General features: G+C 64.4%; 53 protein-coding genes (1 of these 53 running past the window's edge). 29 read left to right on the forward strand and 24 right to left on the reverse strand.

The window, feature by feature from the left end; all coding sequences use genetic code 11:
- The 4 genes from AB4Y42_RS07455 to AB4Y42_RS07470 form a co-directional block, all read left to right on the forward strand.
- Positions 1-686: the 3' end of an MFS transporter gene (locus AB4Y42_RS07455; RefSeq protein ID WP_368693791.1), read on the forward strand. The gene continues 940 nt to the left of window position 1, outside the view; the window shows 686 of its 1,626 coding nt (coding positions 941-1,626); the start codon falls outside the window, past its left edge; its stop codon occupies positions 684-686.
- Positions 687-698: 12 nt separating this feature from the next.
- Positions 699-1,787, forward strand: coding sequence for an HlyD family secretion protein (locus tag AB4Y42_RS07460; RefSeq protein ID WP_368691052.1), 1,089 nt, complete (start codon positions 699-701; stop codon positions 1,785-1,787).
- Positions 1,784-3,307: an efflux transporter outer membrane subunit gene (locus AB4Y42_RS07465; protein WP_368693792.1), complete on the forward strand. Its 1,524-nt coding sequence runs from the start codon at positions 1,784-1,786 to the stop codon at positions 3,305-3,307. Before AB4Y42_RS07460 ends, AB4Y42_RS07465 begins: the two co-directional genes overlap by 4 nt.
- A 286-nt stretch (positions 3,308-3,593) precedes the next feature.
- A complete protein-coding gene (locus AB4Y42_RS07470) occupies positions 3,594-5,111 on the forward strand; it encodes a CoA-acylating methylmalonate-semialdehyde dehydrogenase (RefSeq protein ID WP_368691050.1) in 1,518 nt (505 codons plus the stop codon).
- 103 nt (positions 5,112-5,214) lie between these two features.
- Here AB4Y42_RS07470 and AB4Y42_RS07475 read toward each other — a convergent pair whose 3' ends face one another.
- From AB4Y42_RS07475 to AB4Y42_RS07490, 4 genes are all read right to left on the reverse strand, one after another.
- Positions 5,215-5,604 (reverse strand): nuclear transport factor 2 family protein, encoded by a 390-nt coding sequence (locus AB4Y42_RS07475; protein ID WP_368693793.1) that lies wholly within the window; start codon positions 5,602-5,604, stop codon positions 5,215-5,217.
- Positions 5,582-6,592, reverse strand: coding sequence for an LLM class oxidoreductase (locus AB4Y42_RS07480; protein ID WP_368691169.1), 1,011 nt, complete (start codon positions 6,590-6,592; stop codon positions 5,582-5,584). Before AB4Y42_RS07480 ends, AB4Y42_RS07475 begins: the two co-directional genes overlap by 23 nt.
- Positions 6,593-6,730: 138 nt before the next feature.
- Positions 6,731-7,630 (reverse strand): LysR family transcriptional regulator, encoded by a 900-nt coding sequence (locus AB4Y42_RS07485; RefSeq protein ID WP_368691048.1) that lies wholly within the window; start codon positions 7,628-7,630, stop codon positions 6,731-6,733.
- 94 nt (positions 7,631-7,724) lie between these two features.
- Positions 7,725-8,645 (reverse strand): LysR family transcriptional regulator, encoded by a 921-nt coding sequence (locus AB4Y42_RS07490; protein WP_368691047.1) that lies wholly within the window; start codon positions 8,643-8,645, stop codon positions 7,725-7,727.
- 142 nt (positions 8,646-8,787) lie between these two features.
- On the opposite strand from AB4Y42_RS07490, the gene AB4Y42_RS07495 reads away from it, so the two are divergent.
- From AB4Y42_RS07495 to AB4Y42_RS07530, 8 genes are all read left to right on the forward strand, one after another.
- A complete protein-coding gene (locus AB4Y42_RS07495) occupies positions 8,788-10,017 on the forward strand; it encodes an MFS transporter (RefSeq protein WP_368693794.1) in 1,230 nt (409 codons plus the stop codon).
- 75 nt (positions 10,018-10,092) lie between these two features.
- On the forward strand, positions 10,093-13,281 hold the full coding sequence (locus AB4Y42_RS07500) for an efflux RND transporter permease subunit (RefSeq protein ID WP_368693795.1): 3,189 nt from the start codon (positions 10,093-10,095) through the stop codon (positions 13,279-13,281).
- Positions 13,271-14,449 carry an efflux RND transporter periplasmic adaptor subunit gene (locus tag AB4Y42_RS07505; RefSeq protein ID WP_368693796.1) on the forward strand — a complete coding sequence of 393 codons (1,179 nt, stop codon included), beginning with the start codon at positions 13,271-13,273 and terminating at the stop codon, positions 14,447-14,449. The genes AB4Y42_RS07500 and AB4Y42_RS07505 overlap by 11 nt, the downstream gene beginning before the upstream one ends.
- Entirely contained in the window at positions 14,442-15,866 is a 1,425-nt protein-coding gene (locus AB4Y42_RS07510; RefSeq protein WP_368693797.1) for an efflux transporter outer membrane subunit, read from the forward strand. Before AB4Y42_RS07505 ends, AB4Y42_RS07510 begins: the two co-directional genes overlap by 8 nt.
- Before the next feature lie 136 nt (positions 15,867-16,002).
- Positions 16,003-16,203, forward strand: a complete 201-nt coding sequence (locus AB4Y42_RS07515) for a copper chaperone (protein WP_324150412.1) — start codon at positions 16,003-16,005, stop codon at positions 16,201-16,203.
- A 295-nt stretch (positions 16,204-16,498) separates the two neighbouring features.
- Positions 16,499-18,364, forward strand: a complete 1,866-nt coding sequence (gene ilvB / locus AB4Y42_RS07520; protein WP_368693798.1) for a biosynthetic-type acetolactate synthase large subunit — start codon at positions 16,499-16,501, stop codon at positions 18,362-18,364.
- A gap of 186 nt (positions 18,365-18,550) precedes the next feature.
- On the forward strand, positions 18,551-19,192 hold the full coding sequence (locus AB4Y42_RS07525; protein ID WP_368693799.1) for a DsbA family protein: 642 nt from the start codon (positions 18,551-18,553) through the stop codon (positions 19,190-19,192).
- A gap of 101 nt (positions 19,193-19,293) precedes the next feature.
- The gene (locus tag AB4Y42_RS07530; RefSeq protein WP_368693800.1) at positions 19,294-19,608 is read left to right on the forward strand and encodes a nuclear transport factor 2 family protein; all 315 of its coding nucleotides are present in this window, start codon (positions 19,294-19,296) and stop codon (positions 19,606-19,608) included.
- 115 nt (positions 19,609-19,723) lie between these two features.
- On the opposite strand, the gene AB4Y42_RS07535 is transcribed toward AB4Y42_RS07530, so the two are convergent.
- Both AB4Y42_RS07535 and AB4Y42_RS07540 read right to left on the reverse strand, forming a co-directional pair.
- Positions 19,724-20,431: an SDR family NAD(P)-dependent oxidoreductase gene (locus AB4Y42_RS07535; protein ID WP_368691039.1), complete on the reverse strand. Its 708-nt coding sequence runs from the start codon at positions 20,429-20,431 to the stop codon at positions 19,724-19,726.
- Positions 20,432-21,058: 627 nt separating this feature from the next.
- Positions 21,059-22,474 carry a PLP-dependent aminotransferase family protein gene (locus AB4Y42_RS07540; protein WP_368693987.1) on the reverse strand — a complete coding sequence of 472 codons (1,416 nt, stop codon included), beginning with the start codon at positions 22,472-22,474 and terminating at the stop codon, positions 21,059-21,061.
- A gap of 433 nt (positions 22,475-22,907) precedes the next feature.
- Between AB4Y42_RS07540 and AB4Y42_RS07545 the strand changes: the two genes are divergently transcribed.
- The 6 genes from AB4Y42_RS07545 (at position 22,908) to AB4Y42_RS07570 (ending at position 27,248) form a co-directional block, all read left to right on the forward strand.
- Positions 22,908-23,111 carry a DUF2970 domain-containing protein gene (locus AB4Y42_RS07545; protein WP_368691167.1) on the forward strand — a complete coding sequence of 68 codons (204 nt, stop codon included), beginning with the start codon at positions 22,908-22,910 and terminating at the stop codon, positions 23,109-23,111.
- 187 nt (positions 23,112-23,298) lie between these two features.
- A complete protein-coding gene (locus AB4Y42_RS07550; protein WP_368691038.1) occupies positions 23,299-23,463 on the forward strand; it encodes a hypothetical protein in 165 nt (54 codons plus the stop codon).
- 184 nt (positions 23,464-23,647) lie between these two features.
- On the forward strand, positions 23,648-23,959 hold the full coding sequence (locus AB4Y42_RS07555) for a DUF485 domain-containing protein (RefSeq protein ID WP_368691037.1): 312 nt from the start codon (positions 23,648-23,650) through the stop codon (positions 23,957-23,959).
- Positions 23,956-25,629 (forward strand): cation/acetate symporter ActP, encoded by a 1,674-nt coding sequence (gene actP / locus AB4Y42_RS07560; RefSeq protein WP_368691036.1) that lies wholly within the window; start codon positions 23,956-23,958, stop codon positions 25,627-25,629. Before AB4Y42_RS07555 ends, actP begins: the two co-directional genes overlap by 4 nt.
- Positions 25,630-25,652: 23 nt before the next feature.
- Entirely contained in the window at positions 25,653-26,207 is a 555-nt protein-coding gene (locus AB4Y42_RS07565) for a cytochrome b (RefSeq protein ID WP_368691035.1), read from the forward strand.
- Between the two features lie 3 nt (positions 26,208-26,210).
- Entirely contained in the window at positions 26,211-27,248 is a 1,038-nt protein-coding gene (locus AB4Y42_RS07570) for an NAD(P)H-dependent flavin oxidoreductase (RefSeq protein WP_368693801.1), read from the forward strand.
- A 24-nt stretch (positions 27,249-27,272) separates the two neighbouring features.
- On the opposite strand, the gene AB4Y42_RS07575 is transcribed toward AB4Y42_RS07570, so the two are convergent.
- The gene (locus AB4Y42_RS07575) at positions 27,273-28,223 is read right to left on the reverse strand and encodes a LysR family transcriptional regulator (RefSeq protein WP_368691033.1); all 951 of its coding nucleotides are present in this window, start codon (positions 28,221-28,223) and stop codon (positions 27,273-27,275) included.
- 101 nt (positions 28,224-28,324) lie between these two features.
- On the opposite strand from AB4Y42_RS07575, the gene AB4Y42_RS07580 reads away from it, so the two are divergent.
- The 3 genes from AB4Y42_RS07580 (at position 28,325) to AB4Y42_RS07590 (ending at position 30,775) form a co-directional block, all read left to right on the forward strand.
- Complete coding sequence (locus AB4Y42_RS07580; protein ID WP_368693802.1) at positions 28,325-29,002, forward strand: MOSC domain-containing protein; 678 nt, start codon at positions 28,325-28,327, stop codon at positions 29,000-29,002.
- An 82-nt stretch (positions 29,003-29,084) separates the two neighbouring features.
- On the forward strand, positions 29,085-29,537 hold the full coding sequence (locus AB4Y42_RS07585) for a MarR family transcriptional regulator (RefSeq protein WP_324156262.1): 453 nt from the start codon (positions 29,085-29,087) through the stop codon (positions 29,535-29,537).
- Between the two features lie 14 nt (positions 29,538-29,551).
- Positions 29,552-30,775, forward strand: coding sequence for an MFS transporter (locus AB4Y42_RS07590; RefSeq protein WP_368691030.1), 1,224 nt, complete (start codon positions 29,552-29,554; stop codon positions 30,773-30,775).
- Positions 30,776-30,797: 22 nt separating this feature from the next.
- Here AB4Y42_RS07590 and AB4Y42_RS07595 read toward each other — a convergent pair whose 3' ends face one another.
- Positions 30,798-32,138: an MFS transporter gene (locus AB4Y42_RS07595; protein WP_368693803.1), complete on the reverse strand. Its 1,341-nt coding sequence runs from the start codon at positions 32,136-32,138 to the stop codon at positions 30,798-30,800.
- A 418-nt stretch (positions 32,139-32,556) separates the two neighbouring features.
- Between AB4Y42_RS07595 and AB4Y42_RS07600 the strand changes: the two genes are divergently transcribed.
- Positions 32,557-34,116, forward strand: a complete 1,560-nt coding sequence (locus AB4Y42_RS07600) for a methyl-accepting chemotaxis protein (protein WP_368693804.1) — start codon at positions 32,557-32,559, stop codon at positions 34,114-34,116.
- Between the two features lie 53 nt (positions 34,117-34,169).
- Positions 34,170-35,267 carry a lactonase family protein gene (locus AB4Y42_RS07605; protein WP_368693805.1) on the forward strand — a complete coding sequence of 366 codons (1,098 nt, stop codon included), beginning with the start codon at positions 34,170-34,172 and terminating at the stop codon, positions 35,265-35,267.
- A gap of 25 nt (positions 35,268-35,292) precedes the next feature.
- On the opposite strand, the gene AB4Y42_RS07610 is transcribed toward AB4Y42_RS07605, so the two are convergent.
- From AB4Y42_RS07610 to AB4Y42_RS07625, 4 genes are all read right to left on the reverse strand, one after another.
- The gene (locus AB4Y42_RS07610) at positions 35,293-36,585 is read right to left on the reverse strand and encodes an MFS transporter (RefSeq protein WP_368693806.1); all 1,293 of its coding nucleotides are present in this window, start codon (positions 36,583-36,585) and stop codon (positions 35,293-35,295) included.
- 134 nt (positions 36,586-36,719) lie between these two features.
- Positions 36,720-37,934 (reverse strand): MFS transporter, encoded by a 1,215-nt coding sequence (locus AB4Y42_RS07615; protein WP_368693807.1) that lies wholly within the window; start codon positions 37,932-37,934, stop codon positions 36,720-36,722.
- Positions 37,931-38,722 carry a DeoR/GlpR family DNA-binding transcription regulator gene (locus tag AB4Y42_RS07620; RefSeq protein ID WP_368693808.1) on the reverse strand — a complete coding sequence of 264 codons (792 nt, stop codon included), beginning with the start codon at positions 38,720-38,722 and terminating at the stop codon, positions 37,931-37,933. The genes AB4Y42_RS07615 and AB4Y42_RS07620 overlap by 4 nt, the downstream gene beginning before the upstream one ends.
- Positions 38,723-38,849: 127 nt before the next feature.
- Complete coding sequence (locus AB4Y42_RS07625) at positions 38,850-39,884, reverse strand: LacI family DNA-binding transcriptional regulator (protein ID WP_368693809.1); 1,035 nt, start codon at positions 39,882-39,884, stop codon at positions 38,850-38,852.
- Between the two features lie 251 nt (positions 39,885-40,135).
- On the opposite strand from AB4Y42_RS07625, the gene AB4Y42_RS07630 reads away from it, so the two are divergent.
- The 4 genes from AB4Y42_RS07630 (at position 40,136) to AB4Y42_RS07645 (ending at position 43,928) form a co-directional block, all read left to right on the forward strand.
- The gene (locus AB4Y42_RS07630) at positions 40,136-41,194 is read left to right on the forward strand and encodes a fatty acid desaturase (protein ID WP_368693810.1); all 1,059 of its coding nucleotides are present in this window, start codon (positions 40,136-40,138) and stop codon (positions 41,192-41,194) included.
- A gap of 55 nt (positions 41,195-41,249) precedes the next feature.
- Entirely contained in the window at positions 41,250-41,573 is a 324-nt protein-coding gene (locus AB4Y42_RS07635) for a non-heme iron oxygenase ferredoxin subunit (RefSeq protein WP_368693811.1), read from the forward strand.
- Between the two features lie 112 nt (positions 41,574-41,685).
- Complete coding sequence (locus tag AB4Y42_RS07640; protein ID WP_368693988.1) at positions 41,686-42,663, forward strand: sugar ABC transporter substrate-binding protein; 978 nt, start codon at positions 41,686-41,688, stop codon at positions 42,661-42,663.
- Between the two features lie 17 nt (positions 42,664-42,680).
- A complete protein-coding gene (locus tag AB4Y42_RS07645; protein ID WP_368693812.1) occupies positions 42,681-43,928 on the forward strand; it encodes an NAD(P)/FAD-dependent oxidoreductase in 1,248 nt (415 codons plus the stop codon).
- Between the two features lie 100 nt (positions 43,929-44,028).
- On the opposite strand, the gene AB4Y42_RS07650 is transcribed toward AB4Y42_RS07645, so the two are convergent.
- From AB4Y42_RS07650 to AB4Y42_RS07695, 10 genes are all read right to left on the reverse strand, one after another.
- On the reverse strand, positions 44,029-45,159 hold the full coding sequence (locus tag AB4Y42_RS07650) for a patatin-like phospholipase family protein (protein WP_368693813.1): 1,131 nt from the start codon (positions 45,157-45,159) through the stop codon (positions 44,029-44,031).
- Positions 45,160-45,302: 143 nt separating this feature from the next.
- On the reverse strand, positions 45,303-46,016 hold the full coding sequence (locus tag AB4Y42_RS07655) for a GGDEF domain-containing protein (protein WP_368691018.1): 714 nt from the start codon (positions 46,014-46,016) through the stop codon (positions 45,303-45,305).
- 49 nt (positions 46,017-46,065) lie between these two features.
- Positions 46,066-46,452, reverse strand: coding sequence for a DUF1987 domain-containing protein (locus AB4Y42_RS07660; RefSeq protein ID WP_342921995.1), 387 nt, complete (start codon positions 46,450-46,452; stop codon positions 46,066-46,068).
- A gap of 18 nt (positions 46,453-46,470) precedes the next feature.
- The gene (locus AB4Y42_RS07665; RefSeq protein WP_368693814.1) at positions 46,471-47,034 is read right to left on the reverse strand and encodes a SiaB family protein kinase; all 564 of its coding nucleotides are present in this window, start codon (positions 47,032-47,034) and stop codon (positions 46,471-46,473) included.
- Between the two features lie 14 nt (positions 47,035-47,048).
- The gene (locus AB4Y42_RS07670) at positions 47,049-48,281 is read right to left on the reverse strand and encodes a SpoIIE family protein phosphatase (RefSeq protein ID WP_368693815.1); all 1,233 of its coding nucleotides are present in this window, start codon (positions 48,279-48,281) and stop codon (positions 47,049-47,051) included.
- A 177-nt stretch (positions 48,282-48,458) separates the two neighbouring features.
- Complete coding sequence (locus tag AB4Y42_RS07675; protein ID WP_368693816.1) at positions 48,459-48,767, reverse strand: non-heme iron oxygenase ferredoxin subunit; 309 nt, start codon at positions 48,765-48,767, stop codon at positions 48,459-48,461.
- A gap of 43 nt (positions 48,768-48,810) precedes the next feature.
- On the reverse strand, positions 48,811-49,881 hold the full coding sequence (locus tag AB4Y42_RS07680; protein ID WP_368693817.1) for a fatty acid desaturase family protein: 1,071 nt from the start codon (positions 49,879-49,881) through the stop codon (positions 48,811-48,813).
- Between the two features lie 130 nt (positions 49,882-50,011).
- A complete protein-coding gene (gene alr, locus AB4Y42_RS07685) occupies positions 50,012-51,133 on the reverse strand; it encodes an alanine racemase (protein WP_368693818.1) in 1,122 nt (373 codons plus the stop codon).
- Positions 51,134-51,267: 134 nt separating this feature from the next.
- On the reverse strand, positions 51,268-51,870 hold the full coding sequence (locus AB4Y42_RS07690; protein WP_368691013.1) for an alpha/beta fold hydrolase: 603 nt from the start codon (positions 51,868-51,870) through the stop codon (positions 51,268-51,270).
- Positions 51,871-51,908: 38 nt separating this feature from the next.
- Positions 51,909-52,802, reverse strand: coding sequence for a LysR family transcriptional regulator (locus tag AB4Y42_RS07695; protein WP_368691012.1), 894 nt, complete (start codon positions 52,800-52,802; stop codon positions 51,909-51,911).
- 102 nt (positions 52,803-52,904) lie between these two features.
- Between AB4Y42_RS07695 and AB4Y42_RS07700 the strand changes: the two genes are divergently transcribed.
- On the forward strand, positions 52,905-53,330 hold the full coding sequence (locus AB4Y42_RS07700) for a VOC family protein (RefSeq protein ID WP_342921987.1): 426 nt from the start codon (positions 52,905-52,907) through the stop codon (positions 53,328-53,330).
- Between the two features lie 21 nt (positions 53,331-53,351).
- Here AB4Y42_RS07700 and AB4Y42_RS07705 read toward each other — a convergent pair whose 3' ends face one another.
- Together AB4Y42_RS07705 and AB4Y42_RS07710 are read right to left on the reverse strand one after the other, a co-directional pair.
- Positions 53,352-54,467 (reverse strand): linear amide C-N hydrolase, encoded by a 1,116-nt coding sequence (locus tag AB4Y42_RS07705; RefSeq protein WP_368693819.1) that lies wholly within the window; start codon positions 54,465-54,467, stop codon positions 53,352-53,354.
- A 155-nt stretch (positions 54,468-54,622) separates the two neighbouring features.
- Positions 54,623-54,907 carry a hypothetical protein gene (locus AB4Y42_RS07710; protein ID WP_368691010.1) on the reverse strand — a complete coding sequence of 95 codons (285 nt, stop codon included), beginning with the start codon at positions 54,905-54,907 and terminating at the stop codon, positions 54,623-54,625.
- Between the two features lie 202 nt (positions 54,908-55,109).
- On the opposite strand from AB4Y42_RS07710, the gene AB4Y42_RS07715 reads away from it, so the two are divergent.
- A complete protein-coding gene (locus AB4Y42_RS07715) occupies positions 55,110-55,592 on the forward strand; it encodes a hypothetical protein (RefSeq protein ID WP_368693820.1) in 483 nt (160 codons plus the stop codon).
- The last annotated feature ends 531 nt before the right edge of the window (positions 55,593-56,123 follow it).

The following is a 56,123-nucleotide window of genomic DNA, read 5'->3' on the forward strand; positions in this document are numbered from 1 at the left end:
CCGTGATCCTGCTGGTGGGCGTCGCCGCTATACCCGGGCAGTTTCTCGCCAAAGTTCATGCGTACCGGCCGCTGCAGACGGCGCCGCTCTCGCTGTTGCTCGCCATTCCGCTGCTGATTACGCTCCCCTTGACGGCGGCTCTGTTGAATACGCGGCGCGCCGATCACCGCTGGGTGATCGCAATCGGTCTGTCGCTGATGTTCACGACCTGCGCACTCGGCAGCTTCATGACGTCCGAGTGGATTCGCGACAACTTCTACGTGCTGCAGGCGCTGCAGATCATCGCGCAGCCCATGGTGATCATGTCGATCCTCATGGGCGTCACGACGGGGTTGCCGCCAACGGAGGGCCCGTTCGCTTCGGCCATGTTCAATACGGTCAAGACGTTCGCCGCCGCCATCGCGACGGGGCTGATCGAGGGCGTAGGCACCGCGCGCGAACATTTCCATTCGAGCATGCTCGTCGACCAGCTGGGCAACCGCGCGCTGGTGACGGGCCCCGGCCTCGACACGTCTTACGCGCTGGGGCAACTCGCGCACCGTATTCACGAGCAGGCCGTCGTGCTGACGTCCGCCGATCTCTACCGGGTGATGGCGTGCGTTGCGCTCGTTCTGCTTCTTCTTGTTCCGGTGCTGCCGGTGCGGATCTATCCGCCGTGGAGCACTACGCCGCCCGCTTCGAAATGAGGTACGTTTTCCATGTCATCGACCAAACCCAACTCTACGCCGTCCAGACTGAAATGGCTTCGTATTGCAGCAGTCGTCGCCGTTGTCGGCGTCGCTGCCTGGGCAGGCACGAAGCTCCTGTCTCACTCCAGTTCGGAATCCACGAACGACGCCTACGTCACCGCGGATTTCACGCTGGTCGCGCCGCGCGTCGCGGGGCAGATCACGGACGTACTGGTGAACGATAATGAGGACGTGAAGGCGGGCCAGTTGCTGGTGCGCATCGACGACCGCGACTATCACGCCGCGTTGATGAGCGCCGAGGCGGAGGTGGTCGGCGCGAAGGCGTCGGTGGCGAACTTCGAAGCGGAGATCGCGCGTCAGCCCTCGCTCGTCGATCAGGCGCGCGCCACGTTGCGCTCCGACGACGCGGCGATCGGCTTCGCGCGGGCCAACGCGGCGCGCTACCAGAATCTTTCCACGGCGGGGGCGGGGACCGCGCAGGAGCAGCAACAGGCTTCGAGCACGCTCGCCGAGCAGCTTGCGCAGCAGTCGCACGATCAGGCGGTGCTGTCGGCCACCCAGCAGAATCTGGACGTCCTGCGCACGGAGCGCGACAAGGCCGCTGGCGCGCTTCAACACGCCGAAGCGGTGCTCGCACAGGCGAAGCTCAACCTCTCCTATACGGAAATTCGCGCCCCCGTCGACGGCAAGGTGGGGCGCCGCTCGGCGCGGGTCGGCGCCTTCGTGACGCCCGGCGCCCCCGTGCTCGCAATCGTGCCGCTTTCGGATGCGTATGTCGTCGCCAACTTTCAGGAGAGCCAGATCACCAACATGCGGCCCGGCGAAAGCGTTCGCGTGACGGTCGACAGCCTGCCCGGCGTCGTGATTCATGGCCGCATCGACAGCCTGGCACCGGCGACTGGCGTGAGCTTCGCGCCGATCGCACCCGACAACGCCACGGGCAACTTTACGAAGGTGGTGCAGCGCGTGCCCGTCAAGATCACGATCGATCGCGGGCAGCCTGCTGCAGCGGCATTGAGCGTCGGGCTCTCGGTGGAAGCCGAAGTGGCCGTTGGCCGGGGCGCAGAAGCGACGGCTGAGGGAGCGGAAAGAAAATGAATACGAGCAAATTCTCTATCCGCGCGATCCCGCTCACGGTTCTCGCATGTCTCGCTATGGCGGCTTGCACGGTGGGTCCCAATTTCGAACCGCCGAAGTCGCCCACGCCGGAGGTCTTCAACCGCACGCAGACGGCTCAGGCGCCGAGCAAAGCCGTGGAAGGCCAGTTCGGACCGGAATGGTGGACGCTGTTCAACGATCCCGTATTGAACGGCCTCGAAAAGCAGCTCGCCGACGCAAACCTGGACGTGGCAGCCGCCTCCGCGCGCCTGCTGCAAAGCCGGGCCGAGCGCCGCGTAGCGGGCGCAGCCGAATATCCGACGCTCGACGGCGCCGCATCGTACAACCGCGAACGCGGCAGTGAAAACGGCATTCTCTCGCTGCTCGGCGTGACGCCCACGCAGAGTCAGCCGCAGTCGGCCTCCGGCAGCGCGCCGCTCGGCGTGGCGGCGATGCCGGGCTCCAAGGGCTCGCCGGCCTATAACCTGTACCAGGTCGGCTTCGACGCGTCATGGGAGGTCGATATCTGGGGCCGCGTGCGACGCAGCGTGGAAGCGGCGACAGCGCTTTCGGCCGCCTCGTATGAGGACCGGAACGCGGTCTTGCTGAGCGCGCGCGCGGAGCTTGCGCGAGACTATATCGAGCTGCGCGACACGCAGGAACTCCTGCAGATCGCGCATCAAAACCTGGACATCGCCAACGACGCGCTGAAGCTCACGCAGGTCCGTGCACATGAAGGCGTGACCACGGATCTCGATGTTTCGAACGCTTCGGCGCAGGTGGAAAATATCGAAAGCCTGATTCCCACGCTCGAATCGCACTCCGAAACGACCATCAATGCCATCGGCCTGCTGCTCGGCGAGGAACCGGGCGCGCTGCGTCAGACGCTTGCTGCAACGCAGGAGGTGCCGGTACTGCCGGCGCAGGTGCCGATCGGCTTTCCTTCCGAACTCGTGCAGCGCCGGCCCGATATCCGCAAGGCGGAAGCCGAACTGCACGCGGCGACGGCGTCGATCGGCGTGGCGAAGGCCGATTTTTATCCGCGCATCATGCTCAATGGCAGCGCGGGCTTTCAGAGTCTTCAGCTTTCGAGTCTGGCCAGTTGGGCGTCCGGGCAGTTCGTCGTCGGCCCTTCCATTACGTTTCCCATCTTCGAAGGCGGTCGCCTGAAAGGCACGCTCCAGCTGCGCGAGGCGCAACAGCAGGAAGCCGCGATTGCCTACAAGGAGACGGTGCTGCGCGCGTGGCAGGAGGTGGACGACGCGCTCGTCACCTACGACGCCGAACAGCGCCGGCGCGACCGGCTGGCCCAGGCCGTGACCATGAACCAGCGCGCGCTTTCGGTCGCGCGGGAGCGGTACAAGGCCGGGGCGCTCGATTATCTCGACGTATTGAACGTGCAGAAGCAGTTGCTCGAAGCGCAGAGCAATCTCGAGCAAAGCCGGGCCACGGCGGCCACGAATCTCATTACGCTTTGTAAAGCGCTGGGAGGGGGGTGGGAGTCGACCTATGGCGGGTAATCGATAGCCCGAATGCGCGCCGCGCCGCAAAGCCATTCGACCCTTCGGGGAGCCACGATTTGCGCTTTGTCGCGATGGCCGGATACGCGCCGGGAATGTCCCCAAACCGTCGCAGCTAGCCCATCGGCTGGGAGCCGTAAAACATAGACTGTTCTCGTCGGCGGTCGATGACTGCCGATCCTGGCGGGGAGTCATGGTGATGCCCGGCCACTTGACTTGATGTGCGCTGTGATGCGGATTTTCTTCGATCCGCGCGCCGCGCCCAAACCCACGAAAGGAAGGACGTATGAGCGAAGCAAACCAGGGCGCGGTGCGCCAACTGAAACATTTCATCGACGGTCAATACACCGCTGGCGTGAGCGGGCGATTCAACGACGTCTACGATCCCGCGCAGGGCCGCATTACCGCGCGCGTGCCGGTTGCGAATACCAATGAGGTTGCCGCCGCCGTCGCGGCCGCCAAAAGCGCGTTTGCGGCCTGGAGCGAAACCCCGCCGCTCAAGCGTGCGCGCCTGATGTTCAAGTTCAAGGAATTGCTCGAGGCGCATCTCGACGAAATCGCCGAACTCATTACGCGCGACCACGGCAAGCTGTTCTCGGACGCCAGGGGCGAAGTGATGCGCGGCATCGAAATCGTCGAATTCGCGTGCGGTATTCCGAACCTGCTCAAGACCGGTTTCACCGATCAAAGCAGCAGCGGCGTCGACAGCTGGAATTTGCGCCAGCCCGTGGGCGTGATTGCTGGCGTCACCCCGTTCAATTTCCCGGTGGTGGTGCCGTGCTGGATGTTCGTCATGGCCGCCGCGACCGGCAACACGTTCATCCTCAAGCCCTCGGAGCGCACGCCGTCGTCGTCGATCCGGCTGGCGGAACTGTTCATCGAGGCGGGCTTCCCCAAAGGCGTGTTCAACGTGGTGAACGGCGACAAGGGCACCGTCGATGCGCTGATTCAGCATCCCGACGTGGCCGCGATGTCCGTCGTCGCCTCCACGCCGGTGGCCGAATATATCTACGCAGAGGGCGCCAAACGCGGCAAGCGCGTGCAGGCGCTCGGCAGTGCGAAGAATCATCTCGTCGTCATGCCCGACGCGAATCTCGATCAGGCCGTCGATGCGCTGATCAATTCGGCGTATGGCTCGGCGGGCGAGCGCTGCATGGCGACCTCAGTCGCGGTGGCGGTCGGCAGCATTGGCGACGAACTGATCGAGCGCCTCGCGCCGCGCGTGCGCGCGCTGCGCATCGGGGCGGGCATGGAGCCCGATCTGGACATGGGGCCGCTGATCAGCGCTGCGCATCGCACCAAGGTGCTGGGTTATATCGATGCGGGCGTCGCCGCCGGCGCGAAGCTCGTGGTGGACGGGCGCGGCCATACCGTGCCGGGGCACGAAGAGGGCTTCTTCCTCGGCGGCTCGCTCTTCGACGACGTGCAGCCGGATATGAAGATCTATCGCGAAGAGATTTTCGGGCCGGTGCTTTCGGTGGTGCGCGTGCCGGATCTCGCCAGTGCCATCGAACTCGTCAATGCGCACGAACTGGGCAATTGCGTCACCCTATTCACGGCTGATGGCGCCGCAGCGCGCACGTTTACCCGGCAAATTCAGATCGGCATGGTGGGCATCAACGTACCGAGTCCGGTGCCGTCGGCGTGGCATTCGTTCGGGGGCTGGAAGCGCTCGCTGTTCGGCGATCACCACGCCTACGGCGAGGAGGCCGTGCGCTTCTATACGCGCTACAAGAGCGTGACGCAGCGTTGGCCCGACAGCATCGACAAGGGCGCGGAGTTCGCCATGCCCGCTTCGAAATAAGGTAAGCGCGGCGTGAAAACGCCGCGCGCTTGAAGATGGCCGGCGCGGTCATGGCCGGCTGTCTCGCTTTGCAATTTGCGTAATCGATCTTTCGAAGCGAACGTTAGCTGGCCGTCATCGTCTGAACCCATTGACTGCGCCAGGCGGGCGCTTCAAAGGATTCCGAAAAATATTGGGTCTCGTGAACGACCTTGCCTTCATGGAATTCCATGATGCTCACGGTGAAAGCGCTTCGCCCCTGATAGGCGATGGTGTATTCGGTCACCCACAGATCGCCTTCGCCCTGCATGCGTCTGACTTCGAAACCGGACGGCTTGCCGGGATGATGTCCGCGCAGCGCCTGCAGGTTCCTGCGCCCGAGTATGCGTTCGCCCGATTGGGGATAGTCGCAGATGGCGTCGTCGGCGTAGATGTCGTGTTCGGCTTCGAGATCGCCGGCCGCCGACGCCTGCCAGTGCGCATTGAGCGCTTCACGTAGATTCGCGTGTTGCATGAAACACCTCCGGGATAAAGTACGGCAGCACTTCGCTGTGCAACTCGTCGAGTACGTCGGCATACGGGCGCGGCGTGACTTTCGGATTCAGCGCGACGTGGCTCACGCCCGCTTCGTGCGCCTGCTCCAGAAAATGCCTGAGCGAACGGCTGCCGATGGCGAAGCCGCCCTTGATGGCGCGGAACGGGTAATCGGGCCGCGGATGCAGGTAGAGGTAGCCGCCAAAGGCAACCGGCTTGAAGGCTTCGCGGCCCATCGACCGGGCGACCTGGTCTTTCCAGTTGCGCACGAATGCGTCGAGCGCGGCGGGGCCGGGCACGAAGCCGAGGTAGCCGTCCATATGTGCCGCGATCCATTCGAGACTTTGCTGTGCCCGGCCGACGGCAATGGCGGGAGTGCGCCCATAAGGCGGCTTCGGCAGCATGTCGAGCGTGCCGCCCGATTTGCCGAAACGGGGCGAGGAAAACACCGGAAAGGGCTGCTCACTCACTGTCCGATAGGTCTCGAACGCGTCGCGAAACCGCTCGCCACGCGTATCGAAGTCGATGCCGAAGACGGGATACTCGGAAGGTCTGTCTCCCGAGGACATCCCTAACAGAAGCCTTCCATTCGTCAGCTGGTCGAGCGAATTCACCTGCTTGGCCAGCAACAGCGGTTCGCGCATCGGCAGGACGATGCCGGTCGTGCCGAGCGCGATTTCGCTCGTCACGGCCGCGAGGCTGGCGATATACACCAGCGGTTCGAAGATCTGGCCCGCATCGCCATACGCAGGATCGTAGAACGGGATGTCGCGCATCCACAGCGCGGCCACGCCCATCGACTCGGCGCGTTGCGCCATGGCGACGTGATCGCGCATGGTCGGGACGGGCGAGTCCGGATGCGTTTCGAGCGGCAGGATCAGTCCGACCGTGAGCGCGTCCTCGCGAAATACGCGGCGCCACGCGGGCTGCTGCGAAAGCGCAGGTTCGACGGGCGCGGAAGCCTTCATTGCGGTGATTGCTGACATATCCATTGCGTTTCGCCTTGCGTTTTCCCATTTGCGAGCCAAGGTTACGCACGAACGACGCTGACAAAAACCACCTGCGATGAACAACAGTTGATACTCGCGCTCAATAACGCGGGAAATTCAGACGGCAGACAGGCGCGCCTTGAGGCGCGGCGACATGAAGTCGAGGAACGCGCGCAGCTTGAGCGGCAGCGGCGTCTGGCCGGCGTGGACGAGATGGATCGGCATGGGCGCCAGCCCGAAGGTTTCCAGCACCAGCTGCAAGCGGCCATCCTGCACGGCGTTCGCGACCTGATAAGACAAAACCCGCGTCAAACCGGTCCCGAGCGTCGCGGCGTCGATGGCCGATTCCGCCGTGTTTGTCACGAGCCGCGCGTGGATCGGCACGTTCTGTTCCGACTTTTCGCCGGCAAACGTCCACGTGCGCGACGAATTGATTCCCTCGAAACCGATGCACGCATGATCGGCGAGATCATCCGGGTTTTGCGGCGTGCCTCGCTCAGCGAGATACGCGGGGCTCGCGCACACCACGGGGCGCGTCTCGCCAAGGCGTATCGCCACGAGGCTGCTGTCCGGCAACTGGCCGATGCGCACCGCAACGTCCACGTGGTCTTCGAGAAAATTGACGTTGCGATCGGTCAGCACGAGGCGGGCGTCGATCTCCGGATAGTGCGCGAGAAATGCCGACATCACGGGGACCACATGCAGCCGGCCGAAGACGACGGGCGCCGTGGCCACCAACGAGCCTTTCGGCGCCGCGTATTCGCCCGTCACGGCGCGTTCGATTTCGCCGATGTCCTCGAGAATGCGCCGGCACGACGCGACATAGGCCTCGCCGGCCTCGGTGAGCGAGAGGTGCCGGGTGGTGCGATGAAGCAAACGGGTTTTCAGGTGCGCTTCGAGATCGCCGACCTTGCGGCTGACTGTCGCCAGCGGCTGGCCGAGCCGCCGGGCTGCAGCTGACAAGCTGCCTGCATCGACGACTGCGACCAGGATGGACATCCCTTCGAGACGGTCCATGGTCTTCTCGAGAACGGGAAGGGAGAATCCCCGATGTTAGCGGATTCTCTTCCGGCGCGAGCGCGCAGCGCCTTTGCGTGGGCGGCTCAGGCCTTCACGCGGTGACGGCGTTGACCAGTTCGCCCGCGGTGCGCTCGCGCAGGCGCGGCGACGCGAAGTCGAGGAACGCGCGCAGCTTCAGCGGCAGGGGCGCTTGCCCCGCGTGCACGAGATTGACGGGCAGCGGCGCCGCTTCAAACGCGTCGAGCACGACGCGCAGCTCGTTGGCGCGAACGGCGCGTGCAACCTGGTAGGACAGCACGCGTATCAGCCCCACACCGAGGATCGCGGCTTCGATAGCGGCGTCCGCCGTATTCACGGCAAGCCGCGAATGAACCGGCACGGACTGCTCCGACTTGCCGGAGCCGAAAGACCACGCGCGCAGCGACGCGAGCGCCTCGAAGGTAATGCATTGATGGCCGGCCAGGTCCGCGGGTTCGGCGGGCACGCCATGCTTCGCGAGATAGGCGGGGCTGGCGCAGATGACCCGGCGCACCGTGCCCACGCGCGTCGCGATCAACGTGCTGTCGGGCAGCGCGCCGATGCGGACCGCGACGTCCGCATGTTCATCCATCAGATGAACGACGCGATCGGTCAGCAGGAGATTGATGTCGATCTCCGGGTACTGCGCGAGAAATTCCGCCACCACCGGCACCACGTGCAAGCGGCCGAACGCAACGGGCGCGGTGACCACGAGTTCGCCTTTGGGCGCGGCGTATTCGCCCGTTGCGGCGCGCTCGGCTTCGCCGATGTCTTCGAGAATGCGCCGGCACGCGGCCACGTATGCGGCGCCGGCTTCCGTCAATGAAAGCTTGCGCGTCGTGCGGTGAAAGAGGCGCGTCTTCAGGTGCGCTTCCAGTTCCCCAACCTTGCGGCTGACCGTGGCGAGCGGCATGTCGAGACGCCGCGCAGCTGCCGAGAGACTGCCCGCGTCGGCGACCGAAACGAGGATGGCCATGGCTTCGAGGCGATTCATGGACCCTATCAAATAGTGGAAGGATGAATCTTGATCGTGAGGGATTCTCTTCGTAAATGCAAGCGCGTAACGTTCGACCTCAATCTGGATCGCGGCAATTCGCTGCAACGACCGGAGAAATTCAACGAACAAGGAGGTTGTCGTGAGCGGCTTACCCAGCACCCGAGAAAGTGCAGCTACGCCCGCCGTCGCATCGCGCGGCAAGATCGTCATGATGGCGATCATCGCAGGAGCAGTGATCACAAACATCTATTGCACGCAGCCGATTCTGCCGCTGATCGCAGCGGGCCTGCGGGTCAATATCACGGCGGTCGATTTCGTCGCCGGTGCCGCGTTGCTCGGCTTCTCGACCGGCCTCGCGCTGCTGCTGCCGCTTGGCGACCGCTTCGACCGGCGCAAGCTCGTGCTCACGCAAATCGCGCTTGCGCTCGTGTTTGCGGCAACGGCGGCGGTTGCCCCCGGCATCGGGTCGCTGATCGCGGCTTCGTTTGCGGTCGGCATCGTGAGTTGCGTGCCCCAGCAGCTCGTGCCGTTCGCCGCCGTCATGTCGCTGCCGAGCGAGCGCGGGCGTAACGTCGGCACCGTCGTGAGCGGCATCATGGTCGGCATCCTGGTCGGCCGCACGATCGCGGGTGTGATCGGCGCGGCGTGGGGTTGGCGTGCGGTGTACGGCGCGGAAGCCGCGTTCATGGTGCCGGTTTTCATCGCCGCCGCTGCGCTGCTGCCCAAGGGCGTGCCGTCGACGAATCTTTCGTATGGGCGTCTGCTCGCTTCGCTGTGGCCGCTCGTTCGCGACAATCGTCCGATTCGCGAATCGATGATCATCCAGGCGTTGCTGTGGGCCTGTTTCAACGCCTTCTGGGTCAATCTCGCCGCGCTGCTCAAGAGCGGGCCGTGGCACCTCGGCAGCGCGTGGGCGGGCGGCTTCGGCATCATCGGCGCGGCCGGCGCGTTCGCCGCCTCGCTGGGCGGCAATGCCACCGACCGCGTGGGTTTCCGCAAGGTCATCGGCGCCAGTATCGGCATCGCGACGCTTGCCTACGTGCTTCTCTCCGGCGCGGCCACGTCGCTCACGCTGCTGATCGTGGGCGTGATCGTGCTCGATATCGGCGTGCAGTCCGGTCTCGTTTCCAACCAGACGCGGGCCTTCTCGGTCGATCCGAAAGCGCAAGGCCGCATCAACAGCCTCTATATGACGGCCACCTTCTTCGGCGGCGCGGTCGGCGCGACGGTCAGCGGCTGGCTCATGAGCCGCTTTGGCTGGTCGGGCATCGTCGCCTTCGGTGTCGCACTCGGCATCGTGGCTGCCGCTATCCACTGGATCGGAGCGCCTCGCGAGTCCGCGGGCCGGGTCCCATCAAACGCAGATTGATTCAAGGCATCGAGCATCTGCTTGCTGGAATCCGCCGCGGTTAGGGGCGATGCCAGCTTCAATACTGGAATTATCATGATTGGCATCGTGCGCATTGCGCTGAAACGGCCTTATACCTTCGTTGTGCTGGCCGTGTTCATCCTGATCGTCGGCGTTCTGTCGGCGTTTCGTACCCCTACGGATATTTTCCCTTCGATCAATATCCCGGTGATTAGTGTGGTATGGCAGTACACGGGGCTTTCGCCCGACCAGATGGAAGGTCGCGTGATGGCCCCGTACGAGCGGGTGTTGACGACCACCGTGAACGGCGTTCAGCACATCGAAGGCACGTCGCTCACGGGCTACGGCATCGTCAAGATCTTCTTTCAGCCGGGCACCAACATTGGTACCGCGAATGCGCAGGTGACCGCGATTTCGCAGGAGATTCTGAAGCAGTTGCCGCCCTCGGCGACGCCGCCGTTCATCATCAACTACAACGCTTCGACCGTTCCGATCATCCAGCTCGCGCTTTCGGGCAAGGGCCTCTCGGAACAGAATCTGGCGGACCTCGGCAAGAACCAGTTGCGGCCGATCCTCGCGACGGTGAATGGCGCTGCGATCCCGTTTCCGTTCGGCGGCAAGGACCGGCAGGTTCAGATCAACATCAAGCCGTCCGAACTCGAGGCGCGCTCCTTGTCGGCTGAAGATGTGCTCAACGCACTCACGGCGCAGAACCTCGTGACGCCGGTCGGCACCGAAAAGATCGGCAACTACGAGTACACGCTGCAGCTCAACGACGCGCCGGAGACGATCGCGGCCATTGCGAACCTGCCGATCAAGTCGGCCAACGGCACCGTAGTGCATATGCATGATGTCGCCGACGTGACCGACGGCAGCCCGCCGCAGCCCAATATCGTTCACGTGGAAGGCAAGCGTTCGGTGCTGCTCACCGTGTTCAAGAACGGTTCGGCATCGACCTTGTCGATTATCGGCGGCATTCGTCAGAAGGTTGCCGATGCGAAGGCCTCCTTGCCCGACGCGCTGCAGATCGACGCGATCGGCGACCAGTCGATCTTCGTGCGGTCCGCGATCAAGGGCGTGGCGCGCGAGGGCCTGATTGCCGCCTTGCTCACGAGCGTGATGATCCTGCTGTTTCTGGGCAGCTGGCGCTCGACGGTCATCATTGCGACTTCCATTCCGCTTGCGATTCTCGGCTCGATCTCCGTGCTCTCCGTGCTCGGCGAGACGCTCAATATCATGACGCTGGGCGGGCTCGCGTTGGCGGTGGGCATTCTCGTGGACGACGCCACCGTGACCATCGAGAACATCAACTGGCACCTGGAGCAAGGAAAGGACGTCGAAAGCGCGATTCTCGATGGCGCGGCACAAATCGTGACGCCCGCGTTCGTCTCGCTGCTGTGCATCTGTATCGTGTTCGTGCCTATGTTCTTCCTGAACGGCGTGGCGAGGTTCCTGTTCGTGCCGATGGCCGAGTCGGTGATCTTCGCGATGATTTCCTCGTTCATTCTGTCGCGCACCCTGGTGCCGACGATGGCGAAGTCCCTGCTGAAGTCCCACGCGCATGAGCAGGGACATCACGAGTCTGCCAGCGTGTGGGCGCGCTTTCACCATGGATTCGAGCAGCGCTTCGAACGCGTGCGTGCGAACTATGCCGCGATGCTCGAATGGGTGCTGGAACGTCGCCGCGCGTTCGTGATCGGCTTCTTTGCATTCGTCGTGGTGTCGTTCGCGTTGATGCCGCTGCTCGGGCGCAACTTCTTCCCGGACGTCGACGCGGGCCAGATTCTGCTGCACGTGCGTGCGCCCGTGGGGACGCGTGTGGAGCGAACTGCCGAGATCTTCGCCGAGGTGCAAGCGCAGGTGCGCGCGACGATTCCGCCGTCCGAACTGGGCACCGTGGTGGACAACATTGGTCTTTCCACCAGCTCCATCAATACGGCCTACAACAACACGGGCACGATCGGCCCGCAGGACGGCGACATTCAGATCTCGCTGAAGGAGGGCCATGGGCCCACGGCCGCCTACGTGCGCAAGCTGCGCGAATCGCTGCCGCGCGCGTTTCCCGGCGTGACGTTCTCGTTCCCGCCTGCGGACATCGTGAGCCAGATCCTGAACTTCGGCTCGCCCGCACCGATCGACCTGCAGATTCGCGGCAACAATCTGCCGGCCGATTTCGCCTACGCGAACGCGCTGCTGCGTCAGATCCGTCACGTGCCCGGTGTCGTCGATGCGCGCATCGAGCAGTCGCAGGCCAATCCGCAATTCAATATCGACGTCGATCGCGACCGCGCTTCGCTTCAAGGCCTGACCGAACGCGACGTGACCAATAGCCTCGTGGTGCACATGGCGGGGTCGAGCCAGATCGACCCGACCTACTGGCTCAATGCGGCCAATGGTGTGGAGTATTCGATCGTGCTCCAGACGCCGCAATACAGCGTGGATTCGCTCTCGTCGCTCGTGAATCTGCCCGTGAGTGGCGGGGCCGAGGCCAACGACGGGCAAATTCTCGGCGGGGTGGCGAGCATTCACCGCACGGCGAGCAACGAAGTGGTGAGCAACTACAACGTGCAGCCGATGGTCGAGGTGTTCGCCACGACCCAGGGCCGCGATCTCGGCGCCGTCGCCGCCGACATTCGCCACATCGTCTCGGCCAACGCCAAGGACGCGCCCAAGGGGGCGAAGGTCGTTCTGCTCGGCCAGGCGCAGACGATGAACAACGCCTTCGGCGGGTTGTCGTTCGGGATTCTGGGCGCCGTGGTGCTGATTTACCTGCTCATCGTCGTCAATTTCCAGTCGTGGTCCGATCCGCTCGTGATCGTGGCGGCCTTGCCCGGCGCGTTGGCCGGCATCGTCTGGATGCTGTTTGCGACGGACACCACGCTCTCGGTGCCCGCACTGACTGGCGCAATCATGTGCATGGGCGTGGCCACGGCCAATTCGATTCTGGTGGTGAGTTTCAGCCGCGAACGTCTGGCCGGGCACGGCGATGCGTTCAAGGCGGCATTGGAAGCCGGTACGACCCGGTTCCGGCCGGTCCTCATGACGGCACTCTCGATGATCATCGGCATGGCGCCGATGGCGCTGAGTCTTGGCGAGGGCGGAGAGCAAAACGCGCCGTTGGGCCGAGCGGTGATTGGCGGACTGGTGTTCGCCACTGCTGCAACGCTTTTTCTCGTGCCCGCTATTTTTTGCATGATCCACTCGCGTCGGGGTCGCACATCGACGGCCGCGCAGCTTACCGGAGATTCGATCCATGTCCTCTGAACCCACAACGCGCGCCGCGCTCGCGCAGCGTCAGCTCTCTTTTACAGGCATTGTCGGTGGTGCGCTCGCCGTCCTCATCGTGGTTGGTGGCGTCTCGCTTCGCATGAAGCATGAGCATCAACTCAAAGACTGGACCGAGGCGCAAGCCGTGCCGTCCGTGAATGTCGTGGTGCCCGCCCCGGAGGCGCCGGGCGGCTCGCTGGACCTGCCCGGCAGACTCGAGGCCTTCGAAAGCGCGCCCATCTACGCACGCGCGAGCGGATACCTGAAATCGTGGAGCGTCGACATCGGCACGCCGGTGAAGGCCGGCCAGGCGCTCGCTGAGATCGAGACGCCTGAACTCGATCAGCAGTTGATTCAGGCGAAGGCCGACCTCACGAGCGCGCAAGCCGATGCCGCGCTCGCGAAAACGACCGCCGCACGCTGGCAAAGTCTTCTGGACTCCGATTCAGTGTCGCGCCAGGAGGTCGATGACCGCACGCAGGACTATGTGGCGAAGCAGGCTCGCGTCGCGGCGGCGCAGGCCAACCTCGACCGGCTGGTTGCGACCAAGAGCTTCGCACGGATCGTCGCGCCGTTCGACGGTGTGATCACCGCCCGTAACACGGACGTCGGTGCATTGATCAATGCGGGCGGCGGTACGGGGCCGCAACTGTTTTCCGTATCGAGCGTGGACAAGCTGCGCGTATACGTGCGCGTGCCGCAGGAATACGTGCCGGCAGTCAAGCCGGGGGGAACGGGCACCTTCACCGTGCCGGAGTATCCCGGCAAGGCGTTCACCGCTACGGTGGTGGGTCTGGCCGACTCGGTGAACGCGGCATCGGGCACGTCGCTCGTCCAGTTGATGGTCGATAACCCCGGTCATCTGCTGTTGCCGGGCGACTTCGTCAATCTGCACTTTGCGTTGCCGGCGCGTGCCGACGCGCTGCGGGTGCCGGCCAGTGCGCTGATATTCGACAACGGGGGGCTGCGGCTCGCCACCGTCGATCGCAGCGACACCGTTCACTTCAAACCCGTTTCGATCGTGCAGGACCTCGGCAACGCGGTCGATATCGGCTCGGGGCTGGCGCAAAGCGACCGCGTTGTCGATGCGCCGCCCGACGGTCTCGTCGAAGGCGACCATGTTCAGGTGATCGCGCCCACGGCAAAAGGTGGCAAGCATGACTAAGTATCTGAAACTGGCGATGCTGGTGAGTGCCGTGGCGCTCGCCGCGTGCTCGCTCGCTCCGCACTACGAGGTGCCCGAAACGCCCGTTGCGGCGCAGTACCAGACCCAGGGGCCGTGGACCGTCGCGAGCCCCGCGGACCAGCTCGACCGCGCGGGATGGTGGAAGCTGTACAAGGAGCCCGAACTCGACGACCTCGAGCAGCGGCTGATCGCGAATAACCCCCACCTGAGCGCGGCGCTGTTTCACTATGAGCAGTCGCAGGCGTACATCAGGCAGGTCAAGTCGCAGATGTACCCGCAGGTTTCCGCCTTAGGCAATGTCCAGCGCGATCGCGAGTCGGACACGAGGCCGTTGCGCAGCCCGACTGGGCCGACCGATTACAACTCCGCCACGCTCGGTGTCGAAGTCGACTACGAAGTGGACCTTTGGGGACGCGTGCGCGATTCCGTTGCCGCAAGCAAGGACGAAGGGCAGGCGTCGAAGGCGGATCTCGCGTCGACGCAGTTGAGCCTCGAAATCGAGCTGGCTCGAAGCTATATCGATCTGCGCGGTCTCGATCAGCAGATTCAGCTGATCGAGGGGACCCAGGCCGCGTACCAGAAGGCGCTCGACCTGACCCGCAACCGGCATGGCGTGGGCATCGTCTCGGGTCTCGACGTGGCGCGCGCGAGCAACCAGTTGTCATCGGTCCAGTCCGAACTTACTCAGCTCAGAGCGAGGCGCGCATTGCTCGAGCACGCGGTGGCGGTGCTGGTCGGCGCTTCGCCTTCGGAGTTCCAGCTCGCGCCGAGTACCGATTCGATCGCGTTGCCCGTGATTCCGGTCGGGGTGCCCTCGACGCTGTTGCAAAGGCGGCCTGACGTCGCCGCAGCCGAGCGGCGCATCGCGGCGGCCAATTCAAAAATTGGTGTGGCGCGCGCGGCGTACTTCCCGACGCTCACGCTCAGCGCGCAAGGCGGCGTGCAAAGCTCGGTGCTCGGCAATCTGCTGAGCCTGTCCAGTTCGTACTGGGCGATCGGTCCGTCGCTGGCGGTGTATCTGCTGGACGGCGGCAAGCGCCACGCGCAGCTGGATTCGGCGAAGGAGGCCACGGCGGAGGCAGGCGCACGCTATCGCAGCGTGGTGCTGGCGTCGTTCCTGCAGGTGGAGGACAACCTCACCTTGCTCGACGATCTGGGCACCGCGACGAATCAGCAGCAGGACGCCGCCCGTGCCGCCCAGACCGCGCTCGACCTGGCGCTCGCGCGCTATCAGCGCGGTGCGGTGAGTTACCTCGATGTGGTCGAGGCGCAATCGGCCGAGCTGGAAGCGCAACGCAGCGTCATCGCGCTGCGCACGCGGCAACTCGATGCGAATGTCGACCTCATTCACGCGCTCGGCGGCGGCTGGGCCACGGATGACCTGAAGGCCGGTTGAAATCCTTGAATGACCGCCTCGTGCCACTGGCTTGAGTTACGCGATGTAAAGAGTGAATTGAGGTGAACCTGGTTGGTGGCATGAGGCGTTGATCCTATAGTTATCGAGACTGGTTCTCCAGACAGAGAGGTGAAAAATGAAGTTCGCGATGAAAACTGAAATCCGCACGGACGATCTCGCGACGATCGTGCATGCGATGAAGTCCGTGGACGCCGACGCGAAGGTCGATGTCGATGTGGGCGCACAAACCGTGAGCGTCGATTCGTGGTTGATGCCCGAAGAGTTTCTCGTCGCGTTCTACGACGAGGACATGGACGTGGGCATTGCCGAATGGTAGGAACGGTCAGCCGTCAGCCGTGGTGGCCCGGAAGCGACGCATCCTGGCCCATAAACACCGTTATTGCTGACGCGCGCCGCTTCAATCGTTGTCAAAATCCTTGGAACCCTTTCTCACGGTATTTCCAGGCGCACGTCAAAAGAGTGCCGGGTGGACTGTGGCTCGTGCGGAGAACCCGCTGAAGCCGTCGTCCACGCGCTGGTAGGGGACATACGCTGTTCTTGAGTCGGAAGGGAAATGATCCGTTGTCTTTGGCCGCTGATCGCCTCAGCGCCCGTTTCCGTGCGAGTCAGGTATGACCCAGAACCCGAAAATTGCTCCAAAAAGTTCCCAGAAAGCGCCGCTTCCCGGCGGACCGATGTCGGGCGCCGACATCATCTTGCGCGTACTTAGCGAACAGGGTGTCGATACCGTGTTCGGCTATAGCGGCGGCGCGATCCTGCCGACCTACGACGCGGTGTTCCGTTTCAACGAACTGCACGCCGACGAGCCCGAGCGTCAGATCAACCTCGTCGTACCCGCCAACGAACAGACCGCTGGCTTCATGGCAGCGGGGTATGCGCGCGCGAGCGGAAAGGTCGGCGTGTTCATGGTCACGTCGGGTCCCGGCGCGACCAATGCGGTGACGCCGATTGCCGATTGCAATGGCGACTCGGTCCCGGTGGTTCTCATCTGCGGGCAGGTGCCGCGTGCCGCTATTGGCAGCGACGCTTTCCAGGAGGCGCCGGTGTTCAACATCATGTCGGCGTGCGCCAAGCAGGTGTTTCTCGTGACCGACCCGGACAAGCTCGAACAGACGCTGCGCACGGCGTTCGAAGTCGCGCGCACCGGTCGTCCCGGCCCGGTCGTGGTGGATGTGCCCAAAGACATCCAGAACTGGACCGGCACCTGGCAGGGGCACGGCACACTCGCGTTTCGCGGCTACTCCGACCGCCTGCGCAAGGTGGCGAAGGGCGCACGCCTCGAAGAGCGCAAGCGCGACGAATTCTTCGCTCTGCTGGCGCAAAGCAAGCGCCCGCTGCTGTATGCGGGCGGGGGCATCATCACAGCCGGCGCCACGGCGGAATTACGTCAGTTCGCCGAGCGCTACCGCATTCCCGTGGTGAACACGTTGATGGGGCTCGGCACGATATCGGTGAAGCACGAGCTGGGGCTCGGCATGCTCGGCATGCACGGCGCGGCCTGCGCGAACTACGCGGTGGAAGACTGCGACTTCCTGATTGCCGTGGGCGCGCGATTCGACGATCGCGTCGCCGGCGGCCGCCCGCATGCATTCGCGCCGCGAGCGCGCCATGTCGCGCATATCGATGTCGACGAAGCGGAGATCAACAAGGTGAAGCGCGCGCATTGGACTCACGTGGGCGACGCGAAGGACGCTCTGCTTTCGCTGATGCAACACGAAACGCACGTGCAGGCGCCGTTGGCGTGGCTCGACCACATCAGGGAGCTGAAGCAGCGCTACGGCATGAACTATGACCGCGCGAGTCCGCTCATTCAGCCGCAGTTCGTGGTGGAAAAGTTGAGCGAGATTACCGGCGGCCGGGCCATCGTCACCACGGGCGTGGGCCAGCACCAGATGTGGGCCGCGCAGTTCTTCGACTTCGTCGAGCCGCGCAGCTTTCTCACGTCGGGCAGCATGGGGACGATGGGCTTTGGCCTGCCCGCTGCGATCGGCGCCCAGATGGGACGCCCCGATGCCCTCGTTATCGACATCGACGGCGACGGCAGCATGCGCATGAATATCGGCGATCTGGAGACCGCGACCACCTATGGCGTGCCGGTCAAGGTGCTGCTGTTCAACAACGTCGGTGACGGGATGATCCGGCAGTGGCAGCGTCTCTTTTACGACGGGCGCCTGTGCGTGAGCGACAAGTCGCTGCATCGAAAGGACTTCGTCATGGCCGCGCGAGCCGACGGGTTCGAGTTCGCGCAGCGCGTGGAGCTCCTGAGCGAGGTCGAGGAAAAGCTCCGGGCTTTCGTGGCGTTCGACGGTCCCGCTTTCCTCGAAGTCATGATCGATCAGGATGCCGATGTGTTTCCGATGGTCGGGCCAGGCATGAGCTATGCGGAGATGATCACCGGGCCGTTCATCCCGTCGAGAGATGGCGAGGAGTCGGGGAGCCCGCGCGCGGGTCCTCGAAGCGCTTCGGACATGTTCTAGGCCAGTACGACCGCGTCAGCCCGCTCGTGCGGCGCATTTCGTCTTTCCGCCATGTAACAAAAGAAGTTCTGGCGACGGCGTTTATCGAGTCCAGCCTCAACCCTATAGTGACTCTGATGGCTGGGAGCGATGCGGGGCATGGGGTCCTGCGGGCCCCGCGTTGTCTCTTCATGTGAGCGAGCAGGAATGAAACTGATCTATGTTGGCGACCCGATGTGTTCGTGGTGCTATGGCTTTGGCAAGGAGCTTTCGGCGCTCGTCGCGCGCGTGCCGGACCTGAAACTGGAAATCGTGGTCGGCGGGATTCGCGCGGGCGCGACCGATGTGCTCGACACGGCCGGCAAGCGTTTCCGGCTGCAGCACTGGCAACGTGTGGAAGCGCTGAGCGGCTTGCCGTTCAACCGCGAAGCGTTCATGGCGCGCGAGGGGTTCGTCTACGACACCGAGCCGGTCTGCCGTGCGGTCGTGGCGGCGCGCCGCTTCGCCAGCGGCGACGCCTTGCTTGCGGTGTTCCGTGCGCTGCAGAACGGCTTCTATGTGGAAGGACTGGATACGACCGACGGTCGCGTGTTGAGCGAAATCGCCGCAACGGAGCTGAATACCGTGGGCGTTCAGGTCAGTGCAGACGCGTTCTACCAGGCATGGGCAGCAGCGGAAACGAAAGAAGAAACGCAGCGCGATTTCGCCCGTGCGCGAGCGCTTGGCGTCGCATCGTTTCCGACCTTGCTGCTCGAAGAACAAGGCCGGACGTACGCCGTGCATTCGGGCTATGCGAGCGTCAACGCGCTCGAAGAACGGCTCAACGAGATCGAGGGGCCACTTGCCTGATCGTGATTGATCCGGATTGTGCGAAGCGGGCTGCGCGAGCGATTGCGCAGCCCGCTTCGACTTGCCGGAGCGAGGCTTGAATCAATAAGGAGTGTGATGCAATGAACGATAGCAACGAAATCGTCGAACTCGTCCAGCGCTATTTCGACGCCACCTGGCGAGGCGATGTGGAGCAGTTGAGAACCGTGTTCGATGCGCGCGCGATCGTGGCCGGGGAAGTGAACGGCGAGCCCTACTACAAGACGATCGACGAGTACCTTGCGGGTATCGCAAACAGGAAATCGCCGGCCGAACTGGGCGAGGCCGTCGATACGGAACTGCTGATGCTCGATGTTCAGAAAAACATCGCGACGGCGAAACTGCATGTGCGCATGCTGGGCTTCAATTACTACAATTATTTTTCGATCGTGCGCTAGCGCGACAGATGGCTCGTCATCACCAAGACGCTGACCAACGTGGCATAAGCCGCCGCCCCCGCGCCCGCGCCCCGACGAACCATCGAGTCCGGGAGCGCGGGCGAGGCTCGAGCGCTTAGTGACCGGCGCTCTGGCCGCCGTCGACGTGCAGGATCTCGCCCGTCACGAACGGTGCCGAGTCGAGATAGAGGATCGCATTGACGATATCGCTCATTTCGCCCATGTGGCCGACCGGATGCATCGCGCCGAGCGCGGCATGCGTTTCGGCAGCATGCATCGGCGACTTGATGATCCCAGGCGAAACCGCGTTGGCACGAATGCCCGCGCGAGCGTATTCGATTGCGAGCGAGCGCGTCGCAGCGTTCAAACCACCTTTGGTGAGCGACGCAAGAACGGACGGGACTTTGCTGTTCGCCTTGTCGGCAAGCGTGGTGGTGACGTTCACCACGTGGCCGCTGCCGTGTTTTTGCATCGCTTCGATCGCATATTGCGTGATGTGGAAGAAGCCGTTCAGGTTGACGTTCAGGATTGCGGCGTAGTCGTCGGCGGTGTACTGCGTGAAGGGCTTCGCAATGAAAATGCCCGCGTTGTTGACGAGCGTGTCGACACGGCCGAAGTGCTCGATGGCGGCGTTCACCACGCGGCGAGCCGTGGCGGCGTCGCCGATGTCGCCGGCCACGGCAACGTAGTCGGCCTCGGCGGCCGGCGTGATGGAACGGGCCGTGGCGACCACGCGATGGCCCTGCGCGCGGAAGGCCTTGACGGTTTCCGCGCCGATGCCTTGCGATGCTCCGGTGACAATGACGACCTTGGAAGTGCTCATTGTGTGTCTCGCAGTATGGGTAAGTCGGCCGGGTGGCCGTTCGAATCGACGGATCCGATGGAGATGCACTGTAGGCGCATCCGTTGCGCGTGCGAACACACATCATGGACAAAGAGTCTTGCGCCGCGAGAACAAATCTCGACACGTACGTCTACCGCCGCGCGGGGGATTTGAGCCGTGTTTGCCTGCTGCGATTTTTCGCGCGTTCTACGCAGCGAGCCGACTTCCCGAGACTCCCAAAAAGCGGAAGGATCATTCCCGAGACTGCGGGATTCTCTTGCATGGTGAAAGTGATTAATCTGGCCAGGCTGTTTCCCCGGAGGCGTCGCCTCCATCACCTTGCTAGAGAGAGATTGAAATGAAATTGCTTACTGCTGTCCTTTTTGCCTGTTCGCTGTCGGCCAGCTTCGCTGTCCACGCCGAATCCCTCGCTCCCGCGCATACGGATGCTCAACAAACGGCCCAGGCGAATACGTCCCGGGCGAATACGTATCAGGCGCCACAGCGTCCGGCCAGGACGCCGGCACGGGACGCCAATACCTGTGTGGGCCCGGTGAGTTTCTGCAACCTGTTCTTTGGCAGTTAAGGTCGCTATGGGCTGGCGCCGCGCGCATCGATCGATCGCGATCAAGCACACACATCGGGATGAACGAGCAGTTCGCCCAGTGTGCGGATCGCCTCATCGATGCGCGCCGACCATGGATGCCCGTAATTGAGCCGTATGCAGTTTTCGAATGCACGTGACGCGGAAAAGAGCGGGCCGGGCGCAACACTAATCCCGCGTTCGATCGCGAGACGATGGAGCGCCATGGCGTCGATGCGCTCGCGGAACGTGAGCCACAGAAAATAGCCACCCTCGGGCCGCGTGTATTGCGTGCCTTCAGGCAGCCATCGGCGGATCGCCTCGATCATCGCATCGCGCTGCGTCTGCATGGCGAGCCGGATCTTCTTCAAATGACGCTCGTAGCCGCCATGCTCCAGGTAGTCGGCAATGCCGGCCTGGGCGGGAATGCTGGCCGAGATCGTCGTCATGAGCTTCAGGCGCTGCACGCGCTCTGCGAAGCGCCCGGCGCTTGCCCAGCCTACGCGATAACCGGGCGCCAGGTTCTTCGAAAACGAGCCGCAGTGCATGACGAGGCCGCGCCGGTCGAACGCGATGGCGGGCGGCGGATAGTTCGGCGCGTAGTGCAACTCGCCGTACACATCGTCTTCGATGAGCGGGACCTCGTGCTGCGCGAGCAGTTCGACGAGCGCTTCCTTCTTCTGAGCCGACAACGTGACGCCCGTGGGGTTCTGGAAATTCGTCATGAACCAGCAGGCGCGGATGGGGTGCTTGTCCAGCGCTTGCGCCAGCGCCTCGAGGTCGAGCCCGGTGGCGGTATCGACGGGAATTTCGACCGCGCGCAGGCCAAGCCGTTCGATCGCCTGAAGCGCTGCGTAAAAGCACGGCGACTCCACGGCGACGATATCGCCGGGCTGCGTGACCGCCATCAGGCAAAGATTGAGCGCTTCCAGCGCGCCGTTGGTGATGATGATGTCCTCGGCCGGCTGTGAGATGCCAACCCGCATGTAGCGCAGCGCAATTTGCCGCCGCAGGTTCTCGTTGCCGGGCGGCAGATCGACCACGGTGCTCCACGGGCTCACGCTGCGTGCGGCCTGGCCGAGCGATTTCGCCAGGCGCGACAGCGGAAACAGCAGCGGAGAAGGGAAGGCGGAGCCGAGCGGCACGATGCCGGGGCGCTTGGCGGCGTCGAGCACCGAGAACACCAGTTCGCTGATATCGACGGTGGCGGACTCGCCCGTCGTTGCGCGCGAATCCGTCTTGCCGGGCTTCGAGAGCGGCGCGACGTAGTAGCCCGAACGCTCTTCGGCGCGCACGAGGCCCCACTGTTCGAGCACGTAGTAAGCACGCGCCGCCGTGGACTGGCTCACGCCGTGCTGCGCAATGATCTGCCGCAGCGAGGGCATGCGCGAGCCCGGCTTCAGGTTGCCGGAGCGAATCTCGGCGGCCATGCTCTGCGCGAGGCGTTCGTAGCGTGTCATGCGTCCGGGTTCTTCCAGAGAGGTCATGGGTGGACTCGTGCTTCGAGCGATTTTCTCATGGCGCGCGACCGCGAAGCCGATCTGCTACGGTCAATTATGCGTCGACTGCTTCTATACGTGTTTCCCGCGCGGGCGGATCATTGCGGGCAGTGCGCATCGCCGTCCGGGTCTGTTCTCCCGGGATGCGCCGGGATTACTGCGCGAGTGCCTGGATCATCACCTAAACCCGCAGAGCTTGCGGCTCTTTTTGCCTGTAGCGTGGCAAGCCTTTCGCCCCGGTGCGCGAGTACCGGGGCGTTTCTTTGTCGGGTTCTACCGCCGCGTGAATCGGCTGCATCGCTCAAATCGTTCGTAACTGCTGCTTTTTTTGGCAACGCGCAAGGTTGAAGATCAGGCTATCCGATCGACCTGATCGACGTAACCGGAGTCAATGATGGAACTCGTTCACATGATGCGCATGGTTCTGTGGAGCTTTTTCGGCGTGCGTAAAAGCGCGTCGCACGAAGCCGATTTGGCCAGCGTGAACTTTAAGTGGCTGCCGTTCGTGGCGGTCGTGCTGGCCGCGATGATCGGGGCTTGCATACTGGGTGTCGTGCTGCTCGTCGCGCATTCTACGGGAACCGCACAAGGCTTCTGAGCATGCGGTGTTGCCGAAAACTGGGGCGCCCGCGAAGCACCGTGAGACGCGAGATTGTTCGGCGTTTCATAACGGTGATTTCGTCCGCGCCGCGTTGATCTTTGTGGTGCCGCGCGTAATCTGACTATCAGGAAGCGCTGCATTTCACGCAAAGCGATTCACCCAGTTTTCAGGCAAGGAGTATGAGATGGATATCCTCAATCTCGCCCGACAATCCGGCATGACGGTCGTGCTCGATGCACGCATCGGCCAGCAGGAATACCACTCCGTTCACAGCAGCGTGGCCGCGCTGGAACGGTTCGCCGCGCTGCTCGAGGCGCAACGGCAAGCCGAATCCGGCAAGCGCGTTTGATTGAATCGTGACGGCAAGCGCCACGCTTCACTCAAACAGATTGACGCCATCACGAAACATCATTTGAAGAGATTTTTGGTTCGACCTATTGTGAAGTTCACGAGAAGCGGCAGCCCCCGGTGGATCGACGGCGATATCACGGGCGAGGGCATGCCGGACACCTTCCATGGACGGAGACAATCGGATGAACCCCACGACCCTGCATGGGATTCGTAGCAATCCCCTGTTCGCCACGCTGGTCAAACGCCGGCGCAGATACATTGCCTGCCTGACCGCCATCACGCTGATTCCCTATTGCGGCTTCATCGTGCTGGTCGGATTCGCCCCCGCTTTGCTGGCCATCCGGCTTTCCGCAGACAGTATCGTCAATATCGGCTGGCCGATCGGCGTCGCGCTGATCGTCGGCAGCTGGTGCCTCACGGGCTTGTACGTTCGCCGCGCCAATGGCGAATTCGACGCGCTCACCGCCCAGATCCTGGCGGGAGCGAAACCATGAAGCGCGCCGCTCTTGCTCTCGTCTTCCCGCTGCTGCTGCTGGGTGTCGCGGCTCGCGCAGCGGCCGCGGAGGTCCTGCACGGCGTCGAACAGCGTCCCCTCAATCTCACGGCGATCGCGATGTTCCTGGTGTTCGCCGTGGCGACGCTCGGCATTACGTACTGGGCGGCGTCGCGCACCCGTTCGATGGACGACTTCTACACCGCCGGGGGCGGCATCACCGGATTCCAGAACGGCATGGCGCTGGCCGGCGACTATATGTCGGCGGCGGCGTTGCTGGGCGTGACCAGCATGATCTTTTTCCACGGCTACGACGGCGTGATCTACGCGATCAGCTTTTTCGTCGCGTGGCCGCTGCTGCTGTTCCTGTTCGCGGAGCGCATCCGGAATCTGGGGCGTGTGACGATTGCCGACATCGCATCGTACCGGCTCGACCAGAACCGGATCCGGACGATGACCGCCTTCGGTTCATTGACCGTCGTCTGCTTTTACCTGGTTGTCCAGATGGTCGGTGCGGGGCAGCTGATCCAGTTGCTGTTCGGTCTTCCCTATAACGACGCGATCATCGTGGTCGGCCTGCTGATGGTGGTCTATGTGACCTTCGGCGGCATGGTGGCCACCACGTGGGTGCAGATCATCAAGGCCGCGCTGATGCTGTTCGGCGGCACATTGCTAGCCGTTCTCGCACTGTCCCGGTTTGGCTTTTCGCTGAACGCACTGTTCGAGCAGGCGGTCGCCGCGCACAGGAACGGCGTGCATATTCTGCTGCCGAGCAAGCTGGTGTCCGATCCCATCGCGCTGATTTCGCTCGCGATTGGACTGGTGTTCGGCACCGCGGGGCTGCCGCATATCCTCATGCGCTTTTTCACCGTGCCGGATGCGAAAGAAGCGCGCAAGTCGGTGTTCGTTGCTACCGGCTTCATCGGTTTCTTCTATCTGGTCATCATGGTGCTCGGCGTGGCGGCGATCGCGATTGTCGGCAGCAACCCGTCGTTCTACGTGGGTGGCCTGACCGGAGGCAAGCTGATCGGCGGCAGCAACATGCCGGTCATGCATCTCGCCCAGGCGCTCGGCGGCAATCTGCTGCTGGGTTTCCTCTCGGCCGTGGCGTTCGCGACCATCCTTGCCGTCGTGTCCGGGCTCACGATGGCGGGCACATCAGCCATCTCGCACGACCTCTACGTGATGGTGCTCAAGAAGAACCGGGCCGATCCCGCGAGCGAGCGGCGGGTCTCCAGGATCGCGTCGGTGTGCATAGGCGTGGTGGCGGTGCTGCTGGGCATCGTGTTCAAGGATCAGAACATCGCGTTTCTCGTCGCACTGACGTTCGGCGTCGCCGCCTCGGTGAATTTTCCGGTTCTCGCGCTTTCGATGTACTGGAAGGGGCTGACGACGCGCGGCGCGCTCACCGGCGGTATCGCGGGCCTGGTGAGCGCCGTCACGCTCGTCATTCTGTCGCCCGCCATCTGGGTCACGGTGCTGGGCCATGCGAAGGCGATCTTCCCCTACGACTATCCGGCCATCGTGTCGATGAGCATCGCCTTCCTGTTCGCGTGGCTGGGCTCCGTCACGGACCGCAGCCAGCGGGCGCAGCGCGAGCGCGACGACTTCGGCGAGCAGGCCGTCCGCGCGCAGACCGGCTTCGGCGCGTCCGGAGCCGTCGGTCACTAGTCAACGCCAACAAGGAGACAATCATGCAAATGCGTGACAACGGTCTGGGCTTTTCGCCCATCACGATCGCGCTGCACTGGATCGTCGCAGCACTGCTGCTGTCGATCGCCGGATGCGGCATCGGGCTCATGTTTAGCGCGGACGACGTCCAACGACTGAACCTCGTGCGTACGCAGAATCTGCTGGGCGCCGTGCTGTTCGTCGTGTCAATCTATCGGCTCTGGGCACGGCTTTCTTCGTACCATCCGCTGCCCGTGGGCACGCCGAACCCCGTCGAAGTGATCGTCAGCCGCTCCGTTGCGGTGGGCCTCGCGCTCGCCATGGTGCTTCTGCCGGTTGCGGTATGGCTTTCCCGGGCGGCGGCCGGTGTCGCCGTCGAGTTGCCGGGAGGATTGGCGATCCCCACGCTCATCGAACCCAGCGTGGCAGTGCAACGGGTCGTGGATATTCTTTTCGATATCGGAGCGACGGCTTTTCTGCTGGGCCTCGCGTTGCATCTGTTCGGAGCACTGAAGAATCATTTCGCGCTGGGCAATGACGCCCTCAAGCGGATGCTTGGCAAACATGTGGAGCTTTGAGCGATGAGCGAATTCAAATCGGCTTTTAGCGGGAACGCGGTCACGCAGCTGTGTGGCGTCCGGTATCCCGTCTTTCTCGGCGGCATGGCGGCGATTTCCGGCCCGAAGCTGGTTGCCGCGGTGGCGAATGCCGGCGGCATGGGAACGCTCGGCGGGCTGCGTTTGCCGCCGCTCGCGCTGCGCAGGTGGATACGGGAAACGCGGGAGCAGACGGACAAGCCCTTCGGCGTGAATCTCGTGCCGAAGTTCGGCGGCCCGACCGTGTTCGAGGCCCAGTTCCAGGTCGTGTTGCAGGAGCGGCCGCGCATGCTCTCGTTGTTCTACGCCGAAGACTATGCGGCAGACATGATCCCTCGTGCCAAAGATGCGGGCATGATCGTCATGGTCCAGGTGGGATCGGTTGCGCTCGCGCGGCACGCGATCCGCCACGGCGCGGATATCGTCGTCGCGCAGGGCAGCGAAAGCGGCGGCCACCTCAACCGGGGGACGATCGGCGTCATGTCGCTGTTGCCCGCGATCTGCGAAGTCGCGCAGGGGCGTCCCGTGCTGGCGGCTGGAGGCATCACGACGCGCGATGATGTGCGGGCCGCGATGCTGCTTGGCGCGTCAGGGGTGCTCGTGGGCACCGCGTTCGTTGCGACCGACGAATCGAATGCGCACCCGCTCTACAAGCAAAAGATCGTCGAAGCCAGCGTGGACGACATCGAGTATCGCACCGGGTATTCGTTCGGCTGGCCGTACGGCACGCCCCATTGTGTGATTCCGAATCGCGACAAATGGAACCTGCTGCGCTTCGTTGGCGGCGGTGCACGCATGATCGACAAACCGCGCATGGCGCAGAAGCTCTCGCTCTATGCGGGGCAGGGCGTCAGCAAGATCGGCAGCGTGGTGCCGGCAGCCGAGCGCGTGGCGGAGCTGGTGGCGGGCCTGCCGGCCTCGACGGTTGCGGCGAATGCCCGGGCGATGCTCGATGGCCTGGCATACGGCGCAAGCCGGGCGTTGGCGCAAGTGGAACCGGCCGAGTGCCGCGCCGCTTGCTGACCCTGACGCGGTGTTCGGCGGCGCTCAGGCCGCCGCCGTCGAACGCCGCGTGCTCTTGCGACTCGGTGTACCAGCGCGCTTCGCTTTCGTATCGTCAGTGGACAGCGCGAGCTGGTCGCGCGCGAGCGCGACAAACGCGCTCAATGCCGGCGTCGCCAGTGTGTCGTTACGGCGGATGAATACCGTCTTGACGTTGGCGAACTCGCGCGGGAGCGCGTGAAGGGCGATGGCCTGGCGCGCTGCATAGTTTTGCGCAACGGCCTTTGGCAGCAGCGTCACGCCCATGCCCGCGGCCACGCATGAGAGGATGCCGTCGAGCGTGCCCAGTTCGAGCACCTGGTTGGGCACGAGTCCGACCTGATAGAACCAGTGTTCGAGCGTGGAGCGATAGAAGCAGCCCGTGCGGAAGACCAGCACCGTCTGCTGTGGCATGACCTGGATGAGTTCGCCGAGCGAGGCGAACTCGCAGCTGCTCACGAGGACGAGTTCCTCCTGAAAGACCTCGTCTTGCGCGAGCACCGGATTCTGGTGCAGACCGCCGACGAATGCGCCGTCGAGGCGATGGCTCTCGACGGCCTTGATCAGCTCGGCGGTCGTGCCGGTGAGCAGCGACAACTGGACCTGAGGATACTTCTCGCGGTATCTGGCCAGTACCTGGGGCAGGCGGATTGCCGCCGTCGTCTCCATCGAGCCGAGCCTCAACGTGCCTGCCGGCGTTGCGGTATCGAGCAGAGCGTTGCGGCTCTCTTCGGTGAGCTGGAGGATGCGCTGGGCGTAGCCCAGAAAGGTTTGCCCGGCCGAAGTGAGCACCACGCCGCTCTTTTGCCGGATAAACAACGGCTGACCGAGCTCGGCTTCGAGTTCCTTGACGCGCATCGTGACGTTGGACTGCACGGTGTGCACCTTCTCCGCCGCCGCGGTGAAGCTGCCGTGCTCCGCCACCGCACAGAAAATCTTCAGCTGACGCATCTCCATGGCGAATTCCAAGATTCACAAATAATGATGGATTTCATCATTTACCATCACTTTACTAGATTGAACGGCGCGAGCACAGTGTCGTAAACGCGAACGGGAGGATGCATGTGGTGATGACGTCGACTACGAACATTGAGCGCCTGTTCGCCGGGGGAATGGGTTATCTGGACCACGAAGGGCAGCGCAGCGGCATTTTCAAGCGGCGCATCGCCGGGCCGGTTCGCGTGGAGGCACAGGGGATCGTCGGCGACGAGCATGGCGACCCGCGCATCCACGGCGGCCCGGAAAAGGCCGTTCATCACTACGCGGCGGAGCATTACGCTTGCATTGCGCAGGCGTTCGCGGAGTGCGCCGAGGCACTGGTGCCCGGCAGTCTCGGCGAGAACATCTCGGCCTCGGGGCTGACCGAACGTAACGTGCACATCGGCGATATCTACGAGGCCGGCAGCGCCATGCTGCAAGTCTCGCAACCGCGCAGCCCTTGCTGGAAGATCAATCATCGCTTCGGCGTCGAACGCATGTCGATGCATATTGCCAAGGGGCGCATCACCGGCTGGTATTACCGTGTCCTGCGCCCCGGCCTGATTGCGCTTGGCGACGCTATCACGCTCGTCGACCGGCAAACGGAGCGCTTCTCCATCGACGCGTTCTGGCAGGTGCAGTTGTCGCATCGTCCGTCCATCGATGCGTTGGTCGAGTTGATCGCCGTTCCAGGCCTTGCGCCTGACTGGAAGCGGCGCCTGGGCGAGCGGGAGAAATGGCTGCGGGCGCGCCGGTGACGCGTTCGCTCGCACTTGCCGCCTCGCCGGAGATATGAAGGTTATCTTTGCAGTTTACCTTCATATCTCCTAGAATGCGGGGATGACCGAACGCGCCCAAACTCCCCCTCCCGACCTCGCCGCGGCGCTTGCCGGCGACCTACGCGCCCTGGTCGGCCAGTTGCGCCGCCGTTTTCGCGAGCAGGCGATCCTCGGCGACTTCACGCCTTCCCAGATGGCCGTGCTGCAGCGGCTCGAGCGCGAGGGGCCGTCCACGGTGTCGAGCCTCGCGCGCGCGGAGGGCATGCGCCCGCAGTCGATGGGCACGCTCATCGCACCGCTCGAGGCAGCGGGCCATATCAGCGGCGCACCGGACCCCAACGACGGGCGCCAAACGCTCTGGTCGCTCACTCACGCCTTTCGCGAGTGGCTCAAGGAAGGGCGGGCGGCGCGCCAGGACTGGCTCTCGCGCAGGATCGACACGCGCCTCTCGGCCCCGGAACAGCAGCAGCTAGCCGCGGCAGTCGAACTGCTCAAGCGGCTCGTGGCCGACTAAGGCGAGGCCGTCACATGGGCGCTCCAGCTTCCGGGTTCTTTCGTTCGCTCAGGACTTACAACTATCGCGTGTGGTCGGCTGGCGCGCTCGTCTCGAACGTCGGCACGTGGATGCAGCGCACGGCGCAAGACTGGCTCGTGCTCACCGGGCTCACGCACCACAGCGCGGCGGCGGTCGGTATCGTGATGGGCCTGCAGTTCGGGCCGCAAATGCTGTTCATGCCCTGGTCGGGCTTCGCCGCCGACCACTTCGACCAGCGCAGGCTGCTCATGGTCACGCAGGCGCTGCTCGGCACGCTGGCCATTGCACTGGGCGTGCTCACGGCAACCGGGCTCGTGCAGCTTTGGCACGTGTACGTGTTCGCGTTCCTGTTCGGCTGCACGACGGCATTCGATTCGCCGGTGCGGCAAACCTTCGTCTCGGAGCTGGTGGGCGACGCCGATCTCTCCAACGCCGTCGCGCTCAATTCCACCTCGTTCAACGCCGCGCGCATGATCGGCCCGGCCGTGGCGGGGCTCGTCATCGCGTCGGTGGGCGTGGGCTGGGCCTTCCTGCTCAACGGCCTGTCGTTCGTCGCCGTGCTGATCTCGCTCACGCGTCTGCGCGTGGACGAGCTGCGTTCGGCGAGGCGTGCGCAACCCGCGAAGGGCGGCATTGCCGCGGGGTTCCACTACGTGTGGGCGCGACCGGACCTGCGGGCCATTCTCGTCATGCTGTTCCTTATCGGCACCTTCGGGCTGAATTTTCCGATCTTCATCTCGACGATGGCCGTGAACGTCTTTCACGCCGACGCGGGACGCTACGGACTCCTGTCTTCAATGATGGCGGTAGGGACCATGAGCGGCGCCTTCTTCGGCGCGGGGCGCAGCCATCCGCGCTTCATCTCGCTGCTGTTCGCGGCTACGGCGTTCGGGGTGGGGTGCCTGCTGGCTTCGGTTGCGCCGGGCTACTGGTGGTTCGGCGGCGCGCTCGTGATGATCGGCATCGCGGCGCTCACGTTCACCACCGAAACCAACAGCCTCATGCAGCTTTCCACCGAACCCGGCATGCGCGGCCGCGTGCTGGCGATTCGTCTGGCCGTGGCGCTGGGCGGCACGCCCATCGGCGCGCCGATCGTGGGGTGGGTGGCCGACCATTGGGGGCCGCGCTGGGCCTTGCTGGTGGGCGCGGCTTCGGGCTTCGCGGCGGCGATCGTCGCGGCCCGCGCGCTCGCGCGGCGAGCCCACGAGAAGCCATAACGCGCCGCACGATCACACGCAATCAGGCAGGCTTCAACTCCACGCGCTTGATGTCCTTCACGATCACGAGATAGCTGATCACCGTCAAGAGCGCGTTGATGCCGACAAAGGCGAGCGCGCCGTTGAACGAGCCGGTTTCCGCCACGAGATAGCCGATCACGATCGGCGTGACGATGCCGGCCACATTGCCGAACATGTTGAAGATCGAGCCCGAGAGGCCGATCGCTTCGCGCGGCGCGGTATCGGCGATCACGGCCCAGCCGAGCGCGCCCAGGCCCTTGCCGAAGAACGCGAGCGACATGAGCGCGACCACGATCCAGTCGCTGTTGACGTAGTTGCAGCCGACGATGCACGACGACAGCACCATGCCGCCGACGATCGGCACCTTGCGCGCCATGGTGAGCGAGCGGCCCGAGCGGATCAAGGCGTCCGAAGCCACGCCGCCCAGCACCCCGCCCAGAAAGCCGCAGATCGCCGGCAACGAGGCGATCAGCCCCGCCTTCAGGATGGTCATGTGGCGCGCCTGCACGAGGTAGATCGGGAACCACGTGAGGAAGAAGTACGTGAGCACGTTGATGCAGTACTGCGCGAGATAGACGCCCAGCAGCATGCGGTTGCCGAGCAGCTGGCGGATGACCGCCCAGTTCGCACCCTTGCGGCGCTCGGCGCGTTGATGCCCGTTCACGATGCCGCCGCCCGCCTCGATGTATTCGAGTTCCTGCGGGTTCACGCCCGGGTGATCGGCCGGATTCTTCATGAACCGGATCCACACGAAGGCGAGCACGAGGCCGCCCACGCCCATCACGATATAGACGTGATGCCAGCCATACGCATGCGTGAGCCACGCCATGAGCGGCGTGAACACCACGGCCGCGAAATACTGCGCCGAATTGAAAATGGCCGAGGCCGTGCCGCGCTCTTTCGCCGGGAACCAGCTCGCCACCACTTTCGCGTTGGCGGGGAAGGCGGGCGCTTCGGCCGCGCCCATCGCGAAGCGCAGTGCGAACAGGCCCGCAATCGCGGCGCCGGCGCTGCCGAGCAGGCCAATCGAGCTTTGCAGCAGCGTGAAGAGCGACCACAGGAAGATGCTGCCCGCGTACACGCGGCGCGCGCCGAAGCGGTCGAGCACCCAGCCCGCGGGCACCTGCGCGAGCACATAGGCCCAGCTGAACGCCGAGAAGATGTAGCCCATGTGGATGGCGTCGAGACCGAACTCGGTGCGCATGGCCGAACCCGTGACCGAGAGCGTGGCGCGGTCCGCGTAGTTGAGCGTGGTGATGATGAAGATCAGCGAGAGGATCAGGTAGCGCACCCTGGTGCGCCTGGCGACATCGGACTGCGTGGCGGTGCGGCTCAACGACATGTGGATCGACCTCTCTCGTGCGCGAGATTCAGGCCGATGCGGTCACGCTGCGGCCTGAATCTGCTGTCTCCGGACGGCGCGCCTAGTGCGCGCCGCATCTACTTACGCAAGAACGCGCCTGACTCGCGTCAGGCGCGTTCCGTTTGCGGACCTGATTAGCTGCTTGTTCAGCCAGTTGTCAGTAAGTTGTTTGACATCACGGCTGGTTGTCTGAGCTAATCGTACAACGCCCGGGAAGCCGAAGCAACCAGACTGTATGCCTCTTGAGTCGGTCTCAGGGTAAACTCGAATTTCAGGATAACCGCGCGATGGTGGGATGATGCGGCCAAGTTGTTGGACAACATGGCGTCTGCACCCTCAAGACTCCGGCGTTTGAGCCGTAAAGAAGAACACCATGGAAACCGGGGATTGAAGCAACATGCGCAACACGACGGTACGAGCCAGCCTCCTTGCAGTGCTGGTGATCTTTGGCGTGATGATCCTGATTGGCGGTTTCGCGGGCGTGTTCTCGCTCAGGGAGTCGAACGCCAGCGCCCAACGCCTGCATGAAATCGCGCGCCAGACCATTCTGGTCAACGACGCCTACAAAGACACCACGCGCACGCGTTCGGCGCTCGTGCGCGGCTACAGCGCGCTCAAGGAACGCAACGACACGGCCACGCGCGACTCCGCGCTGAAGAGCGCGGCCCACAGCTTCGAGCTTTCGGCGAGCGAGACCCAGGCCTTCGCCAATGCACCGGCGTTCGACGGCATGGACGCGGACCTCAAGCGCCAGTTGCTCGAGTCGGCGGCTCAACTCTCGAACACGCTCACGCGCGCCACCGACGCGCTGCGCAACGGCGACACGGCCGCCTACGTGGCGGTCAACGACACCGACATCACCGCCGCGGGCGCGGCCTATTCCGTGAACGTGGAGAAGTTCCAGAAGCTCGCCAACGCGCTCGCCGAGGCCACGCTCGACGACGGCAACGCGCGCTACACATGGATCGTTACGCTCGTGGGCGTGGGCGTGGCCATCGCGCTGGCGCTCGTCGTCTTCACGCATTTTGCCTTGCAGCGCATCGTGTCGCGGCCGCTGGCCGACGCCGCGGCGGTCCTCGACCGCATCGCTTCGAACGATCTCACCGTGCGCGTACCCGAAGCGGGCCGCAACGAAATCGGCCTGCTGTTCGCGGCCATGCGCCGGATGCAGGCGGGGCTCTCGCAGACCGTGGCCGGCGTGCGCGACAGTTGCGACGCGATTCACACGGCCGCGCGCGAGATCGCGGCGGGCAATCTCGATCTGTCGAGCCGCACGGAGGAGCAGTCCGCCTCGCTCGAAGAAACCGCCGCGAGCATGGAAGAACTCACCTCCACGGTGAAGCAGAACTCCGCGAACGCCTCCGAGGCCAGCACGCTTGCCACGGGCGCGGCCGAACTTGCGCAGCGCGGCGGCGACGTGGTGGGACGCGCCGTGCAGACCATGCAGGACATCAGCGCCAGCTCGCAGAAGATTGCCGAGATCACGAGCATGATCGACAGCATCGCGTTCCAGACCAATATTCTCGCGCTCAACGCCGCCGTGGAATCGGCACGCGCGGGCGAGCAGGGACGCGGCTTCGCCGTGGTCGCGGGCGAAGTGCGCACGCTCGCGCAACGCAGCGCGGGCGCCGCACGCGAGATCAAGGAATTGATCGGCGCTTCGATGGAAGACGTGCGCAACGGCAACGCGCTCGTCGCGCAGGCCGGCGAGGCGATGAACGAGATCGTCAACTCGGTGCGCAACGTCGCCACCATCATGGCCGAGATCACGACGGCCACTGCCGAGCAGAGCACGGGCATTCAGCAGGTGGGCATGGCCGTGAGCCAGATGGATCAGGTCACGCAGCAGAACGCGGCGCTCGTGGAGCAGGCGGCCGCCGCCGCGAGCGCGCTGGAGCACCAGGCGCAATCGATGAAGGAAGCGGTTTCGGTGTTTCGCGTTGGCGCGCTTGCATGAAGATCGATACGCGCGAGACCAATCAATAGAACCAACAAACCAGAAGGGACGACATGAAGAAGAAGGCAATCTTGCGCAGCGTGGCGGGCGCCGCTTTCGGGCTCGCGGCATCGGTGGCCGTGCATGCGGCTAGCTACGTGTATGTGTCGAACGCCGACAGCCAGGACATTTCGGTGTTCCGCCTCGATGCGCAAAGCGGCGCGCTGGCCGCGGTCGAGACCGTGCCGGTGGGCGGCACGGTGATGCCGATGGCGTTCTCGCCCGACCATCACCACCTGTATGCGGCGCTGCGCTCGAAGCCGTATCGCGTGGTGAGCTTCGCCGTGAATCCGCTCGACGGCCGTCTCGCCGAACTGGGCCGCGCGCCGCTCGCCGAGAGCATGGCCTATGTGTCCACCGACGGCACGGGGCGCTATCTGCTCTCCGCTTCGTACGGCGGCAATCTGCTGGCGGTGAACCCCATCGGCGAAAACGGCGTGGCGGGCGACGTGCAGCAAACCGTGAAGACGGGCCCGATGGCGCACATCATTCGCACCTCGCCGGACAACCGCTATGCGTTCGCCTCGGTGCTCGGCGCCGACACCTGGCTGCGCCTGAAGTTCGACGCCTCGACGGGCGCGCTCACCGAAGACGCGAAGCCCGCTTACTCGCTGCCCAAAGATTCCGGCCCGCGTCACTTCCAGTTTTCGCCGGACCAGCGCTTCGTCTATCTGATCGACGAACTCGACGGCAAGCTGCACGTGCTCGCCTTCAACGCGGCGAACGACTCGGTCAAGCCGATCCAGACGATCTCGATCCTGCCCGCCGGCTTCTCCGGCGACAAGCCGTGGGGCGCCGACGTCCACCTCACGCCCGATGGCCGCCACCTGTATATCTCGGAGCGCACGTCGAGCACACTGGGTGCGTATCGCGTGAACCAGCAAACGGGCAAGCTCACGCGCATCGGCACGTACGCCACCGAGAAGCAGCCGCGCGGCTTCAATATCGATCCGTCGGGCCAGTATTTGCTTGCCGTGGGCCAGCTCTCGCCCACGCTGAGCGCGTACCGCATCGATGCGAAGAGCGGTGCGCTGCGTGAGCTTGGCAAGTACCCGGTGGGCAAGGGGGCGAACTGGGTCGAAGTGGTGGACTTCGACGGTTCGAACAGCTAGGCAATGAAGGGCGACTTCGGTCGCCTTACTCCTGGCGGCTCTCGGTCGCGAAGCGCATTGGCTTCACGTTGGGCGGCTCGGCTTGCGCTTCATCGAGACCTTCGATCGAGCGCAGCCGCGCGGGCGCCGAGAACACGATGATCGCGAGCTGAAGGGCGAAGCCGCACGCGGCGCCCACGAGGCAACTCGTCATGCCGAGGCGCGTGCTCAGGAAAGCGCCGAGCAGGGCGCCGAGCGGGCGCGCGCCGAACGTCGCCATCATGATGACCGACGAGACGCGCGCGATCAGATCGCGAGGCGTGACGACCTGGCGCAACGCCGTGGTCGAGATGGTCCAGACGATCGGCCCGAAGCCGAACAGAAAGAACGCCAGGAACACGCTGGCGCGCGAATGTGTGAGGGCGGTGCTCGCCATCAACAGCGAGCCAAACGCGGCGCTCGTCGGGCCGAGCAGGATTTGCCGCCCGAAGACGAGCCGCCTGGCGATGATCTTGTAGAGAAACGCGCCGCCCACCATCCCGAAGCCATATACACCAAGCGCAACGCCCACGGCCGATGGCGCGAACGCGAGCCGGTGTATCGCGTACCACGCGAACACGGCGAGCAGCAGATACCACGACGTATTGAAGACGAAGGCCGTCGCCACGATGGGCCGCAGATGCGTGCTGCGCGCGATGAACTGCACGCCGTCGAAGAGTTCGCGTGCGAGCGCGCGACGCGAACGCGGGCGCGGCGCCTCGGCGGGCAGGCGTGCGAGACACCACGCGCTGGCGAGCGAGAGGGCGAACGCCGCGAGAAACGCGAACACGCCCGACGCCCAGCCCGCAAAAATGCCGCCCACGGAAGGCCCCGCCGTATAGGCGATGCTGCGCGCGATTTCGAGCCGCCGGTTGGCGGCGAGCAGGTCGCCCGTTTCGACCATGGCCGCGACGAGCGAGGGCGCAGTCACGCTGAACACCACCGTGCCGGTTGCGATGGCGAAGCCCAGCGTGCCGAGCATGTAGAGCGACAGCACGCGCGCATGGAACAGCGCGAACAGCACGAAGAGGGCGGCGGCGCGCAGCAGTTCGGTCGCGATCATGAGCGGCTTGCGCCGGCTGCGATCGGCAATGAGACCGGCGGGCAACGAGAGCAGCAGGAACGGTAGGGTATTGACGGCCTGCAGCGAGGCGCTTTGCTGTGCCGTGGCGCCCAATGCCACCACGGCGACGATCGGGATGACCGCAATGGCCATCTGCTCGCTGAATTGCGCGGCGAGACTCGCGTGCGAAAGATTGACGACGACGCGCTGTGGCGTCGCACTACCAGTTGTGCTCATTGTCGATGTCCCGAAGATCGATCCGGCGCGGGCCGGATGCGGTGGTTTGAGCTTCGGGATCGAGTCTACGCAGGGCGCCTGGGTGGAGATATCCGGATCTTGTGGTGATATTCGATGCGTCGGGCGAACGCAGGTCAGTCCGCCTCGATACGATCCGCGTCGCGCGAATCTTTGCGCACCGGCGCATGCGTTGCCGAGTCGCCGCGCGGCGCATCGACATCGCGAACCGCGCGGCTACCCGCAAAGCACACCGCGAGCGTCGCGAGCACGAGCACGCCGAGGGCGAGTTGCAATCCAACGAGCCCCGCGCCGAAGCCGATGATCGGCGGCCCCACGAGAAAGCCTGCATACCCGGTCGTCGCCGCCATCGACACGCCGGTCACGGGCGGGTCGGTCGTACGCCCGGCCGCGCTGAAAATCACCGGCACCACGTTGGCGAGCCCAATGCCGACGCAGATGAATCCCACCACCGCCGTCGCGAGCGCCGGCGCAGCGAGCACGGCGGCCAGACCCGCAGCCGAAAGCAGGCCGCCCAGCGCGACCACGCGCACCGCGCCCAGCCGCCGCACGAACGCGTCGCCCACCACGCGGCACGCCGCCATGGCGAACGCGAACGACGTATAGCCGATGCCCGCGCTATCCGCATGAGCGGGCAAGGCGGTGCGCAGGTACACGGCGCTCCAGTCGGCAATGGCGCCCTCGGTCATCATGCACAGGAACGCGAGCGCGGCGAGCTTCACGACGCCCGCCTGCGGCAACGCGAAGCCGCCGCCCGACGCAGCCTCCGGGCGCGTGCCCACGTCGCGCAGCGAGAACAAAGCCGCGCCGACGATCAGCACGGCGATGGGAATGGCGGGCAGCGCGAGACCGCTCAGCACACCGAACCCTGCTTTCTGAAGCACCGTACCAACGGCCGCACCCGCCAGACCGCCCGCGCTCCATGCCGCATGGAACGACGACATGATCGGCGCATGCCACACTTTCTCGATCGCGCTGGCATGGCCGTTCATGGAAACGTCGAGCGCGCCGTTGAGCGCGCCGAGCAGCAGCAACGCGGCACACAGCAGCGGCGCGTTGGGCGCGAGCGCAGGCAAGGGAAACGCGGCGGCGAACAGCACGCCGAGCAGGGCGGTCGCGCGGCCGCTGCCGAATTTCGGCGCGAGACGACCCGCAAGCGGCATGGCGACGATGGCGCCGAGCGCAAAGGCAAAGAGCGCGACGCCGAGCAGGGAGTCGCCAAGCAGCAGTTTGTCCTTCACGCGCGGCACCTCGACGGCCCACGCGCCGATGCCGAAGCCGTTCGCCAGAAAGACCGCCGTGGTGGCGTAGCGTTCGCGCAGGGGCCTCATCGCGCCACCGCCACGTCGCCGCATGCGGCTTTCAGTTGCTTCAGATGGAGTTTCGGCACGTCGGCATCGACGACCAGATAGTCGAGCGAGGCGCACGGCGCGATGACGAAGGGCGCGGATGTCATGAGCTTTTCCGTGGTGACTGCCGCCGCGATCTGGCCGCTGGCCGCGACCATCGCGCGTTTCATTTCGGCATCCTCTGCATCGAAGGCCGCGATGCCTTCGGACGGATCGAGTGCGCAGGCGCCGAGAAAGCAGAGGTCGGCCTTGATCTGCTGAATCTGCACGAGCGCCGTCGCGCCCAGCGCGCCAGCGGCCTGCGCGCTCACGCGCCCGCCGATCAGGATGACTTCGATGCCTGGGCGCTCGAGCAGTCGCACGCAGGCCTGGGGCGACGTGGTGACGACCGTCAGGCCGGCGTTCTCGGGCAGCGCCGCCGCGATCTCGACGTTCGTGGAACCCGCGTCGAGCAGAATCACCTGGTTGGGTTTGACGAGCGCGGCGGCGGCGCGCGCAAGGCGCGCCTTGGCGGGCAGTTGCTCGCGCATGCGCACGGAGGCGGGCTTGTTGGCGGGCGAGATGAGCAGCGCGCCGCCATACACGCGCTTGCAGTGCCCTGCCTCGGCCAGGTCGCGCAAATGGCGCCGGATCGTGTGCTCCGAAGTGTCGAGCTGCGCGGCGAGTTCGGTGGCCAGCACACGGCCCTCGGCACGCAGTTTTTCGAGGATCAGGCGCTCGCGCTCGTCGGGGAGCAGGCCTTCGCTGGCCGCCAGGCGTGTTCGTTGCATGGGTTTCGGTTCCCGCTTGCTTGTTGGCTTGCCCGTCGAATCGAGCAAAAACGAGCATAAAATATCGTAAACGGGCAATGCATGCAACCGGCCGTGCGGCGTTCGGGGCGCAGCCGCTTCAGCCGCGTCAGGGCAGGGAATAGCGCGAATACGTTTCGATCGGGAGGAGCGCCTGCGCGGGCGGCGTGCCGCCGGCCGCCGCGTGGCGCATCTGTTCGACGGCCGTGCGCAGCAGCAGACCCAAATCTTGCGAAAGCAGATAGTCGATCACGTCCGTGCGCAACAGCGGCTCCGTCACGGCGTTCACCTCATGCGTCACATAGAGCGTGCGGCCCGCAAGGCCGCGCTCGCGCAGCGCCGCCGCGAGTCCTTCGTTGCCGCCCGCCACGTTGTAGATGCCGTCGAGCGCGCCGTGCATTTCCATGCAGCGCCGTGTGGCCTCGTAGGTTGCCGGACCGGAGTCGGCGCCCTTGATCACTTCGACCACGTTCACGTGGGGAAAGCGCTGGCGCAACAGCGAACGAAAGCCGATCTCGCGGTCTTCGTGACAGGTGTACGAGAACGTTGCGACCACAACGGCCACGGAAGGCGAGGGCCGTCCCTCGAGGTGCCGGCCGACGAGGAACGCGGCCGACTGGCCCGCGGCACGGTTGTTCACGCCCACGTAGGTGTGGCGCGCATCGGTGTCGACGTCGGTGATCAGCGTCACCACGCCGAGACCCCGCGCCATGCATTCGCGCAGCGCCGACGTAATGGGCGGCGTGTTCGTGCAGACGATGCCGATGGCGTCGGCAGCGCCTTGCGCCGCATCGCGCACGCGCAGCGCAACGTCTTCGTCGCTGGCGCCCACGCAATTGACCACCTCGAGCGTCACGCCCGCCGCCGCGAACTCGGCTTCGAGGCTCGCTGCCGTGCGTGTGAGTTCCGCGGTGAAGGCGTCGCCGGCCTGCAGGAGGAGGCGCACGCGCAGCGCATGGGACGAAGTACGCGATGCCTGGGACAGCGCCTCGCAGTCGCCCGCGCCCAGTTGTCTGAGCGCGGCTTCCACGGCGCTGCGCGTGCGCGGGTGCACGCCGGGCCGGTCGTTGAGCGCCCGGTCGATGGTCGCGCGGCTTAGCTGCGTGAGTTCCATTAACTGCTTCAGCGTCGGGCGGCTCTTCATCGGGGCTCCGGAGCGAATGAGTACGATCGCATTTTGCCTCAAAATGAGTCTTTCGATCCGAATATTTGAAATTTATCTCCACGTGGAGAACGTTTTCAGGCGCGAATTTCTTAGGTGAAAACCCTCTGATGCTCAATATGAGTCATTTTATCCTTTGACGATGGCTCATTTAGAGCCTGTAATTCGACTCAAGGATGAGCAAAATCAAAGCGGCTCATCAGCGTTCAATGTCATGCACGGGAGTTCGACTCATGTCCGCACAGCCAGGCTCGCCACAAGTCATCACGATGGACGATTGGTACCGTTGCCCGCTCGACCGCAAGGTGCTCAAGGAGGTCACGCGGCGCAACGACAGGACTGCCCTGACGTATTTCGGCGGCTTCATGGCGCTCGTGCTCGCCACCGGCGCGCTCGCGTGGCTTTCGTTGGGCACGCTCTGGTGCATTCCGGCCTTTCTGCTGTACGGCACGATCTACGCGTTCGCCGAGGCGATCGAACACGAGCTGCGTCATCGCACGCCGTTCAGGAGCGAGTGGCTCAACGAGTCTGTGCACTGGGTGATCTGCTTCATGACCTGGCGCGAGCAGATCTATAGCCGCTGGTCGCACGCGCAGCATCACACTTATACGCACCTCACGGCCACAGTGCCTGCCGACGTCGAGATCGCCGTCAAGCGGCCGCCCAACTACGTCAAGCTCGCCACCGACTTCCTGCGCGTTTCCCATGGCATTCACCATCTCGGCAACATCGTGCTGCATAGCCTCGGCATCGTGACGAGGAGCGCTAAGGCCGTTGTGCCGGTGGTCGAATATCGGGCGATGCGCCGCAATTCGCGGGTCATGCTCGCGCTCTACGTGGCCGTTGGCGTGTGGGCCTTCGCAGTGCATAGCTGGCTGCCCGTGGTGTTCCTGCTGCTGCCCCGCGCCTACGGCGCCTGGCTGCATGAACTGCTGGCCATTACGCAGCACACCGGTTTGCGCGAGAACGAACTCGATCACCGCTTCTCCACCCGCACACTGCGCCTGAACCCCGTGCTGCAGTTTCTCTACTGGAACATGAACTATCACGTCGAGCACCACATGTTCCCCAACGTGCCGTTTCATGCGCTGCCCAAACTGCGCAAAGCGATCGAGGCCGACTTGCCGCCCGCTTATGACGGTCTGTTCGACGCGTGGGCCGAGATCGTGCACGTGTTGCGCATGCAGCGCCACGACCCGGACTACATGATCACGCCGCAGGCGCCCGGCAAGACGGCGGGCGCGATGCGCGAAGCCGCCGCTGCGAATGCCTTTGCCGCCGATACGCAATGACGCCTGGACGCTACCTGTAGACCCTTTTCGAAAGATGACGATGGAGGAGACGACCATGAACATTCTTCAATGGCACGAGGTATGCGCGAGCGACGCACTCGAAGAAGAGGACGTGATGGAGTTCGAGCACGAAGGCGAGCTGTACGCGATCTATCACACGCCCACGGGCTACTACGCGTCCGCAGGGGTCTGCACGCACGAAACGGCGCGTCTCGCGCAAGGTCTCGTGTTCGGCGACATCATCGAATGTCCGATGCATATGGGGCGTTTTCACATTCCCTCGGGCGCGGCCAAGGGGGCGCCGGTTTGCGTGAACCTCGCCACGCACCCGGTCAAGGTGGAAGGCGGCACGATCTATCTCGGGCTCGCCGCGGATTGATTCGGCATACGAATCTTTGAAGCACCACGATAACGATGCAACTTAGGAGACAGCCGTGAATGTTCCTTTCCTGAAGGTCTTGCCGCTGGCGGCGACGGTGCTGGTACTCGCAATGAGTCCCGTAGCGCACGCGGACCCCGTGGCGCATTTCGACTTCATTTCGCACGCGCCCGATTCGGATGCGTGGTGGAATACCGTCAAAAACGGCATCAAGCAGGCCGATCAGGACTTCAATGTACAGACCGATTACCGTAATCCGCCCAATGGCGATATCGCCGACATGGTGCAGCTCGTGAATCAGGCGGCCGCGCGCAATTACGACGGCGTGGTCACGACCATTGCGGATTTCGATCTGCTCAAGGGCGCTGTGGCGCGCCTGAAAGCGAAGAACATTCCCTTCATCACCGCGAATACGGGCACCGAGCAGCAGAGCGCCGAGCTTGGCGCGCTCATGCACGTGGGCCAGCCCGAATATCTCGCGGGCAAGGAGGCGGGGCTGCGCGCGAAGGCGGACGGCGTGAAGACGTTCCTGTGCGTGAACCATTACGCCACGAATCCGCTCTCGTTCGAACGCTGTCGCGGCTTTGCCGACGCCATCGGCGCGAACATGAAAACCTCGGTGCTCGATGCAGGCACCGATCCCACGGGCATAGAATCGAAGGTGAGTGCGTATCTGCGCAACCACCCGGACACCCAGGCCGTGCTCACGCTCGGTCCGACCTCGGCCGATCCGACGATACGCGCGGTGAAGAGCCTCGGGCTGGCGGGCAAGATCTGGTTTGCGACTTTCGATATCGATTCGGACGTCGCGAAGGGCATCAAGGACGGCACGATCAAGTTCTGCACCGACCAGCAACCGTATTTGCAGGGATATATTCCGGTGGCCCTGCTGGCGATCATGCGTCAGAACCACAACAACGACGTGCTGCAGGCGCGCACCGCGCTCGAGCAGAACCCGAAGTTCCAGCAGCGGTTGAAGGACTATGGGCTCAAGCCCGTGTACGAGGCGCGCAATATCAGCTCCGGGCCGGGCTTCATCACGCTGCAGAACATTCAGCAGGTGTCTGCGCTCGCGGGCCAGTATCGTTGAGCGTGCAAGGAGTCAGCATGAGTGCGGGCGATGCCATGGTGGTGATCGGCGGCGGCCAGTGCGGTGCACGCGCCGTGCAGGTGCTGCGCGAAGGCGGCTGGCAAGGCGCGATCGCGCTGATCGCCGATGAAGCCGCGCAACCGTACGAACGGCCGCCGCTTTCCAAGGCGGTGCTGCTGGGCGAGCGCACGCCGGAACAGGGCGCGATACACCGCGAGGCGTTCTATCGCGAGCACGGTGTCGATCTGCGCAGCGGCTGCGCCGCGAGCGCGATCGATCGCGCTGCGCACACGGTAACGCTCGAGAACGGCGAGACGCTTGCCTACCGTCGCCTGCTGATCGCGACCGGTGCCGAGCCTCGCCGCATGAGCGTGCCCGGCGCGGATCTCGCGGGCGTGCACGTGTTGCGCAATGCCGGCGACGCGCTCGCCATCGCGGGCGAACTCGGGTCAGGGCGCCGCATTGCCGTGGTAGGCGCGGGCTTCATCGGGCTCGAAGTCGCGTCCTCGGCCGCGCAGCGCGGATGCGAAGTCGTCGTGTTCGAAGCCGCGCCGCGCGCGTTGATGCGCGCGGTGCCCGCGGAGGTGGCGCAGTGCCTCGTGGTCCTTCATCGCCAGCGAGGCGTTGATGTGCGCTTCGACGTGCAGGTGCAGCGCGTCGAGGGCGAAGGGCGCGTCAATGCTGTCGTGCTCGGCGACGGAACCGTCGTGCCTTGCGATGCCGTCGTGGTCGGCATTGGCGTCGCGCCGCGTGTGGCGCTCGCGCAGGAAGCGGGTCTCGCGATCGATAACGGCATTGCCGTCGATGCCACGCTGCGCACCAGCGACCCGGATATCTACGCAGCGGGCGACGCGTGTTCGTTCGTGCATCCGCTATACGGGCGGCGCATTCGTCTCGAATGCTGGCGCAACGCCGAGGATCAGGCGCGCGTGGCGGCGCTCAACATGCTCGGTCGCGACGAGGCGCACAGCGCCGTGCCGTGGTTCTGGTCCGATCAATACGACATGACGATCCAGATCGCGGGCTTGCCCGCGTTCGGCTCGACGAAGGCCGTGCGCGCGACGGGCACGGCATCGAAGGTGTTCTTCGCGTTCGACGAGGCAGGCGTGCTGGTGGGCGCGAGCGGCGTGGGACAAACGGGCGAAATCGCCCGCGACGTACGGATTGCGCAGGAACTGATTGCGCGCCGCGCGCGCATCGCCCCCGAGTGTCTTGCCGACAGCGCGACCAAACTCAAATCGCTGCTCGCCGCAGGCGCGCACTGAACGAACGGACCGATCTGCTCGGCCGGTGGCTCCACCCGCCGGCTTTTTTCCACTGCGGTTCGAGTGGGGCGATAGGGGCTTCGTGCTCTATCGCTTTCTTTTATTCTTCGTCCGCGCTGTAGACGCTGAGGCCTTCAATCGGGTCCATCGGGGCTTCCCAGGGCCTGGCTTCGATCGCGCGCATGGCGGCCTCGTAGCCCGCGCGTCGGCGCGCGGCGATGCCGGACGGCGTGAAGTCGATGTCCTTCAACTGGTCGTCGCCGTCGAGTCGCGGCGCCGCCAGCTTGATGAGCCGCATGGTGGTCTCGCAGCCCCATGCCGCCAACTCCTTCACATCGAGTGCGTCGCGTTCGGCCTCGGGCACGCGCTTCGCCAGTTCGCGGATCACGTGGCGCAAGCGGTGGATCTGCTGCTGGCGCGCGATATGGCTCTCCGTGCGGCTCGCGTACTGAATGTCCTTTTGCCGCTCCGCGATCTGCCAGATGCTTTGCGGCTCGGGGCCCGCCGGATTCCACACCTGCACCGAGAAGATCACCGAACTGTGGCGCGGCTTGTCGTCCAGCACGACCTCGACCGGTGTATTGGAATAGATGCCGCCGTCCCAGTACGGCTCGCCGTCGATGCGCACCGCCGGGAACGCGGGCGGCAGCGCGCCCGAGCTCATGATGTGTTCGACATTCAGGCGCTGGTCGCGCGAATCGAAATAGCGCATTGCGCCCGTGCGGGCGTTCACCGCGCCCACGGTGAGGCGCGGGTGCCCGGCGTTCAGCAATTCGAAGTCGACCAGGGAAACGAGCGTGTCGTGCAGCGGGGCGATCCTGTAGTAGGACGCGCGATCGACGCCGAGGTGCGCGAGCGGACCGAACCACGATGCGGGGTTGGGCTGAAAGAACCCCGCAATGCCGCCGCCGATGATCATCAGCTTTGCAAACGTTTTGTCCCAGCCGGGCGCGAAGCCGGGCCACGCGGCTGCCACGTCGAGGCGGGTGCGGTCGGTCACGCGGTGCCAGAATTCGTCCAGACGCGCGAAGCGGTGCTCCGGTGCGTTGCCGGCGATCAACGCAGCGTTGATGGCGCCAATGGAGGTGCCGATCACCCAGTCCACCTGGATGCCGGCTTCGTGCAGCGCCTCATAGACGCCGAGTTGATAGGCGCCCAACGCGCCGCCGCCCTGCAACACGAGTACGACTTGCCCTGGCAACGCCAGGCTTGCCGGCTGCTTCGCTGTCATCGATCGCCTCGCTGTTTTGCTCTACCGGCGCGCGCTTTCGTGACCTGCATTCTTCAGACGCGTCGCCGTTTTCTCCGCACCATTGTAGTGGCGTTCGGAAAAGACGAGCGTTGCGTGGCAACGGCCCGGATGGCCGCCGTCGCTCAACCCGCCGAAGCGATCTGCCCTTCGAACGTCACGCAGTTGCGGCCGCCGCGCTTGGCGGTGTACAGCGCGGAATCGGCGAGTCCGTATGCGGTGTCGAAATCGGTGCCGGCCGGATTGTCGCTGACGCCGAAGCTGGCGGTGATGGGGCGGCACACCGGCGCGGCGAACGCGTGATTCGCAATGGCTGCGCGCATGCGCTCGGCGAGTTGCAAGGCATCGGCGATGTCGAAGCCCGGCAAGACGACGGTGAACTCTTCGCCGCCCACGCGACCGATGATGCCGGTCTCGCCGAGAATGCGCCGCAGGCAGTTCACGATGCCCGAGATCACGCTGTCGCCGGCCGGGTGCCCGAAGTCGTCGTTGACCTTCTTGAAGTCGTCGATGTCGAGCAGGATCATCACCGCCCGATTCGCGCGCAGCGCCTTCACCGTGCGTTCGATCACGGCGCTGCGATTGAGCACCCCGGTCAGCGCATCGTGCGTCGCGCGATATTGCAGTTGCTGCGTGAGCGCCTGCATTTCGCGCTCGGCACGATCGCTGCGTCCGATCAGGCGGCGCGTTTCGCGCATCAGGCGCTCGTAGTGCTGGATCAGCTCGATGAGCGCCTCGCGATGACTGTGCGCGTACGCCTCCGGAGCCTCGGCAATCATCCGGGCCCGCTCCAGCGCCTCGCTTTCGCTGCGGAACAGGTCGAGGTAGTGATCCTTCATTGCGTCCCGCAGGCCAGTCGTTTCCACGCGCGTCGTCCTCAAGGCATCCTCACGTTGCAACCGGGCAATCATTGAACTTGATTGCGGTGAAGTCGGTTTGCAGTTCCTCGCCGAATTCGAGGATCGTTTCGTCTTCTTCGTCGCGATACCAGTTCACCTGCACCTGGTTGCCCGCCGCGGCGGCGCGATCGAGGGCGTCGAACACGCTGAACAGCATTTTCGTGCTCGAGCTGTTGAAGTAGGTGAGCGTGACCTCGACCGTGATCGCGGCGTTTTCGCAATCCTTGAGCCAGAGATTGAGCCGCTCGATGATCGGCGCATAAAACGCGGCGGCATTCTCGGGATACGATTCGCCTCGCAGAGACAGCACGTTTTCGTCGAAGCGGAAGTCGATTTCCGGTGACGTTGCCGTGGCGGCGATAAAAAGGTTTTCCATTTTGTACGCGTGCCCTGGTCAGATGATGGTCTTGAGGCAAAACAGTGTGGTGCCCGTATCGTCTTCGCGTGGATGAAACGCGAATTCGAGCGGCGCACTGGCGTCGCGCGCCATCGTCAGAAAACCCAGTCCCGCGCCTTTGCTGTCGGCAGGCGTGTCGGCGCGCAGCGACATCTTGTAGGCCTGCTTGATTTCTTCGATCGACATGTTGCGCAGCGGCTCCAGCTTCTCGCGCAAGTCGTCCACGGCCGCCGTGGCGATGGGATTCACGCATACCATGAGGTGGCGCTCGCCTTCGGCGGAAATGCACATCGCGCCTTCGCGTATTGCGCCGCCCTGGCCTTGATCTTCCGAGAGCGCGTCGCACGAGTAGTGCACGATATTGTGCGAAAGCTCGATGAATGACGAGAAGATCCTTCTGCGCGTGGACGAACTCAGTCCCGCCACTTCCAGTTGCAGCTTGACGACCTCGCTCATCGCCGCGACGATGCTGTGCGAGAAATAGCCTTTGTGATAGAAGAGCAAACTGCGCTTCTGAGCGATTTCGAAGAAGCAGCAGTTTTGATCCAGAAATCCAGACATATTGGTGAACTACCTCAAACTCGTGCGAAGAAAAGCGTGACGTCGTCGCGACGCGCCTGTGAGCCTTGCCATTCGGCGAAGGTTTCGAGCAAGCGTGCGCAGATGAAAAAAGAAGCGTGCTCGCGCTCAGCGAGAATCCGGTCGAGCGTCCGGCGTTTGCCGAAGGCGATCTTGCGCGGGCCGCCGATCTGATCGGTCAGGCCGTCGGTGGAAACGAACAGCAGGCTGCCGTGCGGCACAGCTACAGCGTGCTGGCTCCACGTGTAATCGGCGAGGCTGTCGACATAGCCCACGCCCATGCGGTCGCCGGCAATGCTCTCGAACTGTTGCGCATCCGCACGCAATACGTGCAGCGCGACCCGTGCACCCCCAAAGTGCAGCACCTGGCTAGCGGCGTCGAACCAGAAAAACGCGGCGTCCAGACCGTCGTTGGACTGCGGGGCGTCGCCAGCGCCATTGATTTGCCCGAGCAAGCCCTTCACATTGCGATTGACGGCTGCCAGCAGCGCGGAGGGGTTGCGCGGGCCGATCTGTTCGAGCGCCTGCGAGAGCGACGCCGAGGCGAGTAAGGTCATGAACGCACCGGGTACGCCGTGCCCCGTGCAATCGGCCACCGCGCCGAACCAGCCGTCGGCGAACGCAGCGAAATGGTAGAAGTCGCCGCCCACCACGTCGCGCGGTTCCCAGACGAGCGCGGCATCGGGCAGCATGGTCGCGAGCGTTTCGCGCGAGGCGCGCAGCATGGCTTGCTGGATCACGCTCGCATATTCGATGCTCTGCATGATCTGCCGATTCTTTTCCGCCTGCATTTCCGCGACGATGGACAGCAGGCGCAAGCCGTTGCCCACGCCAGCGAAGCGGCCGTCGCGCGTCACGATGAAACCGTCGACCAGCGCCTTTTCGCCGACTTCAACCGTTTTGAACGTGAGCGCCTCGATGCTCATGGCCGCATCGACGATCAATGGCTCCTTGTCCATGAACGCGATGCAGCTCTTCTTGTCGTACAGCTCGCGGTGAAACGGCTTGCTCATTTGCGACAGAAAAATATCGCGGTTGATGAGCCCGATGGGGCGATCGTTTTCGATCACCGCGAGACTGGCCATGTCGCGCCTCGAATAGAAGATCTCCATGACGAGTGAGTTCGAATCCGAAGCGTCGATGGCCGGCACTTCCAGAGCAAGTTCTCCGGCGCTGCGCGGGCCTACGGGAAGACCCGGACGACGAAACTGCGCGAGCGCGGGGTGCATGACTATCCATTCCGATTAATATGGAGAATCAGCACGCTAATGGCTATTTATGTCATTTTCGTTACATGGACGTGAGTAGGCGCTCGAGTTCGCTTGTTTAATACACCGTATTGATCGGCGAATGCCACGCTAACGTTTGCGCGTTTTTTTCGCTTCCCTTTGCAAGGTTTCGGTGCATCACACTTCAATATAGATCCGTCCGCCTTCGACCCTGGCCGGATACGTGGCGAGCTTCTCACATACTGGTGCGCAAAGCGGTTTGCCGTCACGCACGTCGAAGCGGCCATTGTGCTTTGGACATTCGATCACATGGCCCATGACAAGACCGTCGCTCAGGTGCACGTGTTCGTGCGTGCAAAGCCCGTCGCTCGCGTAGACCTGGTCTTCCACGCGGTAGATTGCGAAGGTGCGTCCGCCGTGGTCGAAGCGCATGACGTCTTCGTCTTCGATATCGCCGAGTGCGGCAGCGTCGATCCATTGGGTCATCGGGTGTCTCCCTATTGATATTAAAGGTTGCGCGCGCAACGGCTCAGGCTTCGGCGTGACCCGGCACCGGGCGCGCCACGTGATAGTAGGGATCGCGTGTTTGCCGCACGAGCGCGGGAATGATTTCCGCGTAGGCGGCAAGGCTGCTGCGATAGGGCGGCGGCATATCCATTTTCACGACTTCGTGCAGGCGCGGCAGCGCGTGAAAAGGAACCATCGGAAACATGTGATGCTCGACGTGATAATTCATGTTCCAGTAGAGAAAGCGGAACACGGGATTCATCATCACCGTGCGGCAGTTGCGCCGGTGATCGAGCACGTTCTCGGGCATGCCCGCGTGCTGCGTGAGGCCGAAGTAGAGATAAAGCCACGCGCCGTAGAGGCTCGGTAGGCCGATATAGAGCAGCGGCAGGACGCTGCGAAAGCCGATGCACGCGCCGATCACCATCGCGTAGACGAGCAGGCTCAGGCGCGCTTCGCGAATGGCCTTGGGCCATTCGGAGGCGGGCACGAAGCTTCGTTCTTCCGCGCCCAGGCGTCCGCACGCAGCGGAGATCATGCGCGGCAGCTCGCGCGAGGCGTGCTTGAGCGCGAAGATGTTGAGGGCGAGCGAGAGCCAGTCGGTGGGGCGCGGCGCGGCGATCTCGGGATCGCGGCCCACCACGAGCGTGTCGGTGTGATGGCGCGCGTGGCTCCAGCGCCAGATCGTCGCGCAGCGGAACACCTGGAACGACGCGATCTGATAGAGCACGTCGTTCAGCCAGCGTGTCTTGAATGCGGTGCCATGACCCGCTTCGTGCCAGCGCGAATCGGCGGGGCTGCAATAGAGCGTGCCGTAGAGCAGGAACGCGGGCACGGCCCACCATGAATGCGCGTGCCAGAGGAACCCGGCGAGCACGCCGCTCGCGATGATGGCCGCGTACCAGAGCACGGTGTCGCGGATGGCGCGCGCGTCGCTGCGCTGCATCAGCTGCTTCATCACGGGGCGCGGCACGGCGCACCGGTACCAGTCCGCGTTGACGAGGCCCGCTGCGCGCGCGCGTTCGCCTGCACCGCCGATGAGCCGGTAGTCCGCGTGATGCGGCGCGTAGGCGTGAGTCTCCTGGTCGGCCACGAGTGTCTCCTTGAAGTGTTGGCGGCACGCGGCGTGCGATGCGCCGCGCGTTTCAACACAAAATAGGTGACGCAAGGCCGGGGCTCAACCGGAAGTTTGACGAAATTTCGTCAGCGAGCTTTCGGCGTCGTCAGGCTGCCACGCGCTCGCCGTGTATTTGCGCGGCGCGGGCCGTATCCGCACCGTCGGCCACGACCACCGGCACGCGCGGCGCGAGTGCGCACATCAGCTCGTAGCCAATCGTGCCCGACGCTTCGGCCACTTCGTCCACGCGCACCTGGTCGCCCCACAGCTCGACGCTCGAACCGATGCCCGCCTGCGGGCACGGCGTGAGATCGACCGTGAGCATGTCCATCGAGACGCGCCCGACCACGCGCGTGCGCACGCCGTCCACGGCAATCGGCGTGCCGGTGGGCGCGTGGCGCGGATAACCGTCCGCATAGCCGCACGCCACCACGCCGATGCGCATGGGCCGGTCGACCTCGAAGGTGCGGCCGTAGCCGATGGTTTCCTGCGGCGCGAGCGTCTGCACGCCGATGATGCGGCTCGTGAGCGTCATGGCCGAACGCAGCCCGAAGCCTTCCAGATGCCGCGCCACGCCCGTGGGCGACGCGCCATAGAGGATCGTGCCGGGGCGCACCCAGTCGCGATGCGCGCGCGGGTGCCAGAGCACGCCCGCCGAATTCGACACCGACTGCTCGCCGGGAATGCCCTGCACCGCCGCGTCGAAGGTGTCGAGCTGCCAGTCGATGTGGCCGTCGTCGGCGTTCGCGAAGTGCGTCATGAGGCCGATCGCGCCGATCGACGCAATGCCGCGTGCGCGTTCCCACGCGGCGCGATATGCATGGGGACGGAAACCCAGGCGGTTCATGCCCGAGTTCATCTTCAGCTGGATATCGATGGGATGCTGCGGCTTCGCTGCCGCGAGCAGATCGAGCTGCTCGTCGCAATGCACGGCCACGGTGAGCCGGTGCGCTGCGGCCAGCTCGATGTCGGCGGGTTCGAACACGCCTTCGAGCAGCAGCAGCGGTTTGGTCCAGCCCAGTTCGCGCACGCGCACGGCTTCATCGAGGTCGAGCAGGGCGATGCCGTCGGCGCCCGCGAGCGCCGTATAGATGCGCTCGATGCCGTGTCCGTACGCATTGGCCTTGATAACGGCGAAGGCACGCGAGCCGGCGGCGATCTGCTTCGCCAGCTGCAGGTTGTGACGGATGGCGTCGGGTTGAATGCGGGCGGCGATGGGGCGCGGCATAGGCGTTCCTGTGGGTTGGACAGCGACGGTCTAGTGGTTTGTGCAATCGTATTGATTTTCGTCCAGTTATTTTTAATGTATTTTTCGACGAATTTGGTCGAAACGACTGTCGCTGCGTCCCGCAGGGCAACGGGTCAGCCCGCCATCAGATGCGCCTCCACGAGCGGCGCCAGCGCCTGGGCGTGGACGCTCGCGAGATCGTGCTCGCCGCCGCGCACCACGTGCAGCGTGGATTTCGCGAGCAGCGCGTTGAGCCGCTCGCCGACCGCGACGGGACTCAAGGGATCGTTGTCGCCCCAAAGCAGCAGGGCCGGCTGGGTGATGCGTGATATCTGGTTCGAAAGGTCCGCATGGAACGAGACGAACCACTCGGGGAACGCGCTCGTGTCGCCCGCGCGCCAGTTCTGCGCGCCGAGCGCCGCGGTGTCGATGCCGCCCGACGTGACCGAGAGCACCAGATGCGTGACGAACTGCGGCTTCTCGAGCGCCGCGCACACGGCGATGACGCCGCCCATCGACTGGGCGATCAACGCCGTGGGCCGATCCAGCATGGCCAGCACGCGCTGGACGATGGCGTCGATGCTGGCGACCGCCGGGTCCGGCGGTTCGCCGCCAAAACCCGGATAGCCGACGAAGCGGCGCGCTGCCGGCGTGACGAGCCGATCGGACAGCGGTTGCCAGAAGGCCTTGTTGCCGGAGGCGCCGGGCAGGAAAAGCAATTGTTCGGGAGTGCTCACGTGTGTTTCTCCGGGGGGGCGTGCAAGGCATGACGGGTTCATGGCGCCTCGTCCGCCGGCTGTTGCTCACGGGCGCGCGATTCGAGCAGCTGGATCAGCAGGCGCGCAGGCTCGCTCAGCGTACCGGGCGCGCGATGCACGAGGCCGACGTCGCGGTGGAACGTGTGCTGCCCGAGATCGATTGCGCGCACTTTGGCGGGCCAGCGCCGCCACGCCGACGTTTGCGGCACGAGCGCGACGCCCACGCCGTTCGCGACGAGCCCGACGATGGCCTCCAGTTCGTCGAGCTCGCTCAGGTCCTGCACGGTGTAGTGCATGCGGCGCAGGAAGCGGTCGACCTGGCGCCCGCCGAACGATGCCCGATCGTAGCGGATGAAGGGTTGCGTCGCCAGCAGCTCGGCCCAGTCGTGGCCTTTCACGTGACGCGGCACGATGAGCCGGAACGGCTCGCGCGCGAGCGTGGTCCAGCGCAAGTCGCTTTGCAGTGCGAAGGGTGGCCGGATGATGGCCGCCATGTCGATTTCGCCCGCATCCACGAGATTGTGAAGCTCCATCGAAACGCCGGGGATCACCCGCGTGCGGCAGCCGGCACAACGGCGGTGGAATTCGGCGAGCGCCTCGGGCACCAGCGCGCGCTGCACGGAAGCGATTGCGCCGAGCGTGACGCGCCCGGTCGCCGCGGGACCGGCCGCGCTCGAACTGAGGTTTTCATAGAGCCGGATGACTTCGTGCGCCTGGGCGAGGATCTGCTGGCCCATCGCGTTCAGGCGCGCGGCGCGCCCCTCGCGGTCGAACAGCGCGAAACCCAGCGCCGCCTCGAGTCGCTGCATTTGCGCGCTCACGGCGGCCTGGGTCAGGCCGATCTTCTGTCCCGCCGCGGCGAACGTGCCTTCTCTCGCCACGGCCACGAGGGTTCTGAGTTCGCGTATCATTCATCAAGAATATTTGTATATCAGAAAATTATATATTGATTTTGTTTTTGATTCGGCCTGTCTACCATGGCGGGATCGCTTTCGAAGACAGTGGAGACACGCATGTCGCTTTCCCCCTTTCACCTCGCCATTCCCGTTTATGACCTCGCAGCCGCGCGCGACTTCTACGGCCGCGTGTTCGGCCTCGCGGAAGGGCGCTCCAGCGCGCAGTGGGTCGACTTCGACTTCTTCGGCCATCAGCTCGTGATTCACGAGCACCCGAAAACGGCCTCGCAGGACCACGCGCACACGAACCCCGTGGACGGCCACGACGTGCCGGTGCCGCACTTCGGCGTCGTGCTGGGCTGGGGCGACTGGGAGGCGCTGGCCGAGCGCCTCAAGACCTTCGGCGTGAAGTTCGTGATCGAACCCTACGTACGCTTCAAGGGGCAGGTGGGCGAGCAAGCCACGATGTTCTTGCTCGACCCGTGCGGCAATGCGCTTGAATTCAAGGCGTTCAAGGACATCGGCCAGCTGTTCGCCAAATAAGCGCGACTCGCCGCAAGGTGGTCAAGGCGCGGGCGCAGGCATGAACCTGAACGACGGCGTCGCCACGAAATTGCCCGACACCTCGCCCGAATACACCTGGCCCGAATCGATCGTGAGCTTCATCACGGGCGCGCCGGGCTTGAGGTCGAGCTTGCTCAGCGAGATCCAGAAGGTGTCGGGGCGCGTGGCGGAATCGAAGTAATAGACGCGGTTCGTCTGGTCCGCCACCGTGCGCCAGATCGTCGACGAGAGATTCGGCATGTTGGGCGTGGTGATGCCGAGCGGCACGCTCACCGAGCGCATGAGGCTCATCACGCTCGCCACGGCCTGATAGTTTGGGTTCTGCTGCGGCACGCCCGCCATATAGGCCGGATCGGGTTTCTTCGGAATGGCATCGAGTAGAAACGAGGTACGCACGAATCGGTCCGCCGCGCGATTCGTGCCGGGCAGAAAGGCGAGCCCGCCCACGCCTTTCCAGTACATGTCGAGCGCGAGTTGTTCGGGGTAGATCGGCGAGTTCGTCATCACCTTGTACGCCTTGTCGTGCATGATCACGAGTTTGCCGTCGATATATTCGAGGATGGCCGAGTCGCCTTGCGAATCGGAAAGCGCGAGGTGGATCGTGATCGGTTTGCCGTCGGGCAGCGGCGGCGCAATGATCTGGAATGGCTCGTGGCCAAGCGCATCGGCGGCCTCGCCGACGGTGGCGAAATTGTCGAGCACGTATTGCGCCCACAGGCTGATGGCGAGCGGCGGCCGCCCCGAGTTGGGCTTGCCATAATCGGTTTCGGCCAGATAGAGCGCGTTGGCCGCGAGGCCGCGCTCGTTCATGCCGTCCACACTGCCGATGTCGTAGCCCGAGACCACCACGCTGCCGTATTTCGAGCGCCAGTGCGACGAGCGCGGGCCCGCGTTGCCGTCGCGTTCGATCCCGGCCGGAAAGACCCAGAGGTTCGAGCGCATGTCCTCGGACCAGTCCATCGAACGTCCCGTGATGACGAGGCCGCTGTCGCCCACATAGAGCGCGCGCGTGCAGGCTTGTGCGGAATCGATGACGAGCGGCGCAGCCAGCAAGGCGAGCGAAGCGGCAAGCACGCGGGCTTTCAGGCGCAGACGCGAACCAACCTGACGGGACATGATGGCGTTCCAGTTGCAGGACGCGCCGATCATGTCATGGAACGCGCTTTGAGCCGTTCCAACTTGGCCGAAGCACAGGCATGCCCTCGCGCGCGCTATGCGGCGCGGATAGCCTGGTGCGGTTGTCGCTGGCCGGTTGGCCGTTTATCGGCGGCTCAGTGGTGCAGATACAGCACGGCGCGCGAATGCGAGTGCGTGCCCATGCCCGACTGCGATGTGGCGCCCGGCACGCCGCCCACGCCCCAGAGCGTGGCATCGTCGGCGCCGCTGCGCGTCGCGACGCGGGCTTCGGCGGCGTGCACGTCGGCGGGAAGCTGCGCATGCGCCGCGGGGCCGCTGTTCAAATCGAGCTGGGTGTAGGCGTGGCCGCTTTGCGCGAAGGCAGCGGCCGGCAAGAGCAGCGCCGCAACGAGCGCGGTTGAATAGATTCCGGTTTTCATGATCCGACCTCCATCGTGTTCGCCGCGATGCCACCGGCGAAGGGCCTGGCGGCTCGCAAATCGAGCATAGGAGCGGATTCTTAACGGTGGATTAATGCCAATGCGCAGACGCGTTTTAAGCGATTTTTAAGTCTTGCTCGACATAGTAGAAAACGCCTCCCGGCGCAAACCGCGCGTGGAGACTCGAACAATGGAGGATGAGATGCGTTTTCGCACTGCTATGGCGGCGGCCGCACTGGTGTGCGCACCGGCCCTCGCATTGGCGGCCCAGCCGCTTTTCGTCAACGTCGACGGCCACCTCGTTCCGGCTCAGGGCGACACCCATGTGGTCCAGACCTCGGCAGGCCCGCTCAAGATCAGTACGTGGAGCTGGCATAGCCCGAACGGCGCCAGCAGCATTCAGGTTCAGAGCAGCAGCGGCGGACCGCCGCCCGCGTGGGCGCTGCAGCAGATGCGCGCAATGACCACGCAGATGTGGGCCATGCAGGCCCAGATGCAGCAGCTCCAGCAGGCGGCATTCAACGGTGCGTTCGCGATGCCCACACCGATGCCGGTGCTGTTCGCGGTGCCCGCGTGGGCGATGCCGGGGCCGGTGATCGTCGTCTATCCGGGGCATGCGCCGGCGCCTGCATCGGGACAACCGCCCGCGATCGCACCGCCGCATGCGCCGGCAGTGAAAGCGTAAGCGCGCAACGCAGTGAGGGCCGGGCCGCCAGTTGATGCTGGCGGCCGTCGACGATAATCAGGAAAACTGAAGACCATAAGCGTGCAGGCGTGCAGCTTGTGAATGCTAGTGTGAGCGAACAATGGACCTGCCACGGTTCTACGTTGAAGAGCACGCCATGCCCGGCGCGTCGACGGACGACCTTACGCTCAAGCCGCTCCACCAGTTGCCAAGTCTTCGGCAGTCCAGCTACGGGGGAGAAGGCATTTGATGATCTGGTGGTTCATCGGTCACGCCTGGGCGGGCGGCGCTGGCAAAAGGATCATCGCGGATTGACCGGGCGGTCCAACGACGGCGTCTACGGGCCGGGACACCGCTTCGATGTCGACGCGTCCATTGCGGACATCTATCTGGTCAGCCGATAAAACCGGAACTGGATCATTGGACGCCCCGTCATGTACGTTGTGATCGACGTTTTCTCGACCATGATTGTGGGAATGTTTGTCGGCCTGGAGCGATTCTCGACCTCGAGGAGGTCACCCACATCATGAT

The organism is Paraburkholderia sp. EG286B, from assembly GCF_040965655.1.
In the GTDB taxonomy this organism is placed as follows: domain Bacteria; phylum Pseudomonadota; class Gammaproteobacteria; order Burkholderiales; family Burkholderiaceae; genus Paraburkholderia.

Excerpts from the sequence above, each read along its gene's own strand:
- AB4Y42_RS07700 (WP_342921987.1), top strand. The coding sequence starts at position 52,905 with ATGTCGCTTTCCCCCTTTCACCTCGCCATTCCCGTTTATGACCTCGCA.
- AB4Y42_RS07640 (WP_368693988.1), top strand. The coding sequence starts at position 41,686 with ATGAGTCCCGTAGCGCACGCGGACCCCGTGGCGCATTTCGACTTCATT.
- AB4Y42_RS07675 (WP_368693816.1), bottom strand. The coding sequence starts at position 48,767 with ATGACCCAATGGATCGACGCTGCCGCACTCGGCGATATCGAAGACGAA.
- alr (WP_368693818.1), bottom strand. The coding sequence starts at position 51,133 with ATGCCGCGCCCCATCGCCGCCCGCATTCAACCCGACGCCATCCGTCAC.
- AB4Y42_RS07655 (WP_368691018.1), bottom strand. The coding sequence starts at position 46,016 with ATGAAGGATCACTACCTCGACCTGTTCCGCAGCGAAAGCGAGGCGCTG.
- AB4Y42_RS07715 (WP_368693820.1), top strand. The coding sequence starts at position 55,110 with ATGCGTTTTCGCACTGCTATGGCGGCGGCCGCACTGGTGTGCGCACCG.
- AB4Y42_RS07635 (WP_368693811.1), top strand. The coding sequence starts at position 41,250 with ATGAACATTCTTCAATGGCACGAGGTATGCGCGAGCGACGCACTCGAA.
- AB4Y42_RS07585 (WP_324156262.1), top strand. The coding sequence starts at position 29,085 with ATGACCGAACGCGCCCAAACTCCCCCTCCCGACCTCGCCGCGGCGCTT.
- AB4Y42_RS07575 (WP_368691033.1), bottom strand. The coding sequence starts at position 28,223 with ATGGAGATGCGTCAGCTGAAGATTTTCTGTGCGGTGGCGGAGCACGGC.
- ilvB (WP_368693798.1), top strand. The coding sequence starts at position 16,499 with ATGACCCAGAACCCGAAAATTGCTCCAAAAAGTTCCCAGAAAGCGCCG.
- AB4Y42_RS07665 (WP_368693814.1), bottom strand. The coding sequence starts at position 47,034 with ATGTCTGGATTTCTGGATCAAAACTGCTGCTTCTTCGAAATCGCTCAG.
- AB4Y42_RS07660 (WP_342921995.1), bottom strand. The coding sequence starts at position 46,452 with ATGGAAAACCTTTTTATCGCCGCCACGGCAACGTCACCGGAAATCGAC.
- AB4Y42_RS07630 (WP_368693810.1), top strand. The coding sequence starts at position 40,136 with ATGTCCGCACAGCCAGGCTCGCCACAAGTCATCACGATGGACGATTGG.
- AB4Y42_RS07710 (WP_368691010.1), bottom strand. The coding sequence starts at position 54,907 with ATGAAAACCGGAATCTATTCAACCGCGCTCGTTGCGGCGCTGCTCTTG.
- AB4Y42_RS07620 (WP_368693808.1), bottom strand. The coding sequence starts at position 38,722 with ATGCAACGAACACGCCTGGCGGCCAGCGAAGGCCTGCTCCCCGACGAG.
- AB4Y42_RS07525 (WP_368693799.1), top strand. The coding sequence starts at position 18,551 with ATGAAACTGATCTATGTTGGCGACCCGATGTGTTCGTGGTGCTATGGC.
- AB4Y42_RS07580 (WP_368693802.1), top strand. The coding sequence starts at position 28,325 with ATGCATGTGGTGATGACGTCGACTACGAACATTGAGCGCCTGTTCGCC.
- AB4Y42_RS07515 (WP_324150412.1), top strand. The coding sequence starts at position 16,003 with ATGAAGTTCGCGATGAAAACTGAAATCCGCACGGACGATCTCGCGACG.
- AB4Y42_RS07555 (WP_368691037.1), top strand. The coding sequence starts at position 23,648 with ATGAACCCCACGACCCTGCATGGGATTCGTAGCAATCCCCTGTTCGCC.
- AB4Y42_RS07565 (WP_368691035.1), top strand. The coding sequence starts at position 25,653 with ATGCAAATGCGTGACAACGGTCTGGGCTTTTCGCCCATCACGATCGCG.
- AB4Y42_RS07625 (WP_368693809.1), bottom strand. The coding sequence starts at position 39,884 with ATGAAGAGCCGCCCGACGCTGAAGCAGTTAATGGAACTCACGCAGCTA.
- AB4Y42_RS07500 (WP_368693795.1), top strand. The coding sequence starts at position 10,093 with ATGATTGGCATCGTGCGCATTGCGCTGAAACGGCCTTATACCTTCGTT.
- AB4Y42_RS07605 (WP_368693805.1), top strand. The coding sequence starts at position 34,170 with ATGAAGAAGAAGGCAATCTTGCGCAGCGTGGCGGGCGCCGCTTTCGGG.
- AB4Y42_RS07465 (WP_368693792.1), top strand. The coding sequence starts at position 1,784 with ATGAATACGAGCAAATTCTCTATCCGCGCGATCCCGCTCACGGTTCTC.
- AB4Y42_RS07650 (WP_368693813.1), bottom strand. The coding sequence starts at position 45,159 with ATGACAGCGAAGCAGCCGGCAAGCCTGGCGTTGCCAGGGCAAGTCGTA.
- AB4Y42_RS07540 (WP_368693987.1), bottom strand. The coding sequence starts at position 22,474 with ATGACACGCTACGAACGCCTCGCGCAGAGCATGGCCGCCGAGATTCGC.
- AB4Y42_RS07615 (WP_368693807.1), bottom strand. The coding sequence starts at position 37,934 with ATGAGGCCCCTGCGCGAACGCTACGCCACCACGGCGGTCTTTCTGGCG.
- AB4Y42_RS07490 (WP_368691047.1), bottom strand. The coding sequence starts at position 8,645 with ATGAATCGCCTCGAAGCCATGGCCATCCTCGTTTCGGTCGCCGACGCG.
- AB4Y42_RS07705 (WP_368693819.1), bottom strand. The coding sequence starts at position 54,467 with ATGTCCCGTCAGGTTGGTTCGCGTCTGCGCCTGAAAGCCCGCGTGCTT.
- AB4Y42_RS07695 (WP_368691012.1), bottom strand. The coding sequence starts at position 52,802 with ATGATACGCGAACTCAGAACCCTCGTGGCCGTGGCGAGAGAAGGCACG.
- AB4Y42_RS07485 (WP_368691048.1), bottom strand. The coding sequence starts at position 7,630 with ATGGACCGTCTCGAAGGGATGTCCATCCTGGTCGCAGTCGTCGATGCA.
- AB4Y42_RS07505 (WP_368693796.1), top strand. The coding sequence starts at position 13,271 with ATGTCCTCTGAACCCACAACGCGCGCCGCGCTCGCGCAGCGTCAGCTC.
- AB4Y42_RS07460 (WP_368691052.1), top strand. The coding sequence starts at position 699 with ATGTCATCGACCAAACCCAACTCTACGCCGTCCAGACTGAAATGGCTT.
- AB4Y42_RS07550 (WP_368691038.1), top strand. The coding sequence starts at position 23,299 with ATGGATATCCTCAATCTCGCCCGACAATCCGGCATGACGGTCGTGCTC.
- AB4Y42_RS07670 (WP_368693815.1), bottom strand. The coding sequence starts at position 48,281 with ATGCACCCCGCGCTCGCGCAGTTTCGTCGTCCGGGTCTTCCCGTAGGC.
- AB4Y42_RS07535 (WP_368691039.1), bottom strand. The coding sequence starts at position 20,431 with ATGAGCACTTCCAAGGTCGTCATTGTCACCGGAGCATCGCAAGGCATC.
- AB4Y42_RS07510 (WP_368693797.1), top strand. The coding sequence starts at position 14,442 with ATGACTAAGTATCTGAAACTGGCGATGCTGGTGAGTGCCGTGGCGCTC.
- AB4Y42_RS07610 (WP_368693806.1), bottom strand. The coding sequence starts at position 36,585 with ATGAGCACAACTGGTAGTGCGACGCCACAGCGCGTCGTCGTCAATCTT.
- AB4Y42_RS07480 (WP_368691169.1), bottom strand. The coding sequence starts at position 6,592 with ATGAAGGCTTCCGCGCCCGTCGAACCTGCGCTTTCGCAGCAGCCCGCG.
- AB4Y42_RS07590 (WP_368691030.1), top strand. The coding sequence starts at position 29,552 with ATGGGCGCTCCAGCTTCCGGGTTCTTTCGTTCGCTCAGGACTTACAAC.
- AB4Y42_RS07600 (WP_368693804.1), top strand. The coding sequence starts at position 32,557 with ATGCGCAACACGACGGTACGAGCCAGCCTCCTTGCAGTGCTGGTGATC.
- AB4Y42_RS07570 (WP_368693801.1), top strand. The coding sequence starts at position 26,211 with ATGAGCGAATTCAAATCGGCTTTTAGCGGGAACGCGGTCACGCAGCTG.
- AB4Y42_RS07470 (WP_368691050.1), top strand. The coding sequence starts at position 3,594 with ATGAGCGAAGCAAACCAGGGCGCGGTGCGCCAACTGAAACATTTCATC.
- AB4Y42_RS07595 (WP_368693803.1), bottom strand. The coding sequence starts at position 32,138 with ATGTCGTTGAGCCGCACCGCCACGCAGTCCGATGTCGCCAGGCGCACC.
- AB4Y42_RS07545 (WP_368691167.1), top strand. The coding sequence starts at position 22,908 with ATGGAACTCGTTCACATGATGCGCATGGTTCTGTGGAGCTTTTTCGGC.
- AB4Y42_RS07530 (WP_368693800.1), top strand. The coding sequence starts at position 19,294 with ATGAACGATAGCAACGAAATCGTCGAACTCGTCCAGCGCTATTTCGAC.
- actP (WP_368691036.1), top strand. The coding sequence starts at position 23,956 with ATGAAGCGCGCCGCTCTTGCTCTCGTCTTCCCGCTGCTGCTGCTGGGT.
- AB4Y42_RS07475 (WP_368693793.1), bottom strand. The coding sequence starts at position 5,604 with ATGCAACACGCGAATCTACGTGAAGCGCTCAATGCGCACTGGCAGGCG.
- AB4Y42_RS07645 (WP_368693812.1), top strand. The coding sequence starts at position 42,681 with ATGAGTGCGGGCGATGCCATGGTGGTGATCGGCGGCGGCCAGTGCGGT.